The 55,897-nt window shown below is 71.1% G+C and carries 52 protein-coding genes (2 of these 52 only partly in view); 22 read left to right on the top strand and 30 right to left on the bottom strand.

Annotated features, from left to right (window positions below):
• From NGK70_RS10115 to NGK70_RS26375, 5 genes are all read left to right on the top strand, one after another.
• Nucleotides 1–62, top strand: partial view of an IS110 family RNA-guided transposase gene (locus NGK70_RS10115; protein ID WP_251969229.1) — the 3' portion only. The gene continues 1,165 nt to the left of window position 1, outside the view; only the last 62 of its 1,227 coding nucleotides appear in the window; the start codon falls outside the window, past its left edge; the stop codon is at nt 60–62.
• 385 nt (nt 63–447) lie between these two features.
• Entirely contained in the window at nt 448–1,674 is a 1,227-nt protein-coding gene (locus NGK70_RS10110; protein ID WP_251969229.1) for an IS110 family RNA-guided transposase, read from the top strand.
• Between the two features lie 232 nt (nt 1,675–1,906).
• The gene (locus tag NGK70_RS10105) at nt 1,907–2,167 is read left to right on the top strand and encodes a type II toxin-antitoxin system Phd/YefM family antitoxin (RefSeq protein WP_251973108.1); all 261 of its coding nucleotides are present in this window, start codon (nt 1,907–1,909) and stop codon (nt 2,165–2,167) included.
• 11 nt (nt 2,168–2,178) lie between these two features.
• On the top strand, nt 2,179–2,631 hold the full coding sequence (locus tag NGK70_RS10100) for a type II toxin-antitoxin system VapC family toxin (RefSeq protein WP_251973107.1): 453 nt from the start codon (nt 2,179–2,181) through the stop codon (nt 2,629–2,631).
• On the top strand, nt 2,631–2,756 hold the full coding sequence (locus NGK70_RS26375; RefSeq protein ID WP_256490794.1) for a hypothetical protein: 126 nt from the start codon (nt 2,631–2,633) through the stop codon (nt 2,754–2,756). The genes NGK70_RS10100 and NGK70_RS26375 overlap by 1 nt, the downstream gene beginning before the upstream one ends.
• 21 nt (nt 2,757–2,777) lie before the next feature.
• Here the strand turns inward: NGK70_RS26375 and NGK70_RS10095 are convergent, their stop codons facing one another.
• From NGK70_RS10095 to trhP, 3 genes are all read right to left on the bottom strand, one after another.
• Entirely contained in the window at nt 2,778–3,188 is a 411-nt protein-coding gene (locus NGK70_RS10095; RefSeq protein WP_251973106.1) for a VOC family protein, read from the bottom strand.
• A 5-nt stretch (nt 3,189–3,193) separates the two neighbouring features.
• Nucleotides 3,194–3,613 (bottom strand): VOC family protein, encoded by a 420-nt coding sequence (locus NGK70_RS10090; RefSeq protein WP_251973105.1) that lies wholly within the window; start codon nt 3,611–3,613, stop codon nt 3,194–3,196.
• Between the two features lie 114 nt (nt 3,614–3,727).
• Nucleotides 3,728–5,080 carry a prephenate-dependent tRNA uridine(34) hydroxylase TrhP gene (gene trhP / locus NGK70_RS10085; RefSeq protein WP_251973735.1) on the bottom strand — a complete coding sequence of 451 codons (1,353 nt, stop codon included), beginning with the start codon at nt 5,078–5,080 and terminating at the stop codon, nt 3,728–3,730.
• Between the two features lie 114 nt (nt 5,081–5,194).
• On the opposite strand from trhP, the gene NGK70_RS10080 reads away from it, so the two are divergent.
• Together NGK70_RS10080 and NGK70_RS10075 are read left to right on the top strand one after the other, a co-directional pair.
• On the top strand, nt 5,195–7,585 hold the full coding sequence (locus tag NGK70_RS10080) for a putative bifunctional diguanylate cyclase/phosphodiesterase (protein ID WP_251973104.1): 2,391 nt from the start codon (nt 5,195–5,197) through the stop codon (nt 7,583–7,585).
• Nucleotides 7,586–7,704: 119 nt separating this feature from the next.
• Nucleotides 7,705–10,098 carry a putative bifunctional diguanylate cyclase/phosphodiesterase gene (locus NGK70_RS10075; protein WP_251973103.1) on the top strand — a complete coding sequence of 798 codons (2,394 nt, stop codon included), beginning with the start codon at nt 7,705–7,707 and terminating at the stop codon, nt 10,096–10,098.
• Nucleotides 10,099–10,151: 53 nt separating this feature from the next.
• On the opposite strand, the gene NGK70_RS10070 is transcribed toward NGK70_RS10075, so the two are convergent.
• From NGK70_RS10070 to NGK70_RS10055, 4 genes are all read right to left on the bottom strand, one after another.
• Complete coding sequence (locus tag NGK70_RS10070; RefSeq protein WP_251973102.1) at nt 10,152–11,279, bottom strand: beta-ketoacyl-ACP synthase III; 1,128 nt, start codon at nt 11,277–11,279, stop codon at nt 10,152–10,154.
• 84 nt (nt 11,280–11,363) lie between these two features.
• Nucleotides 11,364–12,374 (bottom strand): ribosome biogenesis GTPase YlqF, encoded by a 1,011-nt coding sequence (gene ylqF, locus NGK70_RS10065; protein WP_251973101.1) that lies wholly within the window; start codon nt 12,372–12,374, stop codon nt 11,364–11,366.
• Between the two features lie 66 nt (nt 12,375–12,440).
• On the bottom strand, nt 12,441–13,904 hold the full coding sequence (sbcB, locus tag NGK70_RS10060) for an exodeoxyribonuclease I (protein ID WP_251973100.1): 1,464 nt from the start codon (nt 13,902–13,904) through the stop codon (nt 12,441–12,443).
• 44 nt (nt 13,905–13,948) lie between these two features.
• Nucleotides 13,949–14,731, bottom strand: coding sequence for a DNA ligase (locus tag NGK70_RS10055; RefSeq protein WP_251973099.1), 783 nt, complete (start codon nt 14,729–14,731; stop codon nt 13,949–13,951).
• 337 nt (nt 14,732–15,068) lie between these two features.
• Here NGK70_RS10055 and NGK70_RS10050 point away from each other — a divergent pair, with 337 nt between their 5' ends.
• Together NGK70_RS10050 and NGK70_RS10045 are read left to right on the top strand one after the other, a co-directional pair.
• Nucleotides 15,069–16,400, top strand: a complete 1,332-nt coding sequence (locus NGK70_RS10050) for a UDP-glucose dehydrogenase family protein (protein ID WP_251973098.1) — start codon at nt 15,069–15,071, stop codon at nt 16,398–16,400.
• A 91-nt stretch (nt 16,401–16,491) separates the two neighbouring features.
• A complete protein-coding gene (locus tag NGK70_RS10045) occupies nt 16,492–17,082 on the top strand; it encodes a hypothetical protein (RefSeq protein ID WP_251973097.1) in 591 nt (196 codons plus the stop codon).
• Here the strand turns inward: NGK70_RS10045 and NGK70_RS10040 are convergent.
• From NGK70_RS10040 to NGK70_RS10000, 9 genes are all read right to left on the bottom strand, one after another.
• Nucleotides 17,067–18,425 (bottom strand): sigma-54-dependent transcriptional regulator, encoded by a 1,359-nt coding sequence (locus NGK70_RS10040; RefSeq protein WP_251973096.1) that lies wholly within the window; start codon nt 18,423–18,425, stop codon nt 17,067–17,069. The two genes, NGK70_RS10045 and NGK70_RS10040, sit on opposite strands and share 16 nt — an antisense overlap.
• Nucleotides 18,422–20,386, bottom strand: a complete 1,965-nt coding sequence (locus NGK70_RS10035; RefSeq protein WP_251973095.1) for a sensor histidine kinase — start codon at nt 20,384–20,386, stop codon at nt 18,422–18,424. The genes NGK70_RS10040 and NGK70_RS10035 overlap by 4 nt, the downstream gene beginning before the upstream one ends.
• 1 nt (nt 20,387) lies before the next feature.
• On the bottom strand, nt 20,388–21,605 hold the full coding sequence (locus NGK70_RS10030) for a 4Fe-4S dicluster domain-containing protein (protein WP_251973094.1): 1,218 nt from the start codon (nt 21,603–21,605) through the stop codon (nt 20,388–20,390).
• Between the two features lie 159 nt (nt 21,606–21,764).
• Nucleotides 21,765–22,460, bottom strand: coding sequence for a TorD/DmsD family molecular chaperone (locus NGK70_RS10025; protein WP_251973093.1), 696 nt, complete (start codon nt 22,458–22,460; stop codon nt 21,765–21,767).
• Entirely contained in the window at nt 22,457–23,143 is a 687-nt protein-coding gene (locus NGK70_RS10020) for a 4Fe-4S dicluster domain-containing protein (protein ID WP_251973092.1), read from the bottom strand. Before NGK70_RS10020 ends, NGK70_RS10025 begins: the two co-directional genes overlap by 4 nt.
• An 11-nt stretch (nt 23,144–23,154) precedes the next feature.
• Nucleotides 23,155–25,743 carry a molybdopterin-dependent oxidoreductase gene (locus tag NGK70_RS10015; protein WP_251973091.1) on the bottom strand — a complete coding sequence of 863 codons (2,589 nt, stop codon included), beginning with the start codon at nt 25,741–25,743 and terminating at the stop codon, nt 23,155–23,157.
• Between the two features lie 30 nt (nt 25,744–25,773).
• Entirely contained in the window at nt 25,774–26,595 is an 822-nt protein-coding gene (locus NGK70_RS10010) for a hypothetical protein (RefSeq protein WP_251973090.1), read from the bottom strand.
• A 114-nt stretch (nt 26,596–26,709) separates the two neighbouring features.
• A complete protein-coding gene (locus tag NGK70_RS10005) occupies nt 26,710–27,255 on the bottom strand; it encodes a hypothetical protein (protein WP_251973089.1) in 546 nt (181 codons plus the stop codon).
• Between the two features lie 139 nt (nt 27,256–27,394).
• Nucleotides 27,395–27,736: a hypothetical protein gene (locus NGK70_RS10000; RefSeq protein WP_251973088.1), complete on the bottom strand. Its 342-nt coding sequence runs from the start codon at nt 27,734–27,736 to the stop codon at nt 27,395–27,397.
• Nucleotides 27,737–28,032: 296 nt separating this feature from the next.
• On the opposite strand from NGK70_RS10000, the gene NGK70_RS09995 reads away from it, so the two are divergent.
• The 3 genes from NGK70_RS09995 (at nt 28,033) to NGK70_RS09985 (ending at nt 33,948) form a co-directional block, all read left to right on the top strand.
• Nucleotides 28,033–31,011: a DUF748 domain-containing protein gene (locus NGK70_RS09995; RefSeq protein WP_251973087.1), complete on the top strand. Its 2,979-nt coding sequence runs from the start codon at nt 28,033–28,035 to the stop codon at nt 31,009–31,011.
• A gap of 32 nt (nt 31,012–31,043) precedes the next feature.
• On the top strand, nt 31,044–31,871 hold the full coding sequence (locus tag NGK70_RS09990) for an SIR2 family NAD-dependent protein deacylase (RefSeq protein WP_251973086.1): 828 nt from the start codon (nt 31,044–31,046) through the stop codon (nt 31,869–31,871).
• 79 nt (nt 31,872–31,950) lie between these two features.
• Nucleotides 31,951–33,948 carry an aconitase family protein gene (locus NGK70_RS09985; RefSeq protein ID WP_251973085.1) on the top strand — a complete coding sequence of 666 codons (1,998 nt, stop codon included), beginning with the start codon at nt 31,951–31,953 and terminating at the stop codon, nt 33,946–33,948.
• A 53-nt stretch (nt 33,949–34,001) separates the two neighbouring features.
• Here NGK70_RS09985 and NGK70_RS09980 read toward each other — a convergent pair whose 3' ends face one another.
• The 3 genes from NGK70_RS09980 to NGK70_RS09970 form a co-directional block, all read right to left on the bottom strand.
• Nucleotides 34,002–34,553: a Crp/Fnr family transcriptional regulator gene (locus NGK70_RS09980; RefSeq protein WP_251973084.1), complete on the bottom strand. Its 552-nt coding sequence runs from the start codon at nt 34,551–34,553 to the stop codon at nt 34,002–34,004.
• Nucleotides 34,554–34,691: 138 nt separating this feature from the next.
• Nucleotides 34,692–35,300 carry an ABC transporter ATP-binding protein gene (locus NGK70_RS09975; RefSeq protein WP_251973083.1) on the bottom strand — a complete coding sequence of 203 codons (609 nt, stop codon included), beginning with the start codon at nt 35,298–35,300 and terminating at the stop codon, nt 34,692–34,694.
• Nucleotides 35,297–36,415, bottom strand: a complete 1,119-nt coding sequence (locus NGK70_RS09970; RefSeq protein ID WP_251973082.1) for a 3-deoxy-7-phosphoheptulonate synthase — start codon at nt 36,413–36,415, stop codon at nt 35,297–35,299. The genes NGK70_RS09975 and NGK70_RS09970 overlap by 4 nt, the downstream gene beginning before the upstream one ends.
• Before the next feature lie 92 nt (nt 36,416–36,507).
• On the opposite strand from NGK70_RS09970, the gene NGK70_RS09965 reads away from it, so the two are divergent.
• The 3 genes from NGK70_RS09965 to NGK70_RS09955 are packed head-to-tail and all read left to right on the top strand — an operon-like array spanning nt 36,508 to nt 39,222.
• Nucleotides 36,508–38,064, top strand: a complete 1,557-nt coding sequence (locus NGK70_RS09965) for a histidine kinase (RefSeq protein ID WP_251973081.1) — start codon at nt 36,508–36,510, stop codon at nt 38,062–38,064.
• Nucleotides 38,057–38,521, top strand: coding sequence for a hypothetical protein (locus NGK70_RS09960; protein WP_251973080.1), 465 nt, complete (start codon nt 38,057–38,059; stop codon nt 38,519–38,521). Before NGK70_RS09965 ends, NGK70_RS09960 begins: the two co-directional genes overlap by 8 nt.
• A complete protein-coding gene (locus NGK70_RS09955) occupies nt 38,521–39,222 on the top strand; it encodes a response regulator transcription factor (protein WP_251973734.1) in 702 nt (233 codons plus the stop codon). The genes NGK70_RS09960 and NGK70_RS09955 overlap by 1 nt, the downstream gene beginning before the upstream one ends.
• Nucleotides 39,223–39,272: 50 nt before the next feature.
• Here the strand turns inward: NGK70_RS09955 and NGK70_RS09950 are convergent, their stop codons facing one another.
• The 10 genes from NGK70_RS09950 to NGK70_RS09905 form a co-directional block, all read right to left on the bottom strand.
• Nucleotides 39,273–40,259: a tripartite tricarboxylate transporter substrate binding protein gene (locus NGK70_RS09950; RefSeq protein WP_251973733.1), complete on the bottom strand. Its 987-nt coding sequence runs from the start codon at nt 40,257–40,259 to the stop codon at nt 39,273–39,275.
• Complete coding sequence (locus tag NGK70_RS09945; protein WP_251973079.1) at nt 40,256–40,975, bottom strand: hypothetical protein; 720 nt, start codon at nt 40,973–40,975, stop codon at nt 40,256–40,258. The genes NGK70_RS09950 and NGK70_RS09945 overlap by 4 nt, the downstream gene beginning before the upstream one ends.
• Nucleotides 40,976–40,977: 2 nt before the next feature.
• Nucleotides 40,978–41,472, bottom strand: coding sequence for a hypothetical protein (locus NGK70_RS09940; protein ID WP_251973078.1), 495 nt, complete (start codon nt 41,470–41,472; stop codon nt 40,978–40,980).
• A 43-nt stretch (nt 41,473–41,515) separates the two neighbouring features.
• Nucleotides 41,516–42,121, bottom strand: a complete 606-nt coding sequence (locus tag NGK70_RS09935) for a hypothetical protein (protein WP_251973077.1) — start codon at nt 42,119–42,121, stop codon at nt 41,516–41,518.
• Nucleotides 42,122–42,125: 4 nt separating this feature from the next.
• The gene (locus NGK70_RS09930; RefSeq protein ID WP_251973076.1) at nt 42,126–42,935 is read right to left on the bottom strand and encodes a hypothetical protein; all 810 of its coding nucleotides are present in this window, start codon (nt 42,933–42,935) and stop codon (nt 42,126–42,128) included.
• An 11-nt stretch (nt 42,936–42,946) separates the two neighbouring features.
• Nucleotides 42,947–43,819: an ABC transporter permease gene (locus NGK70_RS09925; RefSeq protein ID WP_251973075.1), complete on the bottom strand. Its 873-nt coding sequence runs from the start codon at nt 43,817–43,819 to the stop codon at nt 42,947–42,949.
• An 8-nt stretch (nt 43,820–43,827) separates the two neighbouring features.
• Nucleotides 43,828–45,003 (bottom strand): type 1 periplasmic-binding domain-containing protein, encoded by a 1,176-nt coding sequence (locus NGK70_RS09920; protein WP_428985585.1) that lies wholly within the window; start codon nt 45,001–45,003, stop codon nt 43,828–43,830.
• 8 nt (nt 45,004–45,011) lie between these two features.
• Entirely contained in the window at nt 45,012–45,977 is a 966-nt protein-coding gene (locus tag NGK70_RS09915) for a PQQ-dependent catabolism-associated beta-propeller protein (protein ID WP_428985610.1), read from the bottom strand.
• A 163-nt stretch (nt 45,978–46,140) separates the two neighbouring features.
• A complete protein-coding gene (locus NGK70_RS09910; RefSeq protein WP_428985609.1) occupies nt 46,141–46,875 on the bottom strand; it encodes an ABC transporter ATP-binding protein in 735 nt (244 codons plus the stop codon).
• 23 nt (nt 46,876–46,898) lie between these two features.
• Nucleotides 46,899–47,753 carry an MBL fold metallo-hydrolase gene (locus NGK70_RS09905; protein ID WP_251973074.1) on the bottom strand — a complete coding sequence of 285 codons (855 nt, stop codon included), beginning with the start codon at nt 47,751–47,753 and terminating at the stop codon, nt 46,899–46,901.
• A gap of 282 nt (nt 47,754–48,035) precedes the next feature.
• Between NGK70_RS09905 and NGK70_RS09900 the strand changes: the two genes are divergently transcribed.
• Nucleotides 48,036–49,103, top strand: a complete 1,068-nt coding sequence (locus tag NGK70_RS09900) for an MBL fold metallo-hydrolase (RefSeq protein WP_251973073.1) — start codon at nt 48,036–48,038, stop codon at nt 49,101–49,103.
• Nucleotides 49,104–49,115: 12 nt separating this feature from the next.
• Here NGK70_RS09900 and NGK70_RS09895 read toward each other — a convergent pair whose 3' ends face one another.
• Nucleotides 49,116–51,425: a sigma-54-dependent Fis family transcriptional regulator gene (locus NGK70_RS09895; RefSeq protein ID WP_251973072.1), complete on the bottom strand. Its 2,310-nt coding sequence runs from the start codon at nt 51,423–51,425 to the stop codon at nt 49,116–49,118.
• Nucleotides 51,426–51,724: 299 nt separating this feature from the next.
• Between NGK70_RS09895 and pedF the strand changes: the two genes are divergently transcribed.
• From pedF to NGK70_RS09865, 6 genes are all read left to right on the top strand, one after another.
• Nucleotides 51,725–52,198: a cytochrome c-550 PedF gene (gene pedF, locus NGK70_RS09890; RefSeq protein ID WP_256490792.1), complete on the top strand. Its 474-nt coding sequence runs from the start codon at nt 51,725–51,727 to the stop codon at nt 52,196–52,198.
• A 124-nt stretch (nt 52,199–52,322) separates the two neighbouring features.
• On the top strand, nt 52,323–53,168 hold the full coding sequence (locus NGK70_RS09885) for a substrate-binding periplasmic protein (protein ID WP_251973071.1): 846 nt from the start codon (nt 52,323–52,325) through the stop codon (nt 53,166–53,168).
• A gap of 152 nt (nt 53,169–53,320) precedes the next feature.
• Nucleotides 53,321–53,533 carry a 30S ribosomal protein S21 gene (gene rpsU / locus NGK70_RS09880; RefSeq protein WP_251973070.1) on the top strand — a complete coding sequence of 71 codons (213 nt, stop codon included), beginning with the start codon at nt 53,321–53,323 and terminating at the stop codon, nt 53,531–53,533.
• Nucleotides 53,534–53,703: 170 nt separating this feature from the next.
• Nucleotides 53,704–54,150: a GatB/YqeY domain-containing protein gene (locus NGK70_RS09875; RefSeq protein WP_251973069.1), complete on the top strand. Its 447-nt coding sequence runs from the start codon at nt 53,704–53,706 to the stop codon at nt 54,148–54,150.
• 62 nt (nt 54,151–54,212) lie between these two features.
• Complete coding sequence (locus tag NGK70_RS09870; protein ID WP_251973068.1) at nt 54,213–54,563, top strand: protein tyrosine phosphatase family protein; 351 nt, start codon at nt 54,213–54,215, stop codon at nt 54,561–54,563.
• Between the two features lie 44 nt (nt 54,564–54,607).
• On the top strand, nt 54,608–55,897 hold the 5' portion of the coding sequence (locus NGK70_RS09865) for a cache domain-containing protein (protein ID WP_251973067.1). It continues 192 nt past the right edge of the window; the window shows 1,290 of its 1,482 coding nt (coding positions 1–1,290); its start codon is at nt 54,608–54,610; its stop codon lies beyond the right edge, outside the window.

The raw sequence follows: 55,897 nt of genomic DNA, 5'->3' as shown, positions 1-55,897 counted from the left end.
CCCCGCGCTGGCTCAAAATGCTGCGCAAGCACGGCTTCATCGCCACCCCCACCGCCACCTGAGACTCGCTTGCCTGCTGACCTTGCGGCCCCGACCAGCCTCAGGTCAGGCAGCCACACGTCCGCGCTTGGGTGTCTTCCACATTAACTGTCATGGCCCGGGCGGGTCACCCTGGATGATGGAAGACACTGAGGGTGTGCGGGCCTGAGCGGGTAGAGGTCGGTCAATATTTTGATGGCACTCGACCGCGATCGCTAACTTGACCCGCTGCCGACCACTCGTACCCAGGATTGCCTGCGGGCGCTGCTGAGTTCCTTGCGGAGCCCGGGCGCCCGACAGCCCACATTAAAGAGAGCCGCCAGGCTTTGTCCCGGCAGGCCGTTGGTCGGCGGCACCTGCGCGGGCCCGCACGCTTGTGATTGTTGTTCAAGCTGCAGGAGCCCGGCAATGGATCTGACCCCGATGCACAAACGCGTGATCGCGCTGGACGTACACCAGGCCAAGATCACCGCCTGTGCGGTGGTCGAGCATGACGATGGCCGAGTGGAGGTCACCAAGCGCGACTTCGGAGCCTTCAGACGCGACCGCCGTGCCTTGGCGCAATGGTCGCTGGAGATTCGGCCCGAGGTGGTGGTGATGGAGAGCACGGGGGTGTACTGGAAGAGCCCGTTTGCGGCGCTGGAGGCGGTGGGCATCATCGCGTGGGTGGTCAACGCGCGCCATGTCAAAGCTGTGCCCGGGCGCAAGACCGACATGGCCGATGCGCAGTGGCTGGCCACGCTGGCGCGTGCGGGCCTGTTGCGCGCCTCGTTCATTCCACCGGTGGACTTGCGCCAGCTTCGTCTGGTGGCGCGTCAGCGGCAGAAGCTCGTGGGCATGTGCAGCGCCGAGAAGAACCGGCTGCACAAGGTGCTGGTAGATGCGGGCATGCGCATCAACGTGGTGGTCAGCGACATCCACGGTGCCAGTGCACGCGCCATGGTCAAGGCGCTCATTGCGGGCCAAGCCATGTACGAGGTGCTGGATCAAAAGGGGCGCCTTCGGGCCAGCCGGGACGAGTTGTTCGAGGCCCTGAGCACCGAGCAGTTCAGCGCCGCGCACCGCTTCGTGGCCCAGGAGATCATGCAGCACATCGAGCACATCGAGACCCGCATCGCCCGCATGGACCAATACCTGCTGGACGGACTGCGCGCCTGGCAGCCGCAGCTCAAGCTGCTGCAGACCTTGCCGGGTATCGACATCCAGGGCGCGGCGATGCTGCTGGTGGAGATCGGCGCGGACATGGACGTCTTCGGCAGTGCCGAGCGGCTGGCCAGCTGGGTGGGCATCTGCCCGGGCAACAACGAGAGCGCGGGCAAGCGCAAGACCGGGCGCATCCGCAAGGGCAACGCCTGGGTCAGAAGGCTGCTGTGCGAGTTCGCCCAGGCTGCAGCGCGTACCCGCTGCGCGCTCAAGGCCAAGTTCGACGCGCTGGCCATTCGCAAGGGACACAAGAAGTCCATCGTGGCGCTGGCCCACAAGATGCTGCGTACCGTCTACGCCATGTTGGCCAACGGCACCCACTACCAAGACAAGGAGGTCGACTACGAGGCCCTGAACGTCCAGCGCAACGCCCCGCGCTGGCTCAAAATGCTGCGCAAGCACGGCTTCATCGCCACCCCCACCGCCACCTGAGACTCGCTTGCCTGCTGACCTTGCGGCCCCGACCAGCCTCAGGTCAGGCAGCCACACGTCCGCGCTTGGGTGTCTTCCACATTAACGAAGCACTTGCCTCACACGGCGCATTCTGCGGCATTCACCGCCCACACATCGCTCTGCTCGGCACGGGCCGTCGTTGGCAGCACCGCATTGGCGTTGAAGCCGCTCGCTGATTGTCATAACATACAAGCAATCAAGAGAACACCCCATGACCATCCACACCCTCTCCAGCCGCGAGTTCACCCGCGACGTCGCCGCAGCCAAGCGCGCGGCACAGGAAGGGCCGGTGTTCATCACGAACCGGGGGCGACCGGAGTACGCGCTGCTCAAGATGGAGGACTACTTCCGTCTGGCCGGGCAGGCGCCGGTGAGTCTGCTGGACGCGATGGACGGGATGGCACAGCCGGACGCCGAAGCGTTCAGCTTTGCACCCGCCGACATCCAGTTGAAGCCGGCCGATCTCGATTGAGTCGACGGGTCATGTACCTGCTGGACACCAACGTCATCTCCGAGCTGCGCCGCGGCAAGAAGGGCGCAGATCCCGGTGTGCAGCGCTGGGCGGCGGGTGTCGCAGCGGCGCAGATGTTTCTGTCCGCGATCACCATCCTGGAGATCGAGCAGGGCATCTTGCTGAAGGCGCTGCGCGACCCCAATCAGGCGGAACACCTGCGCACCTGGTTCGAGGCGGTTCGGCAGCTCTTCGCCGGCCGCGTGCTGCCGTTCGGCGAAGGGGCGGCCCTGGTGTGCGCCGCGCTGCATGTCCCCAACCCACGCTCGGAGCGGGACGCCATGATCGCGGCCACGGCATCCGAGCACGGCTTCACGCTGGTCACGCGCAACGTGGCCGACTTTATCGGCAGCGGCGTACCGCTCCTCAATCCGTGGGACGTCACGGATCTGCCGGTCCCCGGTGCCCGCGGCAGCCAAAGCTGATGTGGATCTTCCTCGAACTCCTGCTGATCGCCCTCGTCGCCGCCCCCATCGCCTGGGCCTGGAGGCAGGCGGTCAAGAATGCGCAGGCCGACCGGCGGGAGCGCAGGGACGAGGACAGGGGCTGACCCGGCCCGGCGTCAGGCGCGTCACATCTGGGCAGGCGCCGCCGCCATGTCCATCCAGAACACCTCCCACTGGTGCCCGTCCAGGTCGGCAAAGCCGTGCTGGACCATGAAGCCGTGGTCCTTGCGTTCCACCGGCGTGGTGGCGCCGGCGACCACGGCCCGGGCGACGAGTTCATCCACCTCGGCGGCGCTGTCGCAGGACAGGGCGATCAGCACCTCGGTGCTCTGCGTGGCGTCGGCGATGGGCTTGGGCGTGAAGCCCTGGAAGAAGGGCTTGACCAGCAGCATCGCGTAGATGTTCTCGGCAATCTCCAGGCAGGCCCCGTGCTCGTTGGTGAAACGGGGGTTGAAGTGCAGGCCCAGCGCCTCGAAGAAGGCGCGCGAGCGCGCCAGGTCGGCAACGGGCAGGTTGACGAAGATCTGGCGCAGCATGGCGGTCAACCCTGTCCGGGTGCGGCGCCCATCGCCGGCTGCAGCATGCTGAGACGGTTCCCTTCGGTGTCGACGAAGGACACGTAGTCGCCCACGCCGGGGATGGCCATGGGCTCGCCCATCACCTCGCCACCGCCGGCGGTGACGCGGGCCATCGCGGCGCGGATGTCATCGACGCCCATCACCACCGAGGGCTGCTGCATCGGCCAGTCGGCCTTGAACGGGAAGAGGCCGCCGTTGATGGACCCGCGCACCGCGCCAGGGGCGTTGCTGTCCACCGTGGCGGTGGTGGCCAGGATGTAGTCGCCCATCTCGGGGCCGAACTGCTGCATCTGCCAGCCGAAGGCCTCGGCGTAGAAGCGCTTGGCGCGTTCGGCGTCACGGTAGGGCATCTCGAAGTGGACGACGGGGCAAGGGGAGGTCATGGTGTGTATCTCCAGCAGAACACCACTCCATCCTAGCCACGAGTGTGGCCGCGGTGTGACAGGGTTCACACGCCCGCGGCGGGCAGGGGGTCACTCGCCGAGTCGGTCGCCGAATCAATCACCCAGCAGGCGGGCGATCAGCGCCCCTTCGGCGGGCAGGCCGATCGGGATGCGCACGCGCAGCGGGCTGCCGGGCGCCACGGTGATCGGCTCACCGTCCAGGTTGCGCATCTCGGCCAGCGCGACGTGGCGGTTGCCTGCGGGGTGCACGATCTCCAGCGTGTCGCCCACGGCAAAGCGGTTCTTGGTCTCGACCTCGGCCCAGCCGTCCTCGCCCACGCCCAGCACCTCCGCCACGTACTGGCTGCGCAGCGCCACCGAATGGCCGGTGGCGTAGTTCTGCAGGTCCTGCGCGGCGTGGCGGTCCAGGAAGCCGGGCGTGTAACCGCGGCTGGCCAGGCCTTCCAGCTCGACCAGCAGCGCGGGGTCGAAGCGCCGCCCGGCCACGGCATCGTCGATCGCCCGGCGGTAGACCTGCGCGGTGCGCGCCACGTAGTAGCGGCTCTTGGTGCGGCCCTCGATCTTCAGCGAGTCCACGCCGATCTTGACCAGCCGCTCGACGTGCTCGACCGCGCGCAGGTCACGGCTGTTGAGGATGTAGGTGCCGTGCTCGTCCTCCATGATGGGCATGAGCTCGCCGGCGCGGCGTGCGGTCTCTTCGAGCAGGTAGACACGATCGGCCGCGGGGTGACGGGGTGCGCCACCACAGGCGGCGAAGGCATCGTCGGCGCGTGCCTGCTCGGCGGTGAAATCGAAGCCTTGGTCCAGCGTGGCCACGGAAGACAGCGGCTGCACCTCGCCCGCATCGTTGGCCTCGCTGCCGGGCTGGGCGCCGTAGCTCCAGCGGCAGGCGTTGGTGCAGGTGCCCTGGTTGGGGTCGCGGCGGTTGAAGTAGCCCGACAGCAGGCAGCGCCCGGAGTAGGCGATGCACAGCGCGCCGTGCACGAAGACCTCCAGCTCGACGTCCGGGCACTCGTTGCGGATCTGCTCGATCTCGCCCAGGCTCAACTCGCGCGACAGGATGATGCGCGACACCCCGGCACGCTGCCAGAACTTCACCGCCGCCCAGTTGGTGGTGTTGGCCTGCACCGAGAGGTGGATCGGGATCTCGGGCCATCGCCCGCGCTCCATCTCCTCGCGCACCAGCATGATCAGGCCGGCGTCGGCCATGATCAGCGCGTCCGGCCGAAGCTCGACCACCGGCGCGAGGTCGCGCAGATAGGTGCGCACCTTGTCGTTGTGCGCCAGCAGGTTGCTGGTGACGAAGAAGCGCTTGCCGCGCGCATGGGCCTCGGCAATGCCCTGGGCAAGCTGTTCGAGGCGGAACTCGTTGTTGCGCGCACGCAGCGAGTAGCGCGGCTGGCCGGCATAGACGGCATCGGCGCCGAAGTCGTAGGCCGCACGCATGCGGTCCAGCGAGCCGGCGGGCAGGAGAAGCTCAGGATTTGCAGGTTTCACGCCGCGATTGTCGCGGGGCGAAGCATGGTCCAGTTGCGGCCAGGGTTGAACGAGTCTGCAAACATGAAAACAAGTCAGGGCAAGGCACAGGGGGCCGGTTTCCGGCCAGATGACGATCCGGATGATCGCGACGAGCTGGGGCGGCGGCTCCTGCAGGCCTGCGCAGCCATCGGCGTCCCCACCTGCCTCGTCATCGGCACGATCCGGCTGACACACGGCGGCGCAGGCTTCGACCGCAGCGTCACCGCGAACTTCGTCTACGCGGCCCTCTGCATCGGCATCCTGCTGCTGACCCGGCGCGGCAACTGGCGCCCCGCGGCGCACCTCCTGTTGGGGAGCGGCTGGCTGATCACCACCTTCCTCGGTTGGCAGGCCGGCGGCGCGCGCAGCGTCAACACGATGAACTACGCCGTCCTGCTGGTGGCGTGCGCCTGGCTGCTTGGCCACCGCCCGGCCCTGGCCATGGCGGGCATGACCTTGCTGGCCCAGGCCGTGTTCCTCACCAGCGAAGTCAACGGGTGGCTCCCACCCGCCCCCGTGCTGCCGGCCCCCTACGTCGGCACCTACAACGTCATGGTCCTGGGGCTGATCGCCACGCTCACGCTGCTGTCGCGGCGCAGCTACAAGCAGCGCCTGGCGCGGGAGCAGCGCTACTCGGAGGCCCTCGCGCTGCGCGAGGCCGACATGCACAAGCTGACGCAGGCGCTTGAACAAAGCCCCGAGAGCGTGCTGATCACCGACCTGAAGGGCCGCATCGAGTACGCCAACGCCATCGCGCTGGAGCGAGCCGGCTGCGCCGCGTCCGCCCTGATCGGGCGGGACGCACGCCAGTTGGTCAGCCCGCGGACCAACACGGCCACGTTGCGCTCGCTGTCGACGGCACTGCGCGAGACGCGGCCCTGGCGCGGCGAGCTGCACCTGCGCCGCGGCGACGGCCACGAGTCGGTCGAGTCGATCACCATCGCGCCGGTGCGCCAGCCCGATGGGCAGGCGACGCACCACGTCTGGCTGCAGCAGGACATCACCGCGCGGCGCGAGGCCGAGGCCCGCGTGGCCCACCTGGAGCGCCACGACGCACTCACCGGCCTGCCCAACCGCCGGGAGCTGGAGGCGCGCCTGGCTGAGCGGCTGAAGCAGGCCACGCAGGCAAGGTGCCACCTCGCCCTGGTCGTGCTCAACATCGACCGCTTCAAGACCGTCAACGAGGCCCGCGGCCAGGGCGTCGGCGATGCCCTGCTGCAGGCCCTGGCGCAACGCCTGCGCGGCCTGCTGTACCGCCACGAGCTGCTGGCGCACGTGGGCGCCGACGAGTTCGCGGTGCTCCTGCCCGACCTGGAGGCCGAGGCCGGCGCCGCCAGCCACCAGGCCTACGGCCTGGCCTGCCAGGTGCACGAGGCGCTGCTGCAGCCGCTGCAACTCTCGCAGGCCGAGCCGGTCACGGTGACCGCCAGCATCGGCATCGCGCTGTGCCCGGCCAGCGAGGTCGACACCCCGGCAGAGGCCCTGCGCCGCGCCGCCAACGCACTCAGCGAGGCCAAGCGCCACGGCGGCGCGCACACAGCCTTCTTCGAGGCGGCGATGGGCGATGCCGCCCAGCAGCGCTTCCGCGTCGAACGCGACCTGCGCGAGGCGCTGGCGGACCACCAGCTGCGCCTGTTCCTGCAGCCGCAGGTCGATGCCAAGGGCCGCTGGACCGGCGCAGAGGCGCTGGTGCGCTGGCAGCACCCGACGCAGGGCATGGTGTCGCCAGGGCTGTTCATCCCGATCGCCGAGGAGTCCGAGCTGATCGTCGGCGTCGGCCGCTGGGTGTTCACCGAAGCGGTGCGGCTGATGGCCACAGCGGCCCGGGCGGGCCTGGCGCTGCCGCTGTCGGTCAACCTCAGCCCGAGGCAGTTCCGCCAGGGCGATTTCGTGCCCTGGCTGTGCAACCTGTTGGCCGAACAGGGCGTGGACCCCGGCCTGCTGACTCTGGAAGTGACCGAGGGGCTGGTGATCGGCAACGTCGAGCAGGCCATCGCGCGGATGAAGGAGCTGCGCGCCCGGGGACTGCACTTCTCGATCGACGACTTCGGCACGGGCTACTCCTCGCTGGCCTACCTGAAGCGCCTGCCGATCTCGGAGCTGAAGATCGACAAGGCCTTCATCCAGGACGCGCCGACACACCCGGACGACGCGGCCCTGGTCGAGACCATCCTGTCGGTGGCTGCACACATGCAGCTGAAGGTGGTGGCCGAGGGCGTCGAGACACAGGAGCAGGCGGATTTCCTCGCCCGCCGCGACGCCAGCGTGATCCTGCAGGGCTACCTGTTCGGCAAGCCCGCGCCGGCCCGTGAGTGGCTGCAGCGCTGGCAGGAGCAGCAGGTCCTGCCCCCGCTCCCTGGCCGGGCCGCTGGAACGCCGCAGCCGCTGGCGGGCGCCGACATCGCCGCCACCGCCACGGCACTCGGTGCCTGACGCCCGGCGAATGAACCGGGCTGGCGCACGGGAGAAGGCCCCGATTCAGGACGTTGAACGTCCGATCGGCCACCCGCTGTGCTCTTTACAGTCCGCAGACGAATGATCGGCAGAACCCCATGACCACGACGCAGGCACGCGATGCGCAGGCAATCCGCCGCCCCCCGCCGGGACAGGGCCAGGCGGATCCGTCGGTGCTGCGCCTGCTGAGCGTCATCGCCACGGCCGGGGCCCTGGCCAACCTGGGGCTGATGGCGCTGCGCCTGGTCACCGCGGGGCAGGTCGACATGAATGTGGGGATCAGCGGCGCCTTCCTCGCCACCTCCCTGCTGGTGCTGTGGCTGCTGCGCAATGGCCACCCGCGCGCCGCCGCGCAGCTGCTGCTCTGGGGCGGCTGGAGCCTGAACACGGCCTTCGTCTGGATGCACGGCGGCGTGCACAACGTCAACTGGACCACCTTCCTGGTGCTGATCAGCGGTGCAGCCTGGATGCTGGGGCAGCGCACGACGCTGCTGATGACCGGCGCAACCGCCGCGTTGTACGGCCTGGCGGCCTGGGCCGAGGGCCGAGGCTGGGTGGGCACAGCGGTGCGCGACAGCGAGCTGATCGTCGCCTTCTACTTCTGCATCATGTTCGCCCTGGCTGCGGCAATGGGGCTGGCCGCGCGCCACAGCTACCGGCTGCGCATCGATCGTGAGCGTCGCACCTCGGCCGAGCTGGCAGAGCGGGAGTTCGAGCTGCGCAAGTTCTCGCAGGTCATCGAGCAGAGCCCCGAGGGCGTGCTCATCACCGACACGCGCGGCCGGGTCGAGTACGCCAACCCGGCCGCCCTGAGCCGGCTCGGGCGCGACGCGGACCAGGCCCTGGGCGCGGACGTGAGGAGCCTGGGCGCCATGAACCTCGACCCCGACAGCCACGACGCGATCCTGCAGACCCTGGCCTGCGGGCAGGCCTGGCGTGGCGAGCTGCGCGGCCAGCACGTCGACGGCAGCGTGCGCATCGAGGCCACGCGGGTGAGCCCGCTGCGCCAGCCCGATGGCGGCATCACGCACCACGTCTGGCTGCGCCAGGACATCACCGCCCGGCGCGAGGCCGAGGCGCGCCTGCACCACCTGGCGCGGCATGACCCGGTCACCGGGCTGCCCAACCGCAGCCAGCTCGAAGAGCGGCTGGGCCAGGTGCTGCGGCAGAACCGCCTCCAGGGCCGTCACGCTGCCCTGGTGCACCTGAACATCGACCGCTTCAAGACCGTCAACGAAGCGCGCGGCCAGGCGGCCGGGGACGCCCTGCTGCACGCCCTCGGCGTCCGGCTGAGTGCGCTGGCCGGCAGCGAGCGCCTGGTCGCCCGCCTTGGGACGGACGAGTTCGCCACCCTGCTGCCCGACCTGGATGCTGACGCGGCCGCGGCCGGCCACCAGGCCTACGCCTTCGCGAGCCAGATGCAGGACGCCCTGCTGGAACCGCTGACCTTGGACAGCGCAGGAGACCAGGTGACGGTGAGCGCCAGCATCGGCATCGCGCTGTGCCCCGACGGCCACGGCCAGGAGACCGGCAGCAGCGAGCAGGGCGCCGCGCAGGTGCTGCGCCACGCCACCACGGCGCTGAACCAGGCCAAGGCCCACGGAGGCGCGCAGATCGCCTTCTTCGAGTCGGCGATGGGCGACGCCGCCGAGCAGCGTTTTCGCATCGACCGGGACCTGCGCCAGGCGCTGGTCGAGGACCAGCTGCGCCTGTACCTGCAGCCGCAGGTGGACACCTCCGGCCGCTGGACCGGGGCCGAGGCGCTGGTGCGCTGGCAGCACCCCGTCCAGGGCCTGGTGTCACCGGGCGTGTTCATCCCGATCGCCGAGGAATCGGACCTGATCGTCAGCCTGGGGCGCTGGGTCGTCACCGAGGCCATGCGGCTGATCGCCGAACAGGCGCGCGCCGGGCGGTCGCTGCCGCTGTCGATCAACCTCAGCCCGCGCCAGTTCCGCCAGCCCGATTTCGTGACCTGGATGCAGCAGTTGCTGGCCGAGCACGCCATCGACCCGCACCTGCTGACCCTGGAGATCACCGAAGGCCTGGTGATCGGCAACGTCGAGCAGACCATCGAGCGCATGCAGGCGCTGCGCGCGCTGGGGCTGCACTTCTCGATCGACGACTTCGGTACCGGCTATTCGTCACTGGCCTACCTGAAACGCCTGCCGATCTCCGAGCTGAAGATCGACCGCAGCTTCATCCAGGACGTCACCCGCCGCGCCGACGATGCCGCGCTGGTCGAAACCATCCTCTCCGTGGCCAGCCACATGGGCCTGAAGGTGGTGGCCGAGGGGGTGGAAGAGCCGGCCCAGACGCAGTTCCTCGCCGCGCGGGCCGAGGGCGTCATCCTGCAGGGCTACTTCTACGGACGGCCCGGCCCCGCCGAGGAGTGGCTGGCGCGCTGGGCGGCCGACGGCAGCCTGCCCGCCCTGCCGGCCCTGCCCCCGCGTCAGCCAGTCAGGGAAACCATGCCGGCCGCACTGGTCGACTGAACGGCCGATCGCCCCCCTGCCCGGCGGGCCTCCTGCCCGCCGCGGCAGCCGCGTCAGAACTTGCGCGTGATCACGCTACCAATCGAGTAGCCCGCGCCGAACGAGCAGATCACGCCCAGGTCACCGGCAGCCAGGTCGGCACGGTGCTCGTGGAAGGCGATGATCGATCCCGCCGACGCGGTGTTGGCATAGGTATCCAGGATCAGCGGCGCAACGTCGTCGCCCGCCTTGACCTCTGCGCCGACCAGCTTCTTGATCACCAGCTGGTTCATGCCCAGGTTGGCCTGGTGCAGCCAGTAACGGCGCACCTGGGTGGGCTCGAATTGCAGGGCGTGCAGGTGCTCGGCGATGTGCGCCGCCGCCATCGGCACCACTTCCTTGAAGACCTTGCGGCCCTCCTGGCGGAACTTCTTGTCGCGCGCGTTCGGGTCGCTGTCCTCGGCGCTGTTCATGAAGCCGAAGTTATTGCGGATGTTGTTGGAGAACTGTGTGGCCAGCTTCGTGCCCAGCACCTCCCACTGATCCGCCGAGGTGGCGGTGTCGGCGGCTTCGACCACCACGGCGGTGCAGACGTCGCCGAAGATGAAGTGGCAGTCGCGGTCGCGCCACTCCAGGTGGGCGGAGGTGATCTCCGGGTTGACCATCAGCACGCATTTCGCGGTGCCGGCCTTGACCGCGTTGACCGCCTGCTCGATGCCGAAGGTGGCCGACGAGCAGGCCACGTTCATGTCGAAGCCGAAGCCGCGCGCGCCGACTGCCTGCTGGATCTCCACCGCCATCGCCGGGTAGGCGCGCTGCATGTTGGCGGCCGAGCAGATCACCATGTCCACGTCCGCACCGGTCCGGTTGGCCGTGGCCAGGGCCTTGCGCGCGGCGTCGGCAGCGATCTCGGCCATCAGCGAGAGCTGGTCGTCGGCCCGTTCCTTGAAGCGCGGGTACATGCGCGTGGGGTCGAGCACGCCGGTCTTGTCGAGCACGTAGCGCTGCCGGATGCCCGAGGCCTTTTCGATGAACTCGACGCTGGAGGGCTCGATCGGCGTGGCCGTACCGGCGGCGATCTCGGCAGCGTTCTGCTCGTTCTGCAGCGCTGCGTAGGCATTGAAGGCCTCGACCAGCTCCGCGTTGGTGATGACTTCGGACGGCTGGAACAGGCCGGTGCCGCTGATGACGACTCGGGTCATGGCTGTGCTTCTTTGTCGGATGTGGCGGGAAGGGACAACGCTGGCGAGTGTAGGCCCGTCAGTTCCCCGCAAGGCTGGCGCAGGTCAAGCCGCGCCGGGGTCGTCGCCCCCATCCAAAGCCTCTGGCGCCTCGTCATCGAACTGCGCGGCGCGCCCGCGCTGGCGGCGGGGCACGCGCTCCTTCTCCCGCTCGGCCTCGGCTGCCAGCGCAGCGGCGGTCCACTCGGCCAGCTCCTCAGGCGTTTCCAGCGACACCCGACCCAGCGCCCCGCTGCGGAACTCGTTGAGCACCATCTCGGCGGCCTTCTGGGTGTTGATGCGGCCCCCCGGCAGCACGGCACCACGGCGCCGGCCGATGGCTTCGAGCAGCTCGGCGTCATTGAGTGCAGCAATGTCCGCCTGGGCGCCCTTGCCACCGTGGGGTTCGCCCAGCTTGTAGCGCGCCTCGATGCGCCCCGGGTAGTGGCGGCGCACATAGCCCAGCAGCTCGGCAGCCACCACTTCCTCTTCCAGCGCGTTGCGCCCGACTGCCCCGCTGGCGGCCAGGTTGTAGCCGCTCTGGTCGACAAGGATCTTGGGCCAGAGCATGCCCGGCGTGTCGTAGAGGTAGACGTCGCTGGCCAGCGCGATGCGCTGCTCCTGCTTGGTGATGCCCGGCTCGTCGCCGGTCTTGGCCGCGCGCTTGCCCACCAGCGTGTTGATCAGCGTGGACTTGCCGACGTTGGGCACGCCGCAGATCATCAGGCGCAGCGGCTTGACCAGCCCGCCGCGGAACGGCGCCAGCTCCTTGCTGGCGGCGATCAGCCGCTGCGCCGGCGCGGTTTCGCTCGCGTCCAGGCCGATGGCGCGGGTGCCCGGCAGGGCGTTGTAGTGCGCCAGCCAGGCGGCAGTGCACGCGGGGTCGGCCAGGTCCTGCTTGTTGAGGATCTTCAGCGTCGGCTTGGCACGGGTGAGGTCACCCAGCAGCGGGTTGGCGCTGGAGCCGGGCAGGCGCGCGTCGAGCATCTCGATGACGACGTCGATGCCGGCCTTCATGCGCTCGGCGATCGCGCGCTTGGTCGTGGCCATGTGGCCGGGGAACCACTGGATGGTCATGGTCTGGTTCTCGGGAAACGGTCGGTGCGGTCGGTGCGGCGGGGGCGCTCGGTCGAAGGAGGCGGCTCAGGGCGCGTCTGGAGCGATCTGCTCGGCGTAGTCGTACAGGGCGCCCAGGATGGCCTGGCCGCGCTCGTCGTCCTCGGCCAGGCCGTCGCCGAGCTGGTCGATGCGCTCGAAGAAGGCCGCCAGCGTCAGCGCGCCGCCCGCTCCCGCATGCAGGCGCTCGGCGCAGTGCGAGCGCCACTGCGCGGCCTCTTCGGCGCTGAGCGTGGCGGGGTGGTTGCGGGCGCGATAGCGGAACAGCAGCTCGTCGAGCCGGCCGTCCTCGAAAGCCGGATGCCGATCGGCCAGCTCGGCCGGCGGCAGCGTGCGCAGGCGCTCCAGGGTGCGGCGGTCGGCGTTGCCGATGAAGCCGCCGTAGAGGTCCTCGTCCACGTCGGGCGCGTCCTGCCCCGCCGGGCGGGCGAAGACCTCGTCCCACAGCCCGCCCAGGCTGGCGCCGCGGCGTGCCGCCACCTCGGCGTGGCGCAGCGCGGCGTCCAGGTCCACTCCCCAGCGCGCGGCAACGGCCGGGGTCAGCGTCTTCAGGTTGCCGATCACGATCGGCGACTTGTTGATGTGAATCGTCTTGATCGGCAGGCGCCGCAGGCCCTTGGGCAGGTCCTCGGCGCGGGTGAACAGGCGCAGGCGGATCGCCTCGGCGTTGAGCGTGAACAGCTCGGCCGGGTCCCCGGCCAGGTCCCACACGATGACCTCGTTCCTGTTCGTCGGGTGCGGCGCCAGCGGCCAGACCACCGCCAGGCAGCCGCGCTCCGGCCCGTACATGCCGGAGATGTGCAGGAAGGGCCGGCCCACGCCGATCTCGGCGAGCACCGCCTGCTTGCTGCGCAGCTTCAGGCAGAAGTCCCACAGGCGCGGCTGGCGTTCGCGCACCAGGCGCGCCAGCGCCAGGGTGGCGCGCACGTCCGACAGCGCATCGTGCGCGGCCTCGTGCGCCAGGCCGTTGGCGGCGGTGAGGTCCTCGAGCTTGAAGCTCGGGCGGCCGTCCGGGTGCGTCGGCCACTGGATGCCCTCGGGGCGCAGCGACCAGGTGCAGCGCAGCACGTCGAGCAGGTCCCAGCGGCCGCAGCCGTTCTGCCACTCGCGGCCGTAGGGGTCGATCAGGTTGCGCCAGAAGAGGTGGCGCGTCACCTCGTCGTCGAAGCGGATCGAGTTGTAGCCCACGCCCACCGTGCCCGGGCGGCCCAGCTGCTCCAGGATCGCGTCGGCAAAGGCCTGCTCGGGCAGGCCCTGCGCCAGGCAGGTCTGCGGCAGGATGCCGGTGAGCAGGCAGCTCTCCGGGTCGGGCAGGTAGTCGGGTGCGGGCCGGCAGTGGAACATCACCGGCGCGTCGATCTCTTCCAGCGCCGCGTTGGTGCGGAGGCCGGCGAACTGCGCCGGCCGGTCGCGCCGGGGCACGCGGCCGAAGGTTTCGTAGTCGTGCCAGAAGAAGCTGAAGTCGGCACCAGCGGATGAATCGAAAGGCATGCCCCGGAACATACCGCAGTCCGGCCGCGCATCGGCCAGCTGCGTCAGGGCTCGTCACGCACACGCAGGAAGGTGGCGAAGCGCGGCAGGCCGCGGCTCGTCTCGCCGCGGTGGGTGTAGGTCACCAGGGCGCCAACCGGCGGTGGATCCTCGCGTTGCGCGTCGCTCAGGCCCGAGCCGAGCAGGAACTCGCGGCCTGTGTCGTCACGCACACGCAGCGCGCCGACGCGCCCGGCATGCCGCCCCCGCCCCGCGGTGTAGCCAACCACCGTCGCCTCGGCGTCCTGCTGCGGCTTGAGCTTGTAGAGCAGCTCGGAGCGCCCCGTCACATAAGGGGCGTCGGCCCGGTGCAGCATCAGCCCCTCTCCTCCGGCCTGAACCACCTCGGCCAGGCGCGCCTGCAGTGCCGCCGCATCGCCAATGCGCCGCTGTTCCGCCGCCTGCAGCTGCGCCCAGCCCAGGCGCTGCACCAGCGCGCGCAGCAACTCGGCCCGTTCGGCGAACGGGCCCGGCGCATCGGGCAGCTCGAACAGCTGGTAGCGCAGCGTGCGCCACGCCGCGTCGTCCACCCGCTGGCGGCGCAGCAGCGCCGAGGTGTCGTCGAAACGGCCATGCCCCAGCCACAACTCACCGTCCAGCGGCTGGTCCGCAGGCAGGCGCTCCAGGAACCAGGCCGGCGCCCCGAGCACCTGCCCGCTGCGCGTGCGCAACTGCCGGCCGTCCCAGAAGGCCCGCACGCCGTCGAACTTTTCGGCGACCAGGAAGCCGGCCGGGCTGCGGCCTGGCACCCAATCGCTGGCCAGCAGCAGCGCCGGTGCCCCCTGCACCGCGGCGATCGCCCTACCTGCCGCCCTGCCCTCGCGCCAAAGGCACCCAAAAAGTGCGGCTGCGCAACACAGGCGGCGGCGCTGCCTGCCCAGGTGGGGTAGACCGTGCTCGGAACTGTCATGCAACGCTGTCATCCTTCATCCCCGTTGTGATCGGCCAACCATCGTGCCGCCAACATGGCAAATCCACGCTCCCCCACAAGTGGGAGTCCAGAGTGACCTATGCCGCGTAAGACGCACTGCCGTGGCACCGGTGCAGACCCTGCAGATCCGATAATTTCGCCAATCGGCTGCCCCATGGGTGGCACGCCTACGCAACTACAGAGGAACCCCAAGAATGAAAATCACCGTCATCGGCACCGGCTACGTCGGTCTGGTCACAGGCGCCTGCCTGGCCGAAATGGGCAACCACGTGCTCTGCCTGGACCTGGACCCAGCCAAGATCCGCATCCTGGAAGAAGGCGGCATCCCCATCCACGAGCCCGGGCTGCTGGAGATCGTGCAGCGCAACCGCACCGCCGGGCGGCTGGAGTTCACCACTGACATCGCCCGCTCGGTCGCGCACGGCACCATCCAGTTCATCGCCGTGGGCACCCCGCCCGACGAGGACGGCTCGGCCGACCTGCAGTACGTCATCGCCGCGGCGCGCAACATCGGCCGCCTGATGACCGACTACAAGGTCGTGGTCGACAAGTCCACCGTGCCGGTGGGCACCGCCGACAAGGTCAAGGCCGCGATCACCGACGAGCTGGCCAGGCGCGGCATGACGGACCTGAAGTTCGCGGTCTGCTCCAACCCCGAGTTCCTCAAGGAAGGTGCGGCGGTGCAGGACTTTGCCCGGCCTGACCGGGTGGTGATCGGCGCCGACGACGAGCAGGCCATCCTGCTCATGCGCGCGCTGTACCAGCCCTTCATCCGCAACCGCGACCGCATGCTGGTGATGGACATCCGCAGCGCGGAGTTCACCAAGTACGCCGCCAACGCGATGCTGGCCACGCGCATCAGCTTCATGAACGAGCTGTCACGCCTGGCCGAGCGGGTGGGGGCGGACATCGAGGCGGTGCGCGTGGGCATCGGCAGCGACCCGCGTATCGGCACGCACTTCCTCTACGCCGGCACCGGCTACGGCGGCAGCTGCTTCCCCAAGGACGTCAAGGCGCTGGCGCGCACCGCCGCCGAGTACGGGGTGCCGACCCAGTTGCTCGACGCGGTCGAGCAGGTCAACGACGAGCAGAAGCTCGTGCTGGTGAACAAGGTCGTCAAGGCCTATGGCGAGGACCTGGGCGGCCGAACCTTCGCGATGTGGGGCCTGGCCTTCAAGCCCAACACCGACGACATGCGCGAAGCGCCCAGCCGCGTGATCATCGAAGAGCTCCTGAAGCGCGGCGCCAGGGTCCAGGCCTACGACCCGGTGGCGCGCGAGGAAGCGCAGCGGGTGATGCAGGGCCCGGACTGGGCCGGCCTGAGCTACGCCGAGCACCAGAAGCAGGCGCTCGAAGGCGCCGATGCGCTGCTCATCGTCACCGAGTGGAAGGAGTTCCGCACGCCGGACTTCGACACCCTGCGCGACTGCCTGAAAGACAAACGCGTCTTCGACGGGCGCAATCTCTACGAGCCCGAGCTCATCCGCACCTTCGGCATCGAGTACCTCGCCATCGGCCGGCCCTGAACGGCGTGGGTCGGGAGGGGCGCCCGGCCCCTCAGGTTTTCGCGGCGGCGGCCGATGTTGCTCGCGTCTTCCCCTCATGCGAGCCCGACCCATGCGCGTCTCCGGTGACCTCCTCGACGATGCCCCTGCTGCCCGGCAGCGCAGCACCCAGCCCGCGGTCGCGGCGTCCGACCTGATCCGCCAGGTCCAGCATGCGCTGGATGTCTCGATGGACCGGCTCGACGTGGCCTGCGAGCGTTTTCGCGCTGTAGGTGATGCCCATGAGCTGCGGCTGGAGCGGCTAGGCCGGGCCGTCGACGCCGAGCGCAGCGAGCGGGGCGAGCAGGCCGCGGCGCTGCTCACCGGCGCCACCCAGCTCACCCTGAAGCTCGAAGCCGAAACCGCCCGCTTGCAGGACGCCGACCGGCTCGCCGTGGGCCGCCTGCGTGGCCTGGCCGAGCGGCTGGACGCGGCGCTGGAGCGCATCGACCGCCAGGGCGAACGGCAGGCCCGAATGCAGGAGGCGCTGAAGGCCATCGAGACGCGCCTGGACGACCTGCTGGAGGCCCAGCGAGCCGACCGGGCGCGGCTGGGCAAGCAGCTGCGCCTGCTGGGCGGCCTGCTGGCACTGACCGCCCTGCTGGCGCTCGCCGCCATCGCGCCGCTCCTCGCCAGCCAGGGCGCAGCCTACTTCAGCCCATAGCGATCCAGCATCCGGTACGCGGTCCGTTCGGACACGCCCAGCACGTCCGCCACCCTGCGGCGGTTGCCGTCGTACTTGTCCAGCAGGTGGCTGAGGTAGTGCTGCTCGATGGCCTCCAGCGTGGGCTCACCGCCCAGCAGCGCCGCCAAGCTGGCCGGCACGGCGCCAATGGACGCCTCGGCTTCCAGACCCCCGCTGAAGTCCGGCAGGTGGCGCGGCTCGACCCGGCCCTCGCGGGCGGCCAGCAGCAGAGCGCGCTCGACCACGTTGCGCAGCTCGCGCACGTTGCCCGGCCAGCCGTAGGCCCGCATGCGCTGCAGGGTGGCCTCGCTGAAGGGCAGCGCCGCGCCGTTGCGGGCCCGCCGGGCGGCAAAGTGCTGTACCAGCAGCGGGATGTCCTCCAGCCGCTCACGCAGCGGCGGCACCTCGATCACGAAGGCGCTCAGGCGGTAATAGAGGTCGGCGCGGAACTGCCCCTCCCGGACCAGCCGCGGCAGGTCGCGGTTGGTGGCCGCGACGATGCGCACGTCGGCGCGCAGGTCCGCCGTGCCACCCACGCGGCGGAAGCGCCCGGTCTCCAGCACGCGCAGCAGCTTGGCCTGCAGGGCCGCACCGATGTCGCCGATCTCGTCGAGGAAGAGCGTGCCGCCCGCGGCCGCCTCGATCAGCCCGGGCTTGCGCCGGTCCGCGCCGGTGAAGGCGCCGCGCTCGTGGCCGAACAACTCGGACTCGAACAGCGTTTCCTGCAACGTGCAGCAGTCCACTGCGACGATGCGCTCGGCCGCACGCGGGCTGGCGCGGTGCACCGCGTGCGCCACCAGCTCCTTGCCCACACCGCTCTCGCCGCTGACCAGCACGGTCACGTCGCTGTCCGCCACCGCGGTCAGCATCTCCCACAGCCGGCCCATCGCCGGGCTGTCGCCAAGCAGATCGGGCGTGCGCGTGATCGTGCTGGCGGCCTGCTCCACCGCCCGGCCGGCGCTCAGGCGGCTGGCGTCCAGCGCGCGGCGGATCACCAGCTCCAGCTCGTCGAGGTTGACCGGCTTGACGAGGTAGTCCACCGCGCCCATGCGGATGGCCTTGACCGCGTGGTCGATCGAGCCGTAGGCGGTCAGCATCACGGTCGGCCGCTCGTGGCCGATCTCGGCCAGCGGGCCGAAGTCCTCCGCATCCGGCAGGTTCATGTCCAGCAGCACCACGTCGGGCGCCTGCGCGTCGAGCTGGCGGCGCGCGTCCGCCCAAGTGAGGGCGCTGCCCATCTCGTAGCCGGCACGGCCCAGTGCCTTGACCAGCATGCGATTGAGGACGACGTCGTCCTCGACCACCAGCACGCTCGGCTTCATGACGCGCCCTCCGTGAAACCAGTCCCGCCCGGCTCACCGGACTCGCTGCGCTCGCCGGGCGGGCTGCCGCCGGCGTCTGCATCGGGCAGGTCGACCTCGAAGCGGCTGCCCTCGCCCGGCCGGCTGCTGGCGCGGATCGCCCCGCCGCGCTGCTCGACCAGGCCCTTGCAGATCGCCAGCCCCAGCCCGGTGCCACGCCGGCCGTCGGCACGGCGGCTGTAGAACGGCAGGAAGATCAGCGGCAACTGCTCCGGCGGGATGCCCACGCCGGTGTCGGTGACGGCCAGGCGCAGCATCGCGCCCTCAACGCGCTCGCCATCCATGCGCTCACCCTCAATGCGCAGCAGGCCACCACCGGGCATGGCCCGCACGGCGTTCTGCACCAGGTTGACCACCACCTGGCGCAGCTCGCCCTCGTCCATCAGCACCCGCGCAGCCGGTGGCTCGATCTGCAGCTCGCAGCGCACGCCGGCGCGGTGCATCTCCTCGGCCAGCAGCGCGAGCACGTCGTCCACCGCGGCACGCACCGCCACCGGCTGGGCCAGTTCGGCCGAGGGCTCGCTCAGGCGCAGCAGGCGCTGGGTGATGGAAACGCAGCGGTCGATCTGGTCGTCCACTAGGCGCAGGTACTCGATCAGCTCCTCGCGCTCGATCGACTCGTCGGCCAGGCCGCGCAGCGAGGACTGCAGCGCCAGCCGGATCGACGCCAGCGGGTTGTGGATCTCGTGCGCCACGCCGTTGGCCAGCAGGCCGATGGCCGACAGGCGCTGCTCCTGCGAGGCACGCACCTGGTCCTCCAGTGGGCGGATCAGCTCGACCACCAGCGGCTCGCCGTGTCGGCCAGTGAGCGCGGCGGCGTGCACCTCGACGTCGATCGGCCGGCCGTCGGCATGGCGGAAGCTCATCACGGTGCGCAGCGGTGGCGGCGCCTCGCCAGCGGCCCGGTGACTGCGGCACTGCGCCAGCGGGCACTGCAGCAAGGTCGCGGGACAGGGGTCGGCCTGACTGCGGCTGATTCGGTGGCAGGGCTGGCCGATCACCTCCTCGGCGCGGCGGCCCAGCAGCAAGGCGTAGGCCACGTTGGCCAGCACGATGCGGTGGTCGTCGGCCAGCACCACCATGGGGTCGGGCGAGGCGTCCACCAGCGCCTGCAGGAAGTCGCCCTGGGCCGACACCTCGGCCATCTGGGCCTGCAGCTGAGCCGCCATGTGGTCGAAGCCCCGCGCCAACCAGGCCAGCTCGTCCTGCCCCGCCACAGCGCTGCGCGCGCTCAGGTCGCCCTGCGCATAGCGGCCGGCCAGCGTCGCGAGCGCCGACACCGGCTGCAGCACCTCGCGGCGCAGCACCCAGGCGGTCGCCAGGCCCAGCAGCGCCAGCGCCGCCAGGCTGACCGGCAGCAGCCAGGTGCCGGCGCGCTGCCGGGCCGTCTGCTCGGCGGCCATCGGCAGGAAGTCCAGCAGCAGCACGCCGTTGACCGGCTTGGCGGCCACCGGACCGTGGCAGCCGCCGCAGCGTGGCTGGTTGCGCACCGGGTAGGTCACGCGCAGCGCCTGGGTGCCGTCCTGCTCACGCCAGGCCAGGCGCGGCGCCGACAGTGCGCCACAGGCCGCGTGGATGCACAGGCCGGCCAGCGCATCGGCCTCGCGGGCATGCAGGCGGGCCCGCGCGGAGGCGAAGCGCACCTCGCCGCCCGGCTCCAGCAGCGCCGCCGCCTGCAGACCGGGCAGGCTGCCGGTGCGCTCCAGCAGGCTCTCCAGCCCGGGCAGATCGCGCTTGAGCATGGCGTTGTGCAGGCTGGCCTCGAAAAGCGCGGCCATGCGCAGAGAGGCGGCCTCGTGCTCGCGCTGCAGGGCGAGGCGACCAGTCCAGATCGAGGCCGCCAGCAGGCCGGCCGCGACCGCGACGAAGGCCAGCGTGAGTTTGAGCGCGAGGCGGCGTGCGAGCGAGGTGGACAGACTCAAGTCAGGACGCGGCGGGCAGGTCGTTGGCGGGAACGTTGGTGAGAACGTTGGTGGGAACGTCGACAGGTGGGGTCGGCTCGTGCTGCCGCACCCGGTCGCCCCGCCGCGCGGCAGCAGAACGGCAGGCCGGGCAGACCGGCACCGGGAGGGTGACGCCGGCCACCACCGCACGATAGGCCTTGCCACAACCGGGGCACTTGATGGCCATCAATTTGAGCCGGCGCTCACCGGCCGGCTGGCTGTTCGGCGCGGCCGGTTTCAACGCAGCGGGTGCGCAAACGTCCACGCAGAGCTGGCAGCCGCTGCACTGCGCCAGCGTCACCTGCAGCGCATCGGGCCGAGCGGCCGGGCCGAGCAGGTGGATCGCCCCGCTGGGACACAGCCGCGCGCAGGCGCCGCAGGCATCACAGCGCTGCGGCTGCAGCACCACGCCCCACAGCGCCGGCCCGGCGCCCAGGGCCTGCAGGCGCCGCATCGCCTGCAACCGCGGGGCCACGGCCAGTGGCCCCGACGGCAGCCCGGGCGGATCCACCTCCGGTGCACGACGGCGCAGCCCGAGCAGGGCCCGCCGGGCGTTGACGGGCAGGGCGTTGCCGGGCGGGGTGGCGGGTGGCGGCGTCTGGCGGCGATGGCCCTCCCCGGTCGCGGCAACAGCGTCGGCCGGCGGGGTGCGGTGCCAGGCAGCCAGCCGCTGCAGACGCAGGCCGGGTGCCGAGCGCAGGCGCAGCGCCGCATCCACGCGGGCCAGGCGTGCGGGCAGCAGCGCAGCGGGCGCCAGGCCCTGCGCGCGCGGACACCGCTGGCAGTCCCCGGTGGCCACCTGCAGGCAGCGCACGCCCGCGGCCTGCCACGCGAGCAGTTCCGCCTCGTCCACCGCGTGCACGCAGGGCCGCACGTGGGGGTCACCGGGCACGGCCGCCACCCGCTCGCAGGCCAGCGGCATGGCCAACTCGCTATTGGCCAGCCCGCTCGGGGCCAGCCCGCCATGGGCCAGGCGCACCGGCCGGGGCGCTGGCAGCGCGGCGGGAGGCTCCAGGCGCAGGGCGCCGGTCGGGCAGGCTGGCAGGCACAGACCGCAGCCATCGCAGCGATCGGCGTCGAAACCCAGGCCGTCGGCGTCCATCGACCAGGCCTGCGCGGGGCAGGTGCGCACGCAGGCGTCGCAACGCGCCAGCGCCGCGAGGCGGTGGACACAGCGGGAGGCGTCGATCTGCAGCATGCGCTTCGGCGGTGGGACAAGTCCCTCGGGAACCGACCGCCGGTGGGCCGGCCCGGTCGGGAAGAAAAAAAGGGGCGCTGCCCGTGGGCAGCGCCCCGCAAGGCGAGCAAAGCCTGGCCGCCCGCTCGCTATCCAAACATCATCCTCTGTGCCGGCGCTTCAGCGTCCACCCTGGGCCAGTCCCGACTCGTCACGGTCTGCTTCTACAGCCTCTTCGGCCCGCGCAGGGGGTCCCAGGCGCTCGCGCAGGCAGGTGCAGGCCTCCAGCGTCAGCGTCGCGAGGCCGGCGTAGACGGTCGTGCGGGCGCGCTGGGCAACACGCCCGGCAAAGGCAGGCAGCCAGGTGAGCAGGTGCAGGTCCAGGAACTGCCGGGCCTCCGCCGCGTCTCCCTGGTCGAGCAGGTGGGCGATGAAATCCAGCTCGTGCGCCAGGTGGTCGTCGGGCATGGCGCGCCAGCCGGGCACCGCTATGCCATGGCGCCGGTAGACCGCGCGCACCGCAAAGGTGGGCCCCTGCATCATCAGGTGGTCCTCGTCGCGCCAGACCGACTCGTAGGGCGAGGCCTTCAGCGCATGCGTGAGGTAGATGTCCGCGTAGTCGGCGGCCAGCGCATCGTCGGCACGCTGCGCGACGGCGTCCACCGGGCCGGGCAGCTGCGCCAGCGCCTGCGCGAGGCCTGGCACGCCCCCGCCCCCCGGCGCGGCCAGTGTCAGCCCCAGCGGAAAGCCGGCGCGATGCAGGGCACGCCACGTCGCCACATTGCGCTCGGCGGCGTGCAGCCAGGCGAGGGTGCGCAGGTCCTCGGCGGCTTCGCGCCAGGCGCACTGGCCAGGGTCGGGTAGCGGCGCGTTCACACCTTCCCCTTCGGATGGGCGACGAAGACGATCGACGGATTGGTCAGCTCCGGGTCGGCCATGTGCCGCACCTGGCGGACGACCTTGTCCTTCGGGCCGACCGCCTTGGTCGGGTGCTTCCCGGCGCGCAGCTGGTCGATCGGGCCGATGTCGAGCACCCGCATCATGCAGGCCATCACGCAGTAGGGCTTGCGGCCGGCCTGCAGCTCGTCGATGCAGAGGTTGCACTTCTTGACGAGGTTGTCGCTCGGGTCGTACTGCGGCGCGCCGTAGGGGCAGGCGGCCTCGCAGCGGCGGCAGCCGATGCACAGGCTGCTGTCGATGTCCACCACGCCGTTGTCGGCGCGCTTCCAGATTGCGCCGGTCGGGCAGGTCGGCAGGCAGGCCGGCTCGGCGCAGTGGTTGCAGCTCATGTTCACCTTGTAGGCAAACACGTCCGGGAAGCTGCCGCCTTCCACGTACATCACGCGGCGGAACCGCGGCCCCGGCGCCAGTCCGTTCTTGTCCTTGCAGGCGATCTCGCAGGCGCGGCAGCCGATGCAGTCGACGTTGTTGTGCACGAAGCCCAGCTGCATCGCCGGCTTCACCGGCTCGTAGGTGGTCGCGTCGCGCCTCGCCTGGGCGTCGGGCACGGCGGCCTTGGCGTCGGCGCCGAGCTTGCGGATGACTTTCTTCTCAGCCATGGTCGGTCACCTCAGTAGTCGCGGCGGAACACGGCCGAACGGGCGGTGCCCAGCTGGTCCCAGCCCGGCTTGTGGGCCAAGTCGGTCCGGCGGATGTCGACCAGGATGGTGTTGTAGGCAAACGCGCCAGCGGGGCTGGGCTCGTCCAGCGTCAGGAAGTCCGGGTTGCCGGCACGGTCCACCCCGTTGGCGTCGCGGTCCATCCAGGCGCCCTCGTAGAGCACCGCCACGCCGGGCAGCACGCGCTCGGTCACGTAGACCGGCACGACGCAGCGACCGCGGTCGTTGAAGACCTCCACCGTGTCGCCGGTCTGCAGGCCCAGGCGCTTGGCGTCGCTGGCGTTGATCGTCACTTCCTGGGTGCAGGTCTCGCGCAGCCAGGGAATGTTGTGATAGATCGAATGCGTGCGCTCGCGCGGGTGCGGCGTGATCAGGTGGAAGGGGAACTGCTTCGCCTTCGGGTGGTTGAGCGACTCGAAGGGCTCGATCCACTTCGGGATCGCCGGGATCGGGTAGCCGTACTGCGTCTTGGTCCAGTCGGTGATGCCGGCCAGGTAGGGGCTGAAGATCTCGATCTTGCCCGAGCCGGTCTCGAAGGGCTCGCCCTTCTCGATCTGGTCGCGGAAGGCCACCAGCGGCTGCTTGAAGGTGAACTTGTAGACGCCGTGCTTCTTGAAGTCGGCCCAGCTCATCGTCACGCCCTGGTGGTCCTGCACCTTCTTCCACCAGGCGACGAGGTAGGCCTCGTCGACCTGATCCGACACCTCGTTCTTGAAGTAATCCCGGGTGGCGCGCGGGTTGTAGCGCGGGCCGAAGTCCTTGAGCTTGGCGTCACCGGGCGCCAGTGCTTCGAGCCGGTAGGCCAGCTCGGTGAAGACCTGGAAGTCGGTCTTCGATTCGCCCAGCGGCTCGATGACCTTGGGCCGGTGGATGTAGTAGTGGCCCTTGTACCAGGGCAGCGCCACGTCATGGCGCTCGAAGTGCGTGGCAATCGGCAGCAGCACATCGGCCCACAGGCCCGAGGGCGTGATGGTGGCGTCCATGCACACCACCAACTCCAGCTTGCGGATCGCCTCGATTTCCTTGTTGATGTTGGTGAGCTGGTTGAACCAGTCCGAGCCCTGCCAGAAGATGCCCTTGATGTTGGGGATCCTGCCGTCGAGCTCGTCGTCGCGCGGCCAGAGGCCGACCTCCTCGCGCTTGACGTTGGGGTAGTTCAGCACGCAGTGCGCCCAGCGGTCGGACTTGATCGAGCCGAACCAGATGTTGGCGTTGTCGTCGTAGGGGTAGGCGGTCGACTCGGAGTGCCAGGCCTTGCCCACCCCCTCGGCGCTGCCGCCGAGCTTGCCGATGTTGCCGGTCATGGCCTGCAATGCCGCGGCCATGCGGTTGTACTGCTCGCCGTAGCTGGCCCGCCCCGGCGCCCAGCTGGCCTTCAGCGCCGCGGGCTTGGTGGTGGCGTACAGGCGCGCGAGCTTGCGGATGTCGGCCGCGCTCACGCCACAGATGGCCGCGGCCCACTCGGCCGTCTTGGGCACGCCGTCCGTCTTGCCCAGGATGTAGTCCTTGAAGTTCTCCGCGCCCGCGTGTTCTTTGGGCATCGTGCGCCGGTCCATGCCGAGCACGAACTTGTCGATGAAGGCCTGGTCCTGCAGCTTCTCGCTGAAGATCGTGTGGGCCATGCCGGCCATCATGGCCGCGTCGGTGTTGGGCTTGATGGGGATCCACCAGGCGTCGTAGACCGCCGCCGAGTCGGTGTACTGCGGGTCGACCAGCACGAACTTGCAGCCGCGCTGCTTGGCCAGCCGCATGTAGTAGAAGGTGTTGCCGCCGTGGAAGGTGTAGGCCGGGTTCCAGCCCCACATGATGATCAGCTTGGAGTGCGCAAAGGCGTCGTCCTCGTTGCCGTCCTCGATGGTGCCGAAGGTGATGCGGCTGGAGAAGGTGGTGCCCTGATAGCTCGGCACGCTCCAGGAGTTGGTGCGGCAGCCGAACATGCCCAGGAAGCGGCCCAGCAGCCCCTCGATCTGGTCGCTCTTGTGCAGCACGCCGTAGCTCGCACCGGCATAGCTCTGGTCAAGCAGCGCGGTCGGGCCGTAGTCCCGCTTCAGCTGCGTCATCTTCCTGGCGACGAAGTCCAGCGCCTCGTCCCAGCTCACGCGCTTGAACTGGCCGGAGCCGCGCTCACCCACGCGCAGCATCGGGTAGAGCAGGCGCTCGGGCGAGTACAGCCGCGAGCGGTAGCTGCGCCCGCGCAGGCAGGCGCGCAGCTGCGGCTCGGCCTCGGTGTCCTTGCCGAAGAAGCCGCCCTTCTGGTAGCGGCCGTCGTCGGTGGACAGGCGCACGATCACGTCGCCCTGCTTGTGCGCGACCAGCATGTGGCGCGAGCCGCAGTTGTGCGCGCAGGAGGTGCCCACGGTGGTCAGCTGGTCGTCGGTCGGATAGGGCTCGTAGGCGAAGGCCTGCGCCTTCTCCGGCACCGCGCCGGCGGCGCTCACCAGGCCGGCGGCACCGACGAGCTTGAGGAAGTCGCGCCGGTCGGCGGCGGCGGCACCGGCCACCGCGGCGGCGAGCGTGGGGGAGTCGTTGTTGTCGTTCATGTCGCGTCCTGCCGTTCGTTCAGCATCCGTTCAGGGCTTGGCCAGCAGATCGCTGACGAAACGCAGCTCGGACTCCGTCGGGCGGCCCTTGGCCCAGTCCGGCACGGCGGGGTCCATGCCCGGCCAGGCATGGCGCGCATAGGGGTAGTTCGTGCGGTACCAGGCCCGGCCGCCGTGGCAGCCATAGCAGGTGTCGCTGCTCTTGGCGCCTGCGGCCTCGATGGCGGCGGCGTTGAGGTAGTTGACCTGGTGGCGCACCGTACGGATGTTGGCGTGGCACAGCAGGCAGTTGTTCTGGAACATCTCGCGGCTGCGGTGCCAGGGCTCGGGCAGGCCCATCACGGTGTAGTTCATCTGGCCGTGGCACTTGAGGCAGGTCTTCTCGGGCGCGACCATCTTGCGCAGCGTGAAGTCGCCGCCGGCTCGCGCCGAGGTGGCCGAGCTCCAGGGGTTCTCGTCGCGCGGGTCGTTGCCCTGGTGGCAGGTGGTGCAGCGCAGGGCCATCACCTCCTTGGCGAACGCAGTCGTGAGGTGGCGGCGGTGGAAGGTGTCCTGCTCGCCACTGTAGGTGGAGGTCTGCTGGTACCAGGCCTTCGCGGTCGCGGCCTTCAGGCCGGCCGGCGAGGTGGCGCGCACGGAGGGCCGGAGCACCTCGGCGTGGCAGGCCAGGCACTGGGCGTCGGTGGCCCGGTCGATCGCCGGCTTGAAATGGATCGCGTCGTAGCGGGCGCGTTGGTAGTCGGTCGGCGCCGGGGCGGCGGAGGCGGTTTCGGCAGCCTGGGCGGATGCGAGCAGCCCGACAGCGGCCAGCACCGTCACGGCCAATCGCCGCAGCACGACAAGGGAACTCATGGGGGAACTCGGGACAGGGTTTGCGGCAGCGGCCGCGATGGCGCGGAGGGCCGAAGCCCTCCGCCCGCAGTGTGGCGCCGACACCGGGCCGGCGCCACACCGCTCGTCAGGCAATCACTTCTTGCCTTCCATGCCGGACATGCCCTTCTGGCCTTCCATCCCCGACATGCCGCTCATGCCCTTTTGGCCCTGCATGCCGCTCATGCCGGACATGCCCTTCTGACCTTCCATGCCCGACATCCCGGACATGCCCTTCTGGCCTTCCATACCGGACATGCCGCTCATGCCTTGCTGGTCGGCCTTCTTGGCCTTCTTCGCCTTCTTGGCCTTGGTCTTGCCTTCCATGCCGGCCATGCCGGACATGCCCTTCTGGCCTTCCATGCCAGACATGCCCTTCTGGCCCTGCATGCCGGACATACCGCTCATGCCCTTCTGGCCTTCCATGCCGGACATACCGCTCATGCCCTTTTGGCCTTCCATGCCGGACATGCCCGACATGCCCTTCTGGCCTTCCATGCCCGACATGCCCTTCTGGCCCTGCATGCCCGACATCCCGGACATGCCCTTCTGGCCTTCCATGCCAGCCTGCTGGGCGTAGGCGGACGAAGCGAGGGCGGCCAACACCGTCAGAGCAGCGGCGACTTTGCTGATTTGCATCATGATTTCTCCGTATCGATCGATCAACACATGTGGGCCACAGGGCCCTCTTCATGCCCGTCGTGTCGTTGCACGCGGGCTCTCTCAGGGCAGGTCGGACGTGGGTCCGCCCCGCCGTGAACGGGTGATGGCGGCAAGGCGCTCAGGGCCTTCCTGCCGCAGACGGTGGGTGCAGCCCGCGCAGGTCGTAGCGCCCGGTCATGCCGGGGGCGAACATCGGCGAGAACCAGGCGCCCTGCTCGGCGATGCGCTCGACGTTGCCCGGCCAGGGCTGGCTGATGCCCGCGAGCCGGCGCTGCTTGAGCGCCACGTCGGCCACCACCGCAGACAGGCGCGGCGCGGCCGCCGGCCGTCGATCCGGTTGCAGGCCGGCCACGGGCGCACCCGCCACGGATGCACCGGCCACGGATGCACCGGCCACCGGTGCATCGACCGCCTGTGCCTGCACCGCCAAGCCGGTCAGCAGACCCGCCAGCAGCGCCATTCCAACCCTCCAAGGTCTGCAAGACATGCTCACCCTCCTGCCCTCTGTACTGCAAGCGGCGTGCCGACAACCCCACGGGGTACCTCCCTCGCCAAATCAAGGACTTGGCGCGCTGGCCCGCCCGACGCGCCTGCCAGCTCGGCAGGCCAGCCTGCCAAAGTGACAGGCCAGATCGGCAGGACATCACGAACGAGCCCGCCTGGCCCGACGGCCCTGAAAAGCATGCGGACACATGGGCAGGCGGGCCCCCGCTTACGATCGGCGCTCCACTGCCTGCCTGGCCCCACCTTGCCCGCATGACCGACCTGCCTCCGAACGAGCTCTCGTCTCCCGCGTCCTCCCCCGCCCTTCGCCCGCCCGCGCCACCCCGGCCCCGGCGGGCCCTGCGCTACGCCGCCTGGGGGCTCGGCGGCACGGCCCTGCTGCTCGGCGCCAGCGCCGCCGCGCTGACCTGGTGGCTGCCCGGCTGGCTGGCGCCGCGCATCGAGCAGATGGGCAGCGAGGCACTGGGCACGCCGGTGAAGCTGGCGCGCATCGAGCTGCAGCCGCTCGCGCTGGCCGCCCGCATCGAGGGCCTGCGCATCGGCCCTGAGGCCGCACCCCTGTTCCAGCTGGCCGAGGCGAGCGTCGAGCTCTCCGCCCAGTCGCTCTGGCAGCGCCTGCCTGTGGTCAGCCGCCTGACCCTGCGCGCGCCCGAGCTGTGGATCCAGCGCGGTGAGACCGGCCCGTACAACGTCCAGCCCGTGCTCGACCACCTGCGGGGCTGGCAGGCGAAGCAGCCGCCCTCCCCGCCCAGCGCCGAGCCGGCCCGCTACGCGCTGCACAACCTGCGCCTCGAAGGCGGGCGCATCCACTACCTCGATGCCCCGCTCGGCCAGCGCCACGAGGTGCAGGCGCTGACCATCGGCCTGCCCTTCCTCTCCAACCTGCCCAGCGACGTAGCCATCGACGTGCAGCCGCAGCTCGACGCCACCGTGGACGGCAGCACGCTGCGCCTGGGTGGCCAGGCCCGGCCCTTCGCGGCGCAGCACCCGGCCACCCTGGCGCTGCGCTGGCAGGGCCTGCCGCTGGCACCGCTGGCCTCGCTGCTGAAGGCCGCGCTGCCGCCCGAGCAGGCCATCGACCTGCAGCAGGGCACGCTCGATAGCGACCTGCAGATCGCCTTCGAGACCCGCCCCGCCCCACAGCCGCCGCGCCTGCAGGTCACCGGCCGTCTGGCGCTGCACGGGCTGCAGGCGCAGGCCGCGCCGCTCGACAGCCGGCTGCGCTGGCAGGCCCTGACGCTCGACGGACTGGACCTGGCGCCGCTGGAGCAGCGCTACGCCGTCAAGACCGTGCAGATCGACGGGCTCGACGGCGAGCTGACCCTGTGCGGCGCGAAATCAGCCACAGCGGCTGCCCCGCCGCCCGCGGTTCAAGCGACTCCAGCCGCCGCTGCCGCGTCTGCGGCGCCCGCTGCCCCCGCCCGCGCGCCGCTGGTCGCGCTGATCGACACGCTGCGCTGCGTGGCCTGCCGCGTCGCCGTTACCGACCGCAGCGTGCAGCCGGCCACCCGCATCGAGCTGCAGCAGACCGAGCTGACGTTGTCGAAACTCTCCGCCGACCTCGGCCAGCCGATCGGCGTCACGCTGCAGACCCGCCTCGCCACCTCGGCCGGGAGCCAGACGCCGGCGATCGGCCAGCTCGACCTGCAAGGCCAGGTCCGCGCACGGCCGCTGGACGTGCAGGCCACCCTGAAGCTCGCCGGCATCGACCTGCGCGTCGCCCAGCCCTACCTCGCGCCGCAGCTCAACCTGGTGCTGGCCGGCGGCCAGCTGGATGCCGAGGGCCGGCTCGAACTGGCTCAGCCAGCGGACGCCCCCAAGGCCCCGCTGGCGGCCCACTACGCCGGCCGCCTCGCGGTGGGCGGGCTGCGCACGCTCGACAGCGTCAACGGCGCCGACTTCGTCGCCTGGCAGCGCCTGGGCTTCGACGGGCTGGACTTGGCCTGGCAGGCCAACGCCCTGAAAGCCAACCTGGGCCGCATCGGCCTGAACGGGCTGAACGCCCGCCTGATCCTGCACCCGGACGGCCACCTCAACGTCGCCGACATCGCCCGGCGCAGCCCGCAGGCCGCGCCGCAGTCGATCACGACGCCGCGCACGGCGGCGGCAAAGGCGGCCCCTGCAGCCAGCACCCCGGTGGCAACTTCAGCGGCCGCCTCACCCCACCAGATCCGCTGGCAGGCCATCGCCCTGCGCGACGGCGCCGTGCACTTCAGCGACACCTTCATCAAGCCCAACTACTCGGCCCGGCTGACGCGGCTGCAGGGCAGCGTCTCGGCGCTGAGTTCCAGCACGCCGCAGCCCGCCGACGTGAAAATCGCCGGTGCGCTGGACGACGGCGCGCCGCTGTCCATCGGCGGGCGCATCCACCCACTGGGCGCGCGGCTGTTCACCGACATCGAGGCCAGCGCCCGCGGCATCGCGCTGACGCGCCTGAGCACCTACGCCGAGCGCTACGCCGGCTACGCGATCGAGAAGGGCTCGCTGTCGGTCAAGCTGCAGTACAAGATCGACCAGGGCCGGCTGGAGGCGCAGAACCAGCTCTTCCTCGACCAGCTCACCTTCGGCAACCCGGTCGAGAGCGCCGAAGCGACCAAGCTGCCCGTGCTGCTGGCCGTCTCGCTGCTGAAGAACCGCCGCGGCGAGATCGACCTGCACCTGCCGGTGGCCGGCACGCTCGACGACCCGCAGTTCTCGGTCGGCGGCATCGTCTGGAAGCTGCTGCTGAACCTGCTGGAGAAGGCCGTCACCGCGCCCTTCGCGCTGCTGATGGGCGGGGACAGCGGTGAGACCGCGCAGATCGACTTTGCGCCCGGTTCGGCCGAACTCAGCCCCGCCGCGCGCGAGCGCCTCGATGCCCTGGCTGCCAAGCTGACCGACCGCCCCGGCCTGAAACTCGAAGCCACCGGCCATGCCGACGCGCAGCGCGATGGCGCAGCCCTGCAGGCCAGCACCAACCGGCCCGCGGCGGCGGCGGCCTCTGCCCCCACGCCCGCACGGGCGGGCTCGGCAGCGGCCCCCACGGTCCCAACGGCCGACATCGCCCCCGCTCTGCAGGCCCTGGCCGACCGCCGCGCCGATGCGGTGATGGCGCACCTGGGCGCCACCCTGCCGCCCGAGCGCATCCTGATCACCCGCTCGGTGGTGGATGCGACCACAGCCCCTGCAGCGGCGGACACCGCCGCGTCGGCCGTCGGCCCGGGCAGCACCGTCCAGTTCAAGCTGCGCTGAAACCACCGCCTTGCATCCGTGCCGCCTCCGCCATGAACCCCACCGCCCCCGCCGTCCCCGCCGAATTGACCGCCGCACTGCGTGAGGCCCGCCATGTCGTCGTCTTCACCGGCGCGGGCGTGTCGGCCGAGTCGGGCATCCGGACCTTCCGCGACGCGCTCACCGGCCTGTGGTCCCGCTTCGACGCGATGGCGCTGGCCACGCCCGAGGCCTTCCGCGCCGACCCGGCGCTGGTCTGGGGCTGGTACGAGTGGCGCCGGCTGAGGGTGCGCCAGGCCCAGCCCAACCCGGCCCACCACGCCATCGCCGACCTGGCCCGCCGCCTGCCGCGCCTGACGCTGGTGACGCAGAACGTCGACGACCTGCACGAACGCGCCGGCAGCCCCGCCGATGCACGCCCGGTGCTGCACCTGCACGGCAGCCTGCACCAGCCCCGCTGTTTCGACTGCGCCACGCCCTTCACGCCCCCCGCCGACGCCGCCGCGGTGGCCGACCGCGACGCACCGGCCGGCTGGCGCCCGCAGGCGCTCGACGCCGACGGCCTGCGCCTGCCCCCACCGCCTTGCCCCGCCTGCGGCGGCCTGATCCGCCCCGGCGTGGTCTGGTTCGGCGAATCGCTGCCCGCCCATGCCCTGGCCGCCGCCTTCGACGCCGCCGAGCATTGCAACCTGCTGCTCTCGGTCGGCACCTCGGGTGTGGTCGAGCCCGCCGCGTCGATCCCGCGCCTGGCGGCGCGCGCCGGCGCCTGGGTGGTCCACGTCAACCCGCAGCCGGTGGCGGCGGGGGGCGCGAGGACGAGACAACTCACCGGTGCCGCGGGCGAACTTCTGCCCCTCTTCCTGGCAGCAAGGGTCGACTGAAGCGGGCTCTCAGCCCCCGAGCTACCGCACCGCGCAGGCCGCGCCAGAATGCGGGCGCTGCGCCACCGCCCCGTCCACCATGACCACGCTCCCCCTGCCCGGCCGCCTGCTGTTCCTGTCCACCTCGGCCGAGGTCATGGCGCGTCAGCTTGCCGGTGAGCGACTGGGCCGCGCGGACGCCGGCACGCTGCGCAACGACGTGTCCACCGACGAGATCACGCCGGTGCCGATCCTGACGCACTACGACGACCGGCTGGGCGACTTCGCGCACACGGGCTTTCAGGTCGAGGGACAGCGGCCCTTCGCGCCGGGCAGCCTGCGCGCAGGGGGCTTCAGCGTGATCGTGGCGGGGCGGCGTTACGGCAAGGGCTCGTCGCGCGAGCACAGCCCGGCGGCGGAGCGGCTGGCGGGCATCCGGCTGGTGATCGCGGAGAGCTTCGAGCGCATCTACCGGCAGAACGCCGACAACATCGGCCTGTTCACCAGCACCGACCTGGGGCTGGTGGCACGCATCGAGGCGGGCGAGGCGATCGCCATCGACGAGCTGGTGGCCGGGCGCGATGCGCTGGCCGCGGCCATCCTGCGCGCTGGCGGGCTGCTGCACTTCGGCCAGCAGCAGCTGAGCAGCATGCGTGTCGGTGAAACTGGAGCCGATGCCGATGCCGATGCCGACGCCGACCGGCCGCGCACGCTGTTCGAGAAGATCGTCGCGCGCCGTGCGCTGGCCACGCCGCAGACCTCGGCCCGGCCGGCGGTGGGTGATGGCGCCTTCGTGCGCGCTGACCGGCGCTTCATCCACGAGTACTACACCGGCATGTGCGCGCACATGCTGGGCGCCACCTTCGGCGCCGGCCTGCGGCTGCACGACCCGGCCAGCATCGTGGTGTTCGAGGACCACACCAACTACGTCGGCGAGAGCCCGGCGCACCTGCGCGGCGGCCTGGTGCCCAACGTGCTGGCGATGCAGGCGGCGCAGCGGCGCTTCTCAGCCGAGCACGGCCTGACCGAGCACCGCACGCTGAACGAAGACGAGGCGGCGCGCGATGATGGCACCAACGTGGCCGGCATCTCGCACGCGATGGTGGCCGAGCACTACGCACTGCCCGGCCAGGTGGTGGTGGGCACCGACTCGCACACGCCGCACAGCGGCGCGCTGGGCTGCGTGGCCTTTGGCGTGGGCACCACCGACATGGCGAACGCCTTCGTGACCGGCGCGGTGCGGCTGACGCTGCCCGCTGTGCTGCGCATCGAACTGGCCGGCGCGTTGGCGCCGGGCGTGACCGCCAAGGACGTGCTGCTGCACCTGCTGGCGCTGCCGGCGCTGCGCGCGGGGGCGGGCGTGGGCAAGGTGTTCGAGTTCGGCGGGCCGGTGGTGCGCTCGCTCTCCACCGACGAGCGCGCCACGCTGACCAACATGACGGCCGAGCTGGGCGGATTCACCGGCATCGTCGAGCCGGACGCGGAGACACTGCGCTTCCTGAAGGAGCGCCGCGGTGTGGACGTGGCACTGGCGCCCTGGATGCGCAGCGACCCCGGCGCGGCCTATGCCGAAGTCATCACGGTGGACTGCAGCGCGCTCGGGCCGATGCTGGCGCGCCCGGGCGACCCGGGCAACGGGCTGGCGCTGTCCGCGCTGGCCGACCTGGGCGAGCCGGCACGCATCCACATCGCCTACGGTGGCAGCTGCACCGCCGGCAAGCGCGAGGACTTCGAGCACTACCACGCGGTGCTGGCCTGGGCCGCCGCGCGCGGGCTGCGCGTGGCGCCGGGGGTGCAGCTCTACCTGCAGTTCGGCACGACCGCGGTGCGCGACCACTGCATCGCGCAGGGCTTTCTCGCGGCCTTCGAGGCGGTGGGCGCGCGTCTGCTGCAGCCCTCCTGCGGCGCCTGCGCCAACTGCGGACCGGGCTCGTCCACCGCCGCCGACCAGGTGACGGTCAGCGCGATCAACCGCAACTTCCCCGGGCGCAGCGGCCCGGGCCAGGTCTGGCTGGCCAGCCCGCCGACGGTGGCCGCCAGCGCGATCGCCGGGCGGCTGATCTCCTTCGAGGCGCTGCGTGCGGAATACGGCGACTGATCACGGCGGCTGAGAGGCCCGCCGCCCGTTCGGCAGGCGCCAGGACAGCAGCGCTACAGCGACTGGAAGACGCTGTCCACGCCGGCCGGCTTCTCGCCCATCGTGGCGCGAAACAGCAGCTCGTCGGTCACGCGCAGGCGGCGGCTGAGTTCGCGGCCGATGTTCATCTGGATCAGCGCGAACTGCTCGGCATCGTGCTCGAACAGCCGCAGCAGGTCGCCCGGGCCGATCTCGATGGCCGTGCAATCGCTCTCGGCACGCACGGAGGCGCTACGTGCCGACAGGTCCATCAGCGCCATCTCGCCGAAGCAGTCGCCCGCGCCCAGGCTGCGCAGTACCAGTTCGCGGTCGCCCCAGCTGCGCCGCACCGAGACCCGGCCAGTCTCCAGCACGTACATCACCAGCGCCCGGTCACCGTGGCGGAAGAAGAAGTCCCCCCGCGCCACGCTGCGCAGGCGTGTCTGCGCGAGCAGGAATTCCAGCGCATCCGCGTGGATGGCCCCGAATATCGGCATGCGCTGCAGCATGTCCAGGCGGTCGTGCAGCAGGGCCGGGGACAGCGTGGACGTGAACGAGGGGAACGGGGTGTTGGACGTGATCGACATCGGTGAGTGCGAGTCTCGCCGAACGCCGCGCAGCCGCCGCGCTGCGCCGGTGGGATCGGCAGGCTGGCAAGCATGCCCGCGGCCAGGCGCGGCGGTTGCAGCAAGTTGTATCCGCCGCCCGCTGAACCGGCTTCAGGCTCAGTCCCCCAGGTCGATGCAGCCCGCCCAGGTTACGTCGGCCAGGCTGGCGGGGCGCTCGTGGTCCGCCACCACCCAGAGGCGCGCTTCGTCGTCGGCCGCCTCGGCGAGCAGTTCGTCCAGCACCCGGGCCGAACGCGCATCCAGCGCCGCCCAGGGGGTGTCCAGCAGGGTCAAGGTCGCCCCGCTGGCGGCGGCGCCGACCAGGCCGACCTTGCGCCGGCTGCCGGCGGAGAGCATCTCCATGCGCTTGCCCAGGTGCTCGCCAAGCCCGAAGGCCTCGACCAGCGCCTCGGCCACATCGACGCGCCAGCCAGCAAAGTGGGCCTGCCGCTCGGCGAGCCACTCGCGCGCCACGACGGCGTCATGCGCCGGCTCGCCCGGCTGCTCCCACCAGAGGCTGCCAACCCGGCGGCTCAGCGTGCCACCCGTCGGCGCGAGCTCACCGGCCAGCAGCCGCAGCAGCGTGGTCTTGCCCCGGCCGTCGCCACCTCGCACCAGGGTCAGGCCGGGCGAGAGCGTGAAACCCAGGTCGGCGAAGACGGTGACGCCCGGGTGGGCGAAGGTGAGGCGCTCGGCACTGACCCGCGCCACGGGAGGCCGGCTCACGCGCGCCCGCGCCGCGCCCGCACCGCCTGCGCCAGTTGTTGCAGCACCGGCTGGGTCTGGGCCCAGCTGATGCACGCGTCGGTGATGGACACGCCGTGCGCCAGCGGCTGGCCGACCACCAGGTCCTGGCGGCCTTCCTGCAGGTGGCTCTCGATCATCACGCCGGTGATGCGGCGCTCGCCGGCGCTGATCTGCGCAGCGATGTCGGCGGCCACCTCGATCTGGCGGCGGTGCTGCTTGCTGCTGTTGGCGTGCGAGCAGTCGATCATCACCTGCTCGCGCAGGCCGGCGGCGCGCAGCATGGCACAGGCCGCCTCGACGTGCTCGGCGCCGTAGTTGGGCGCCTTGCCACCGCGCAGGATGACGTGGCAGTCGGCGTTGCCGCGGGTCTCGAAGATGGCGGCCTGGCCCATCTTGGTCATGCCCATGAAGGCATGCGGCGCGCTGGCCGAGAGGATGGCGTCGCTGGCCACCTTCAGGTTGCCGTCGGTGCCGTTCTTGAAGCCCACCGGGCAGGAGAGGCCGGAGGCGAGCTGGCGGTGCGTCTGGCTCTCGGTGGTGCGCGCGCCGATGGCGCCCCAGGCGATCAGGTCGGCGATGTACTGCGGGCTGAGCAGGTCAAGGAATTCGGTGCCGGTGGGCAGGCCGATCTCGCTCACGTCCAGCAGCAGCTGGCGCGCGCGCTTGAGGCCCTCGTTGATGGCGAAACTGCCGTCCAGGTGCGGGTCGTTGATGTAGCCCTTCCAGCCCACCGTGGTGCGCGGCTTCTCGAAGTACACGCGCATCACGACCAGCAGGTCGTCGCTGAGCTGGTCGGCCTCGTGCTTGAGCAGGCGGGCGTAGGCCAGCGCCTGGTCGTGGTCGTGGATCGAGCAGGGGCCGACGACGACGATGAGCCGGTCGTCGCGGCCGTGCAGCACATCGGCCATCGCGGCGCGGCTTTGCTCCACCAGCGCCAGCGTGGCGTCGGGCACGGGCAGCCACTCCTGCAGCAGGGCCGGGTTGATGAGCGGGCGCACCGCGCCGATGCGCACGTCGTCGATGCGGGTGCTGTCGTGGGTGGCGTCGCGGGAGCCGGCTTCGCGGTCACGGCGGGGGTCGTCGATGGTGGGCATGGGCGGGAGGGGGCTCGCTGAGTCGCTGGGGAACACGGAGTGGTGGATTATCCCGGGCCGCCAGCGCCGCGGACTGGCCCGAGAATGGGCGCATGCCCATTGCGCTGCCCCTGGACCTACCCCGCCTGGTGATGCGCCGCGCCACCGCGGTGGGACTGCTGGTGCTGGCGCTGGCGCTGGGCCTCGGGCTGCAGCGCGCGAACGAGGACATCCGCGACGAGGTCGATGCCGCAATGCACCTGGCCACACTGATGAGCCGCCTGGGCACGCTGGCGCCGCTGGACGACGCGGCCGCGCTGGCCTCGCTGCACGCGATGCAGCAGGAGGCGCCGCTGCGCCACCTGGCCCTGCACATCCACCGCGCGGACGGCCAGACGCTGCTCGCGCCGCTGCCTCACGACGAGCCGCCCTGGCTGGCCGCGCTGCTGCGGCTGCACGACCGGCTCGGCCCCAGCGACGCGCCGCGCCGCGTCTCCTGGCTGGTGCCGCGCCCGGGCGCCACCGCCTGGGTGATCTCGCTGGACGCCTCGGCCGACAGCGAGCGGCGCGAGGCCCTGACCAACCTGCTCGCCACGCTGGCCCTGCTGCTGCTGGCCATCGTCGGGCTGCTGGGGGTGATGCACCTGAACGTGCGCCGTGCGCTGGCGCCGCTGGCCACGCTGGTGGGGGCCATCACCGGCATCGAACGCCAGGATCCCCAGGCCGTGACCCGCCTGCCGGCCCTGCCCCTGCGCGAGTTGGAGGCCATCGCCGCGGCGCTGCGCCACCTCGCCAGCGCACTGGAGGAGGCCGAGCACCGCCGCCGCCTGCTCAGCCAGAAGCTGCTGACATTGCAGGAAGACGAGCGCCACCACCTGGCCCGCGAACTGCACGACGAACTCGGCCAGCGCCTGACCGCGCTGCGCTTCGACGCCGCCTGGCTGCAGCGCCGGCTTGGCGAGGCGGCACCGCAGGCTTCGGACACGTCGGCTGCCGACTGCGAACTCGCCGAGGTTGCCGACGTCGTGCAGGGCATGGCGCAGCGCTGCGCCGAGCTACAGCAGGACGTGCGCCAGCTGCTCGGCCAGCTCAACCCGCTCGGGCCGGAGGGCGCCGGCGGCGATGCGCCACCGCTGCCCCTGGCGCGGCTGCAGCAGCTGCTGGCCGCGCTGGTGCAGAGCTGGCAGGCCACTCCGGTGCAGGCCGCGGGCGCAGCGGCACCGCGCTTCGAGCTGGCCTTTGGCGCGGGCACCGCGCAGGGGCCGCTGCGGCCCCTGCCGCCCGGGCGAGCCGAGGCGCTCACGCTGCCCCGCCCGCTGCTGCTGGCGCTGTACCGCCTGAGCCAGGAGGCGCTGACCAACGCGGCCCGCCACGCCCAGGCCGGCCACATCCACCTGCGCCTGGCCCTGGACGAAGCGGCGCTGCCCACCACGGCCGCCCAGCTGCACTGGGCCGTGAGCGACGACGGCATCGGCATCGCCGACCCCGGCAGTGCCGTGCAGCGCGGCAACGGCCTGGGCGGCATGCAGGAGCGCGTGTGGGCGCTCGGCGGTCTGTGGCACAGTGGCCCGGCGCACGCCCACGCGACGGGCGAGCGCCCCGGCTGGGAGCTGCGGGCCAGCCTGCCGCTGCCGGCGGCCTCCACCGACAACCCCCGACCCCATGCGTGACTTCCGCCCCTACCTCGCCAGCCTCACCTCGCCGATGGTGGCGCTCTTCCCCGTGGCCACCGTGGCCGTGCGCCAGCTCGACGCACCCACGCTGATCGCGGCCAGCCCGGGCGGCGAAACGCCGCTGCGCGCCATCGGCCTGGTGCTGATGCTCTTCCCGATCGCCTACATGCTGCTGGCGCTGGGCGCGCACCTGATGGCGCGCAGCTTCCTGCGCAGCGGCCTGGACACGCGGCGGCGCTTCGTCGCTGGCGCCGGGGTGCTGGCCCTGGTCACCGCGCCGCTGGCAACCGCCGCCGCCTACCTGGCCGGCTGGCCCGGGGCGCAGGACTTCCCGCCGGCCTGGGGCGCGCTGACGGCGCTGTTCGTCATCTCCGCCCTGCCCAGCTCGGCCTGCTGGTGGTGGATCGCCGGCCCCGGCCGCGCCCAGCTCGCCGGCCGCGGAGCCGCCGCGTGATGCCAGCCATAAACCCAGCCACGGACCCAGCCATCGCGCCGGCCATCGAGCCGGCTATCGCCCTGGCACCAGGCCTGCGCATCGCCCTGGCCGACGACCATGCGATCGTGCGCGTGGGCTTTCGCCGCCTGCTGGAGCTGGAGCGCGGCGTGCGCGTGGTGGCCGAGTTCGGCGACGCCGAGCAGGCCGAGGCCGCCCTGCTCGGCGCCGCCCCGCTGGCGGTGGACGTGCTGATCCTCGACCTCTCGATGCCAGGCCGCAACGGCCTGGACCTGCTGCGCCAGCTGCACGCCGAGCGCCCGGCCCTGCGCGTGCTGGTGGTCAGCATGCACGACAGCCCCACGATGGTGGCCCAGTGCCTGCGGGCCGGCGCCGCCGGCTTCGTGCCCAAGAGCGGCGAACCGCAGGCGGTGGTGGACGCGGTGCACGAGGTCGCCCAGGGCCGGCGCGCCCTGCCCGCGGCACTGGCCCAGGCGCTGCGCTCGCTCGACCCGCAGCTGCCGCACGAGCAGCTCACGGCCCGCGAGGCCGAAGTGCTGCGCCACCTGATCGCCGGCCTGGGCGTGGAGGCCATCGCCCGCCAGATGGGCCTGAGCGAGAAGACCATCTCCAACTACCAGACCCTGGTGCGCCAGAAGCTGGGCGTGGGCAGCGCCCACGAGCTGCTGCGCTACGCAAGTGAGCACGGGCTGGTGAGCTGACCCCACCCATGCGCGCGGGCGGGTGAGCTGATCAGCGCCTCAGGGTGCCGCTACTGCGCCGCCTTCGCCAGCCCCAGCCGCTCCACCACGCGGCGCTCGGCGGCAAAGGTGTCCTTCATGACCCGGCCGTAGTCCTCGCTGCCCAGGTACGCCGGCTCCTGGTCGTACTTGGCCAGTTCGGCGATGTGGGCCGGGTCGAGCAGCGCGGCCTTGAAGGCGTCGTGCAGCACCTTGATCACGGCGCTCGGCGTGCCGCGCGGTGCGGCCAGACCGTAGGGGGACATCGCGACGATGCCGTGACCCAGCTCCTTCAGCGTCGGGACCTGCGGCCAGCGCCGGGTGCGGTGCTCGCCGAAGGTGACCAGCAGGCGCAGCTTGCCGCCGTCCACGAAGGGGGCGAAGCCGTTGGAGTTGACGCCCACCATGACCTGGCCGGCGCTGACGGCGATCATCTGCTCGGCGGTGCCCTTGTAGGGCACGTGGGTGTAGCTCAGGCCGCGCTTGTCGAACAGCTCATCCATCACCACATGCGGGGTGGTGCCGGCGCCGTTGGTGGCCACCGTCAGCTCACCCGGGTGCGCCTTGGCGAAGGCGAACAGGTCGTCCAGGCTCTTGAAGGGGCTGCCGGCGGTCACCACGATGCCGAAGGTGACGCCGGTGAGCTGCAGGATCGGCGTGGTGTCGCGGATCGGGTCCCAGAGCAGCTTCTGCACATGCGGGGCGCGAAAGACCGGCTGCGGCAGCTGGGCGATGGTGTAGCCGTCCGGCGCGGCCTGCTGCAGCACGGGCATGACCAGCGTGCCGCCGGCACCGGCACGGTTCTCGATCAGCACCTTCTGGCCGAGCTGGCGGCTGGCGAGTTCGGCCAGCACGCGCATCGTCAGGTCGGTGGCGCCGCCGGCCGGCCAGGGCACCCAGAGGGTGACGGGCCGGGTGGGGAAACTGGTGGGCGGCTGCGCCATCACATGCGCCGCCGCCGGGCCGAAGGCCAGCGCGGCCAGGGAGCCGACGACGCGCCGGCGTGACAGGGAGGTCATTGCCATGAGACGAGATCCAGGGTCTGGGTGCCACCCATCAGGAAGGTGGAGTTGGCCGGCTCGCTGCGCTCCACGCGCACCAGGCCGACGCCCTTGCAGTACCACTCCAGCGTGGTCAGCGGCATGTCCTTCCAGCCGTTGACGGGGTCGGCGAACAGGCGCAGCAGCGCCACGCCCTTGACGCGCAGGCAGTCGCTGAACTCACCCGCCGCGGTCCGCACCTTCTGGCCCGTCGCCTCGATGGTGTAGTTCATCGGGATGGCCGGGTGGCTGTGACGGATCTCGGGCGGGAACTCCTGCCGCCGGCGCAGCAGGTAGGCGGTGGTGTCGGCACGCCAGGTGGTGCCCACCACGAGCGGCGCCTTCAGCACGTAGCGCGGCGTGGCGTCGCGGCGCGGGTCTTCTTCCAGGTCGGTCTTGGCGGCGACGCGGTAGATGCCGCTGTCGTCGCTCTTGAGCCAGTAGTCCAGGCCGGAATCGCTGCGCCGCCGCCAGGTGCTGCCGCTGGTTTCCAGGCGGTCGCTGCCCTCGTTGCTGAGGGTGAACTCCTCGCGCTCCAGCGTGTTGTTCTCCCACTCGCTGGTGACGCGGTAGGTCCAGCGGTGGCCGGATTCGAGCGGAAAGTAGCCCTCGCCGGGCGACTGGCCACAGCCGGCCAGGGCCAGCAGGCCGAGCAGCGCCGTCGCGCCGCACAGGACAGGGACAGGGCGCCGCACGCTCACTTCTCCGGCAGCTGGGGCGAGGGCAGGTCGCGGATCTTCACCGCCTGCTCGTCGTTGCCCGGACGCAGCCAGTTCAGGCCGCGCTTGCCGGCCTTGGGCTCGGCGGTGCCCAGCTGGCTGACGCCCTGGCGCGACTTCTTGATGCCCTCGTTGAGCAGGGCGTGCAGGTCCTTGGCGTAGGGCAGCTGGTAGGCCCGCGGCGCCTTGGACGGCTTGCCGTTCTCCAGCGCCTGCACCCAGACGTAGAGCGCGCCCGAGCTCTTGCTGCTGGGCTCCTCGATCACCGCGGCCAACAGCACGAAGCGCTCGGGCAGCGCGTCCGTGCTCGGCCAGCCCCACATCTGGTGCACGGCGTCGTCGGCCCAGAAGTAGAAGACGGTCACTGCCGCCACCAGCAGCGCCTTGAGCCAGCGCGGCCAGGGCGACCAGGTCAGCGCCAGCACCGCCAGGGCGGCCAGCACGACGAAACTGAGGACAACGGCCAGGGTCATGGGAGTTCGCGGGGTTCGCTCGAAGGAGGTGGTGGGGCGTCGCTCAGAACCGCTGCACCAGCGTCTTGGGCAGGGTGTTGACGTTGTTGACCGCCCCGTCGGGCAGCACGGTGAAGCGCACCAGCGTGGCCTCGTCGCCCTTGCGGGCCAGCGCGGCCGTGCCGTAGTAGACGACCTCGGCGCGCGGGTTGACCTTGACGATCGACACGGTGGCCTCCACCGGCTTGCCGTCCTTGGACTCGTAGTAGTGCGCGTTGACGGTGTACTCGCCGGGCGCGATGCCGCGCAGCGTCACGACCTCCTGGTTGAGCGGGTTCACCACTTGGCGGCCGTTGACGACGATGCTGTCGTTGGCCAGCCCCCGGTCGTCGCGGTCCAGGTGCATCAGGCCGGCCTCGCGGGCGCGGAACCACACCAGGTTGCCACCCGGGTCCTGCACCCAGGTGTCGATGTCGTTGGGGTTCATGTCCGGCCAGGACACGGTGACGATGTACTCGGCCTTGGCCGGGATGTCGCCGGCCTTGAGCGCCTTCGGGTTCATTGCCAGCAGGGCGATGATGAAGCAGAAGACGAAGGCGATCAGCATGTTGAACAACATGTCGTAGAAGGGGTCGACCTCCGCCTCCCGCGAGTGGCGCCCTCTGCGCATCGCCTCAGGCCCCCTGCGTCGGCGCCGCGCCGTGCGCCGAACCGATCGTCAGGCCGATTCGCTGCGCGTCTGCCACGAGCAGATCGGCAAAGCGGTCCAGCCGCGTCAGCTGCAGGCCCAGCAGGATGTTGCCGACCAGGCCGACCATCGTGGTCAGCAGCGCCACACCCAGGCCGGAGGTCAGGCTGCGCAGCAGGTCCTGCGACTGCGCGGCGTCGAAGCTCTGCATCTGGCCGATCTGGATCGCCAGGATCGAGAAGCCGATCACCTTGCCCAGCAGGCCCAGCTTGAGCTGGATGCCGTTGACCCACCAGGCGGTGTGGTGCGCGCCGTGCGTCATCTCGGTCAGCAGGTCCAGCGGCGCGTCGGCGTCACGCGGCGCCAGCGCCAGCGCCTGCCAGTACTCGGCCGCCCAGCCGCGCTGGGCCTCGGGCTGCATGGCATCGGCCGTCGGGCGCGTGCGCAGCCAGCCGGCCAGCCCGGCGTGCTGCAGCGCCGCGTGGTCGTGCCGCAGGCGCTGACGCTGCTGCTGCAACTGGCGTGAGCGCCCACCCGCCCACAGCGTGGCGACCGCGAAGATCACCACGATCACGATCGTCAGACCGGTGGGGTCGGAGGTGAACAGCAGCTTCCACACCCCGCGCACGCCCAGCAGCCAGGTCGCGAAGACCAGCAGCCCGCCCAGCGTCAGCCACTCGAACAGGATCGGCTCGACCGGCGCGGCTGCGGCCGAGCGATCCCGCCCGACGCCTGCGGCGCGCGCCAGGGCCCGGCCCGCAAATCCAAGGGTCGAACCCAAGGTGGACCCCAGCATCGACACTGCCTTCACGACGCACCTCCCGGAGCGCCGCCGGGGCCTCCACCGCCACCGCGCTTGGTCAGCGCACCGAAGCCGCGCTGCGGGTCGTAACCCCAGCTGGCAGCGAAGAAGCAGATCGCCAGCGTGGCCAGCACGATCCAGGGCGAGAGGCCCGGGTCCTTGCCGTACAGCGCATAGCGCAGCCACTCCACCGCATGCGTGAAGGGGTTGAAGCGGGCAATCTGGTAGACCCAGCCGGCGCCGGACTCCTCCAGCTTCCACAGCGGGTACAGGGCAGTGGACATGAAGTACATCGGGAAGATGACGAAGTTCATCGTGCCGGCGAAGTTCTCCAGCTGTTTGACGTAGACCGACAGCAGCAGGCCCAGCGCGCCGAGCATCAGCGCCGCGCTGACGGCGGCCAGCAGCACGTGCGGCAGGTGCCAGGCGCTCGCCTCCGACCCCGTGCCCAGCAGCGGCAGCTCGGTGCCAATCAGCCAGGCCACCACCACGAAGGCCAGCGCCTGCGCCAGCGACAGCACCGCCGTGGCACAGAGCTTGGCGAAGAGGATCCACCAGCGCGGCAGCGGTGCGGTGAGCAGCAGGCGCATCAGCCCCATCTCGCGGTCGTAGACCATCGCCAGGCTCGACTGCATCCCGTTGAACAGCAGCACCATGCCGATCAGGCCGGGCGCGATGTAGACGTCGTACGAGATGTAGGTGTCGTAGGGCTCGGCAATCGCCATGCCGAAGACGTTGCGAAAACCCGCCGCAAACACCGCCAGCCAGAGCAGCGGGCGCACCAGCGCGGAGACCAGCCGGCCGGTCTGGCGGCTGAACTTCATCAGCTCGCGCGCGACGATGGCCCACAGCGCCTGGAAGGCATGACCGAGCGTCATCGGGCCCCTCATCGCGCCACCTTGCACAGCTTCTCGGGTGCATCGGCGCCGACGGTGTCCAGGTTGTTCTTCGGGTGCAGGATGCCGTCGACCGGCGCGCTGCCGATCACGCCCTGGCCGTCGGTGAGCAGCAGCGGCTGGCGCAGCTGGCCGTCCCAGGCGCGGAAGCTCATCGGCACGCCCTGCGAGCCGTCCACCTCGCCCTCGGCCAGCGCGCGGTGCACTGCGGCGGCCGGGCCCTTGGGTGCGGCCACCACCGCAGCGGCCAGCGCCTTGCCGGCCAGCCAGGCGGTCCAGTCGGCCGCACTGATCGTCCGCTTGGCCTCGCGGGCAAAACGGCGGCTCACCTGCGGTGCGCCATAGCGCTCGAACTGCGCATGCCAGGCCACGGCGACCAGCCCCGCATCGCCCACCACCGGCCGCGGCGTGGCGGTGCGGTAGGGCAAGGTGCGGGCAAATTCGCCGTCGGTGTCCACCACCCAGACCACGTCGTGGCCCCCCTGGGTGAGCAGCAGCGGGTTGGCCAGGTCGCGCTCGCGCGGGTCGCCGGAGAGCTTGAAGGGCTTGCTGCCGCTGAGCTTCAGGCCGTAGCGCTTGATCGCCGCCTGGGCCACCGCGCTGCGCTCGGCATCCGCGGGCGTCGGCCCGGTGAGCAGCAGCACCTGGCTCCACTTGCGCGCCACCAGGGTCTGCGCCAGCGCGTCGGCGCGCATGCGCTCGCTCGGGGTGACGTGGTACAGGCGCGGCCGGCAGTCCTGCTGGCGCAGGCGGTCGCTGGCGGCGCTGACGTTCAGCACCGGCAGCTTGACCGCATCGGCCACCGCCAGCGTCGCCTCGGCGCTCAGGTCGGTCAGCACGGCCAGCGCGCCGGCCTTCTCGGCCTTCTGCGCCGCCGCCTTCGCATCGGCGGCGCTGGCCACCGGCACGGTTTCCAGCGCCAGGCTCGCGCCGACCGACTCCAGCTCCAGCTTCGCCTCCTTGAGCGCCGCCGCCACGCCGTCGGCGGCCGGCCCGGTCGGGTGGCCGAGGTAGGCCCGCTCGACCCGGGCACGTTCCAGCCGGGCATCGTCGGCCGGCTGCAGGAGCACGACCTTGAACGCGGCGGCCTGGCTCAGCGTGGCCATTCCCAGGCTTCCCAGGCCGCCCGCCAGCGCGAGCAGGCGGTGCACGGGCGCGCGCCTCATTCCGCGCCTCATTCCGCAATCACCACGCCGTAGGGCACCCGGCCGACCGGCAGGGTCTTGAGCGCCTTGGCGGCGCTCACGTCGATGATGGTCAGGTCGTCCGACAGGCCGTTGACCACGTAGAGCCGGTCCTCGGCCCGGTTGAGCGTCACGCCCCAGGCGCGCTTGCCTGCCAGCACCAGCTTGTCGACCTTGCGCCCAGCCACGTCCACGAAGGCCACGTGGTTGGCCTTGCCCAGGGCCACAAAGGCGCGCTTGCCGTCGGCGGTCATCGTGATGCCCACCGGGGTGATGTCGGCCGCGCGCGCGCCCTTGACCTCGAACTTCACCGTGCCGATCACGCTGTGGTCCTTGGTGGAGAGGATGGTGACGCTGGCCGCCAGCTCGTTGGTCACCCAGAGCTGGCTGCCATCGGGCGTCAGCGCGAAGCGGCGCGGGCGCTTGCCCACCGGCACGTTCTTCACCACCTTGCCGCTGGCCACGTCGATCACGTGCACCAGGCTGGCGACCTCGGAGGTCACGTAGACCGTCTTCCCGTCGGCGCTGACCTTGACCCCCTCGGGCTCCTTGCCGACCTCGATGCCCTTGGTGCGCTTGCCGCTGGCCAGGTCGACGATGCCGAGTTCGCCGTCCTCCTCGTTGCTGACATAGAGAGTCTTGCCGTCCGGGCTGACGTCGAAGGCCTCGGGGTCCTCGCCCAGCGGCACGCGCCGCACCGACTTGCGCGTGGCCAGGTCGATCACGTCGAGCTGGCCGGAGTCGCCGCAGGCGGTCATCAGCTGCTTGCCGTCCGGCGTGATGACCATGTGGCGCGGGCGCTTGCAGGTGGGGATGTGGCCCACGATGGCCAGGGCCTTCAGGTCGATGACGGCCAGCGCGTTGTCCTTCTCGCTGGACACATAGGCCAGCTGGGCCTGCGCCGCAGAGGCCACCAACAGCGTGACGGACAGCGCCAGCAGCGCCCGGGCGGTCATTGCCCGGGCGGCGACCCGCGCGTCGGCACGGCGAGCGTTCGGTTGCATCGTTGGCATCGCTTTGTCTCCTTCATGTGCGTCGAGCCGGCCTTGGCTGCAGGCTGCGCGCCCTAACGTCTTTGTCCGCAAGGGCCCCGCTCGACGGGTACCCATGATGTCTGATTCAGCCCTGGGTTGCCCGGATGAAGGCCTCCTCCAGGTCGCTGCCACCCAGCGCGGCGGTCACGTCGGCCGGTGTGCCATCGGCCAGCAGCTTGCCGCGGTGCAGCACCACGACGCGGTCGGCGGCCTCTGCCTCCTCGACCAGGTGGGTGGCCCAGAGCACGGTGCTGCCACGCGCTGCCACATCCGCCCGGATGGCGCCCAGCAGGTCGCGGCGCGACTTCGGGTCCAGCCCGACGGTGGGCTCGTCCATCAGCAGCACGCTCGGGTGGTGCAGCAGGGCACGCACCAGCTCGACCTTGCGGCGGTTGCCGCCCGAGAGCTCGCGCACCGGGCGCGCCAGGTCCTTCTCGATGCCCAGGGCCTGGCAGCCGGCGTGCAGGCGCTCGGTGGCCAGCGAGCGCGGCAGGCCATGCAGGTCGGCGTGGAAGCGCAGGTTGCGCTCCACGCTCAGGTCCAGGTCCAGCGACATCTGCTGGAACACCACGCCGATGTGGCGCAGCGCGGCCACCGCCCGGCGGCGCAGGTCCTCACCGGCCACCACGACGTCACCCTCATCGGCCACGAACAGGCCGGTGAGCACCTGGAACAGGGTCGACTTGCCGGCGCCGTTGGGACCCAGCAGCGCGACGAAGCAGCCACGCGGCAGCGTGAGGCTCAGCCCGGCCAGCGCGGCGCGCTCACCGTAGCGCTTGACCAGGTGGTCGAGCCGCAGCGCCACATCGGCAGCGGCCACAACGGGTTCGGTCAGGACGGCATTCACAGCTCGATCTCCATGCGGTCGGCCGCAAACTCGATGCCCAGGCGCTCCCAGGCAGCGCTGTCGGGGCCGGGGTCGTCCGACCAGGCCTGCCGGCACATCAGCAGCTTGCGCCGGGCGCGGATGCCGTCCAGCAGGGCCAACACGTCCACATCGGCCGGACCGGGCAGCGGATCGTCGCTGGGCACGGCCTCACGTCCCTCGCCGGGATCGGCGCCCACCAGCACGCAGTCGGCCTCGCGCATCCACTCCATCGCCGCCGCCCCGGCACAGCCCAGGTGGCTGGCGCAGAACAGCCGCTGGCCGGTCACGGTGTCACGCACCGCCAGCGCGATGGTTTCGCCGATGCTCGGGCTGTCCGGGCGCACCGCGTGGGGGGGCAGCGGCCCATCGGTGGCGATAGCGGTGAACTCCAGCGTCGGCTGGCCCTCGATGCGGAACACCGCCGTGCGGCACTCGCCCGCCACCGGGATGACGTGCCAGTGCACGCCGCAGTAGTGCTCCAGCAGGGGCAGCACCGGCAGCGTGTGGGTGAGCTCCTCGAACACCGCCGGCGTGGCGTACAGGTGGATGGGGGCGCCGTCGCGCAGGCTGAGCAGGCCGGTGACGTGGTCCACCTGCGCATCGGTGAGCACCACTGCGCGCACCGCGGCATTGGGCAGGCCGGGATGGCGCAGCAGGCGCGCATCGGTGGCGAGTTGGTCGGCCACCAGCGGCGAGACGTTCACCAGCACCCAGCGCTGCCCGTCGCCCGACAGCGCCACCGCCCCAGGCGCGCGGCTGGGCGCAGCGCCACGCTGCGCCTGCGGCAGCGGCACGCTCTCGTCACCGCCCTTGAGCACGACGAGCTTCACCTGGGCACCTCGAACGAACGCAGGTGATGCAGGCCAACGCGGTGGCTTCGATCCAAGTCCTTGACTCCACACGCCCCAATGGGGACGTTGCAGGCCTGGATCGTGCAAGAGCCATGCCGCCCGCCCACGGGGCCAGGCGATGGGCCGGCAGGGGCGGAAAATCAGGGTTAGGTCGGGGACCCGGCCGACCACACCGCGCCGCCCGGCCTCCTCCCGGCGCCAACCAGTGCGTGACAGCCCTCCGACATGTTCCATGCTGTGACAACGTGTGACACCCCCCTGATGAGGGTCAACCCGACCCGGCTGCGGCACACCGCCCTGTGGCAGTCGCTCGCCCGGACGCTGGGGGTCGTCGTCGCTGTCAGCCTGTCCTGGCCTGCTGAGGCACTGCCCTGCCCCGGCCCGGCGCTGCGCATCGAGGCGGTGGCGCCCGGTGTCTGGTGGATTCCCGGCGCGGCGGGTGAGGCCAATGCGGCCAACCGGGGCGCCATCTCCAACGCCCTGGCGGTGCGTGACGGCCCCCGGCTGTGGCTGCTGGGCAGCGGCCCCACTGCCGCACACGGACGCGCGCTGGGTTGCCGGCTGCGGCGGCTCACCGGACGGCCGGTCAGCGACGTGATCGCGCCCTGGGCGCGGCCGGAGCTGGTGCTGGGCCAGGCGGGGCTGCGCGCACCCCGCCACTGGGCGCATGCCGACGTGGCGAGCGCGATGCGCGAACGCTGCACACGCTGCATCGAGCGCCTGCGACGGCGCCTGGGCGAGGCGGCCAGCGACCTGGAGACGGCAAAGGCCCCCATCCCGCAGCGCCTGCTGCAGGGCGCCGCGGGCCGACTCGGCCCCTGGCGCTGGTGGCGGCTCGACCGCGGCGCCGACACCGCCGTGACGGTGTGGTGGCTGCCCCGCGCCGGCCTGGCCAGCGCGCACGGCCTGCTCTGGGCCGACGGCGCGCCCGACCTGCGTGACAGCGTGGTGAGCCGCTTCGCCCATAGCCTGCGCGCCCTGGGCGACCTGGAGCGCGACACCCTGCTCGCCAGCCACCGCACGGGCCGCATGGGCAGCGCGGGCCGTGCCGCGGACACGCCCACCGTGACACTGCGTTGGCTGCCCGAGCAGGGCGGCTGGCTGACCGCTGGCGCGCCGGGGCGAGAACTCGCCCACGTGCAGGCGCTGCAGCAGGCCGTGCAGGCAGCGATCGCCCGCGGCGCGGTGGAGACCGACCCGCCACCGCCACTGGCGGCCGTCTGGCCGGATGCGCCGCCTCCCGATGGGAGTGACCTGCGCCAGGGCCTCAACTGGCAACGCGCCTGGCGCGAGGCGGAGCAGGACAGCTTCGCCCCGGCGGCCCGCTGACATCACCGGTGATCAGCGGCTGCCGTTCCAGCGCAGCTTGCGGCAGATGGTGTTGCGGCTGATGCCCAGCCGCTTGGCCGCCACGGAAATGTTGCCGCCGGCCGCATCAAGCACCTGGCGGATGGTCTGGATCTCAACGTCTTCCAGCGACTGCGGCAGGGCCTCCGCCGCTGCCGCGGTGACGGGAGGGACCCCGGCCCCCACCGGCTGGCCGGGCAGCGATGACAGCGGGCCGAACGCCCCGCCCATCGCCCCTGGCAGGGCCGCCGGCATCGGGCCAGCAGCCGGCCAGCCCGGCACGGCCATGCCCGACCCTCCCGACATGCCCGCGGGGAGTGGCGGCTCGGCCGCTGGCAGCCCGGCCTGCGGCGCCGCGCCCCAGGCCACCGCAGCGCCGGGCCAGGCCGGCGGCTCGGCCACCGCGGCAGCCGGCACGCGGGCCTGCGCCGCATGGCGGGCATCCTCCAGGAAGTCGTCGGAGAGGTGATCGCGGGTGATCACCGCCTCGCCTGCCGCCATCACGGTGGCGGTGCGCAGCACATTGAACAGCTGGCGCACGTTGCCCGGCCACTGGTAGGCCTGGAACAGCCGCACCACCTCGGGGTCCAGCCGCAGCCGGCGCCCCGGGCACTCCCGGTCCAGGATGCGCTCCACCAGCGCCATCAGGTCGCTGCGCTCGCGCAGCGGCGGCAGTCGCACCGCCAAGCCGTTGAGGCGGTAGTAGAGATCCTCGCGGAAGGTCTTCTGCTCGATCATCTCGCGCAGGTTGCGGTGGGTGGCGCAGACCAGCGTCACGTCCACCGCCACCGGCTTGCCGCTGCCCAGCGGGGTGACCTGACGCTCCTGCAGCACCCGCAACAGGTGGGCCTGCAGGCCGATGGGCATGTCGCCGATCTCGTCCAGGAAGAGTGTGCCGCCATTGGCCTGCACGATGCGCCCCGTGGCTCCCTTGCGGCGCGCGCCGGTGAAGGCGCCCTCTTCGTAGCCGAACAGCTCGGCCTCGATCAGCGTGTCGGGGATCGAGGCGCAGTTCACCGCGACGAAGGGCTGCTTCGCGCGGTCGGAATCCTGGTGGATGGCGCGCGCGAGCAGCTCCTTGCCGGTGCCGGTTTCGCCCAGCACCAGGATCGGGATGTCGCGGTTGAGCACGCGGCGGATCTTGTCGGCCACCGCGCCAACCTGCGCATCGCCGGTGGTCAAGCTGGCCAGCCCGCCACGATCGGCGCCCGCGGCCGGCTGGGGCCGCACGGCCGGCTCGCGCGCCATGGCGGCCGGTGCCGACGCCACGGGCAAGGCGGCACCCCGCTCGGGCCCCGCGGCACCGTCCGCCACGGGCGCCTCGGCACCGGCCGGGGCATCCCCCAGCGAGTGCCACGCCGGCCAGTTGAAGCGGGCGTAGACGTGGAACTGCCGCCCGTTGGGCATCACCACCTGCACCGGCGTGGCCAGCGGCGAGCGGAAGCGGTCGACCAACGCCGCCACCGTGGTGCCCAGCAGCGACGCCAGCGTGTGCATGCGCAGCGCCGCGCCGGACAGGCCCAGCTGCTCCAGCGCGCCGCGGTTGGCGCCGACGAACTTGCCATCCTGGCTGACCGCCAGGATGCCCTCCATCAGCGTGCCGATGAACTCCACCCGGCTGTGGAAGTGCAGCCGCATCACGTTGCGGTAGTCGTCCGTCAGCCAGTGGTTCTCGATCATCCGGGCGGACATCTTCACCAGCCCCATGGTGTGCTGGTGGTAGCCGTGGTGGTCGCCACTCACGTCGAGCACGCCGAGGATGTTGCCGCGCGGGTCGAGGATGGGCGCGGCCGAGCAGGTCAGGAAGTGGTTGGCATGCAGGAAGTGCTCGTCCGCATGCACGAGGGTGGGGGTCTCCTCGATCAGCGCCGTGCCCACGGCGTTGGTGCCCTTGGACTGCTCGGACCAGTTCACCCCCGGCGACAGGGCCACCTTGGTGGCACGGGCCAGGAAGTCGTCATCGCCGATGGAATGCAGGATGGTGCCCGTGGCATCGGTCAGCACCACCATGCTCTGCGTGTTGACGATCTGCTCGTAGAGCATCTCCATCACCGGCGCCGCATGGTTGTAAAGGCGCTGGTTGCGCTCGCGCACGACACCGAGGTCGGAGCGGCCGATGGGCGCGAAGTCCGGACGCTCGATCCGGGACAACCCGAGCGCCTGGCAACGTTCGTGCGAGTCCTCGATCTTCGCCAGGTGCTGGCCACCCAACGGCAGTGTCGAGGCGATGGGCCGTCGCGGTTCATCAACGCCGCCCTGTCGCTGGCGCACACCGGCGCTCACCGGCGAAAAACGTCCGGACATCGTCTCGTCTCCTTCACGACCACCGCAGCGGCCCTACTGTGTGGGCGGCCACACAACAAGCAGAAAAGCCGTTGTGCAAACCGCCGATTGTGTCCCGAATGAACAGTCCCAGGGACGGTACATGTCCCAATGCGCCCAGCAGACGCACGACCGACGCGCCACGCTGCAGCACTGTCCCCGGACTGACCCGCAAGCCGGGGCCTTCACAGCGGCCGGATCTCGCGGTGGCATGGTCATTGCAGTTTCGATGCCAGCCCTCCCCCACAACCCAGCCAACTACCCATCCCCGGAGCATTGAAATGATCAAAGGAGACTTCTGGCGCGCCCTCGTGCTCGTTGCTGCCTGTGCCACGATCGGCACCATGGCCAGCGCCCACGGCGACGTGACGCCGCAGGCGGTCGACACCCACGAGCTGCCCCAGCTCGGCGCCGACTGGCGCGCCGAGAACCCGTTCCGCCAGAATGCCATCGCCATCCGCATCGGCACCTCGGCCTACAACCAGAACTGCGCCCGCTGCCACGGCCTCGAAGCCATCTCCGGCGGCATCGCGCCCGACCTGCGCAAGCTCGATGGCGACTGCGCCAGCTTGAAGGACGAGAAGAAAAAGGCGGCCTGCGTGAAGGAGATCGACGACTACTTCCTCACGAGCGTGCGCCGTGGCAAGGTGCGCAACGGCGCGGTCTACATGCCGCCGTTCGAGGGCACGCTCAACCAGGAAGCAATCTGGTCGATCAAGGCCTACCTGGAAACCCGCCGCGAGAAGCCGCTCTGAACCGAACGGGCCTGACCCGGGCTGCAGACAGGGCCGCGCCGCCAAGGCACCAGGGAAACACCTGGCCCGGCCATCGCCGATGGATCGACCAGAATCATCGGAACGCTACAGATTGGAACATCGCGTGACAGTCACCACCCGCCGCCGCCTGCTCACCCAACTGGGCGGCTTGACCACCCTCGCCGCCGCCCCGTCCCTGGCCCGCGCCGACGAGACCGCCCTCGAACGGGTGCGCCGACTGGGGCGGCTGACCGTGGGTGTCTACCACGACCTGCCGCCCTTCCACGTGCAGGGCGTGGGCATCGAGGTGCAGCTCGCCTCGGCACTGGCCAGGCAACTGGGCGTGCAGTCCTCGCTGCTGCCCTTCCTGGCCGGCGAGAACATGGACGACGACCTGCGCAACATGGTCTGGCGTGGCCATTACCTGGGCTGGGGCCCGGCGGACGTGCTGCTGCACGTGCCGGTGGACCGCCCGCTGATGATCTCCAATCCGAAGGTCCAGATCTTTGGCCCCTACTGGCGCGAGCGCGTCGTGATCGCGCGCGACTTGGCCAAGCTGCCGACGTTGGACAGCCTGGACCCCCTCGTCGGGCAGCCGGTGGCGGTGCCCGGGCTGTCACTGGCGGGCTGGCTGATGATCGGCGCCGAAGGCGGGCGGCTGAGCAACCACCTGGTCACCAAGCTGGACAATGGCGTGACGGCGGCCAGGATGCTGCAAGAAGGCAAGGTGGTGGCCGCCGCCGGCCTGCGCTCCGAGCTGGAGTCGGCACTGCGCGGCGATGCGCGCTTCGAGATCGGGCCGCTGCCGATCCCCCGTGCGCCGCGCGACGGCTGGGCCGTGGGCATGGCCGTGCGCAAGGAGGCCACCGACCTGGCCCAGGCCCTGCAGGGCGCGGTCGAGCAGCTGTCGGGCAGCGGCGAGATGGAGCGGCTCTTTGCCGCGGGCGGCCTGCGCTGGCAGCGCGTTTGACCCTGGCCGTCAGACGGTAGGCGCAGGCCTGCCGAAAATGACTATAATCCTTGGCTTTGCTGGCAAGAAATGCCCGTTCGAGTTGGCGCACTTGCGGATATCCGGAATCCCGCGCCGGCCATCGAGGGCTCAACAGAAGGATCCTTCCATTCATGACGACCATCCGTGTCAAGGAAAACGAACCGTTTGACGTGGCCATGCGCCGCTTCAAGCGCACCATCGAAAAGCTCGGCCTGCTGACCGATCTGCGTGCGCGTGAGTTCTACGAAAAGCCGACGGCCGAGCGCAAGCGCAAGAAGGCCGCCGCCGTGAAGCGCCACTACAAGCGCGTGCGCTCGATGCAGCTGCCCAAGAAGCTGTACTGAGTTGTACTGAATCCGCACCGGCGCCGCGCCGGGACCGCCGCAGAGGCGGTTCACTGCGCGATGCTGCCTGACCCTCGGGTCGGCCGGAAACAGACCAAGCCCGCGCGGGACGCCGCTGCGGGCTTTGTCGTTTTTGGGCCCCCTCATCCTGTTTTCTGCCGGAGCACCCCATGAGTCTGAAGGACCGCATCACCGACGACATGAAAGCTGCCATGCGCGCCAAGGAGGCCGAGCGGCTGGGCACCATCCGCCTGCTGCTGGCGGCGATGAAGCAACGGGAGGTGGACGAGCGCATCACGCTCGACGATGCCGCCGTTGTCGCCATCGTCGACAAGCTGATCAAGCAGCGCAAGGACTCGATCACCCAGTTCGCCCAGGCCGGCCGCGACGACCTCGTCGCCAAGGAAAGTGCCGAACTCACCGTGCTGGAAACCTACCTGCCGGCGCGCCTGAGCGCCGGGGAAATCGATGCCGCCGTCGCCCAATTGGTGGCCGAACTCGGCGCCAAAGGCCCGGCCGACATGGGCAAGGTGATGGGCGCGGCCAAGCAGCGCTTCGCCGGCCAGGCCGACATGGGCCTGGTCTCGGCGGCCGTCAAGCGTGCCTTGCAAGGCTGATACGCGCTTGCCAGTCGAAGACCTTCCCTGTTCAAGATCCATCCTCCAACGCCGCAACCACCATGCACTCCCTGCTGCACACCCATCACCTCAGCAATGACCTGAGCGTCGCCCCCCAGCTCGTGCCCGCCGCCATGGCGGCTGCGGCCCAGGCTGGCTTTCGCAGTGTGATCAACAACCGGCCGGACTACGAGGAGGGCCCTGAGCAGCCCACCTCCGCGTCGATCGAGGCGGCAGCCAGAGCGGCCGGGCTGGAATACGTGCACCTGCCGGTGTCAGGCGGCTACCAGAGCCCGCAGGAGATCACTGCCTTCGGCCAGCTGCTGCAGACCCTGCCCAAGCCCATCCTGGCGTTCTGCCGCAGCGGCGCACGCTCGACCAAGCTGTACCACGCCTCGCGCGCGCAGGGCTGAGCGCCTGGGCGCACCCGCAGGCCGGCCGCTGTTCGCCAGGCGCCATGGAAAGCCCACTGCCCGACGCGCCGCCCGACGGCGGACCTGCCCGGACGGGCCCGGAGCCGCCCGGCCCGCGGCGGCTGCGGCGACGCATCCTGCTGCTGGCGCTGGTGCCCCTGCTGGCGGCGATGCTGCTGATCGCCCTGGCCGTGCGCCAGCAGACGGCGGATCTGTCCCGGCGCGAACACGCGCTGGTGGAGTCCGCGTACATCGCGGCCAAAGAAGTCGAGCTGCGCAACCACGTCGACATCGCGATGAGTGCGCTGCAGCCGCTGTACGACACGGGCCGCGACGACGCTGAGATCAAGGCCGAGGCGATCCGGCTGCTCAATTCCTTCCGCTACGGCAGCAGCGCCGGAGACGGCTACTTCTTCGCCTATGAGTTCGACGGCCGCTGCCTGGTGCTGCCCCACCAGCCGGAACTGGTGGGCACCAACCTCTGGGACATCCGCGACCGCGATGGCCGCTATGTCGTGCGAACGCTGATCGCCCGCGCCCGCGAGGGGCAGGGCTTCTTCCGCTACGTCTGGAACAAGCCGTCGCTGCGCCAGGTGGCGCCCAAGCTGGGCTACGTCGTCGGACTGCCGCGCTGGCAGTGGATGGTCGGCACAGGCCTGTACCTGGACGACATCCAGGCCACGCTGGACGAGCTGGATCGCCAGGGCCGCGTGCACATCTGGACCACCCTGCTGTGGATTGGCGGCATCTCGCTGCTGGCCCTCTCGCTGGTGGCCGGCAGCGCGCTGGCGCTCAACCTCAGCGAATACCGCGCCGCCGATGCGCAGCTGCAGTCGATGGCGCGGCAGGTCGTGCAATCACAGGAATACGAGCGGGCCCACCTCTCCCGCGAGCTGCACGACAGCACGGGGCAGACGCTGGTGTCGATCAAGCTGCTGCTCGACAGCGCGCTGGCCGAGCTCGCCCGCCAGGGGCGCGGTGCAGTGCCCACTGCGCTGAGCAAGGCGCGCACGCGACTGGATGACGCCCTGAGCGAGGTGCGCCACCTGTCGCACCGACTGCGCCCGGCCCTGCTCGACACGCTCGGCCTGCCCAGCGCGCTGCGCCAGATCGGCGAGGAGTTTGCCGAGCACGCCGACCTGGCCTTCTTCATGCGCCTGCGCGGCACGCAGACCGAGCTGCCCGATGCGGTCAAGACGGTGCTGTTTCGCATCACACAGGAAGCCCTGACCAACATCGACAAGCATGCCCACGCGTCGCGGGTAGACCTGCGGCTGCTCTTCCACCGCCGTGGCGTGCGCCTGACGGTGCAGGACGACGGCCTGGGCTTCAAT

Source organism: Sphaerotilus microaerophilus (assembly GCF_023734135.1).
Classification (GTDB): domain Bacteria; phylum Pseudomonadota; class Gammaproteobacteria; order Burkholderiales; family Burkholderiaceae_C; genus Sphaerotilus; species Sphaerotilus microaerophilus.
Note: the sequence above shows the minus strand (reverse complement) of the source record. Positions and strands in the feature narration are given on the sequence as shown.

Bases quoted from the DNA above. Each gene is read 5' to 3' on its own strand.
- NGK70_RS10110 (WP_251969229.1), top strand. From the start codon at position 448: ATGGATCTGACCCCGATGCACAAACGCGTGATCGCGCTGGACGTACAC.
- NGK70_RS10105 (WP_251973108.1), top strand. From the start codon at position 1,907: ATGACCATCCACACCCTCTCCAGCCGCGAGTTCACCCGCGACGTCGCC.
- NGK70_RS10100 (WP_251973107.1), top strand. From the start codon at position 2,179: ATGTACCTGCTGGACACCAACGTCATCTCCGAGCTGCGCCGCGGCAAG.
- NGK70_RS26375 (WP_256490794.1), top strand. From the start codon at position 2,631: ATGTGGATCTTCCTCGAACTCCTGCTGATCGCCCTCGTCGCCGCCCCC.
- NGK70_RS10095 (WP_251973106.1), bottom strand. From the start codon at position 3,188: ATGCTGCGCCAGATCTTCGTCAACCTGCCCGTTGCCGACCTGGCGCGC.
- NGK70_RS10090 (WP_251973105.1), bottom strand. From the start codon at position 3,613: ATGACCTCCCCTTGCCCCGTCGTCCACTTCGAGATGCCCTACCGTGAC.
- trhP (WP_251973735.1), bottom strand. From the start codon at position 5,080: ATGCGTGCGGCCTACGACTTCGGCGCCGATGCCGTCTATGCCGGCCAG.
- NGK70_RS10080 (WP_251973104.1), top strand. From the start codon at position 5,195: ATGAAAACAAGTCAGGGCAAGGCACAGGGGGCCGGTTTCCGGCCAGAT.
- NGK70_RS10075 (WP_251973103.1), top strand. From the start codon at position 7,705: ATGACCACGACGCAGGCACGCGATGCGCAGGCAATCCGCCGCCCCCCG.
- NGK70_RS10070 (WP_251973102.1), bottom strand. From the start codon at position 11,279: ATGACCCGAGTCGTCATCAGCGGCACCGGCCTGTTCCAGCCGTCCGAA.
- ylqF (WP_251973101.1), bottom strand. From the start codon at position 12,374: ATGACCATCCAGTGGTTCCCCGGCCACATGGCCACGACCAAGCGCGCG.
- sbcB (WP_251973100.1), bottom strand. From the start codon at position 13,904: ATGCCTTTCGATTCATCCGCTGGTGCCGACTTCAGCTTCTTCTGGCAC.
- NGK70_RS10050 (WP_251973098.1), top strand. From the start codon at position 15,069: ATGAAAATCACCGTCATCGGCACCGGCTACGTCGGTCTGGTCACAGGC.
- NGK70_RS10045 (WP_251973097.1), top strand. From the start codon at position 16,492: ATGCGCGTCTCCGGTGACCTCCTCGACGATGCCCCTGCTGCCCGGCAG.
- NGK70_RS10040 (WP_251973096.1), bottom strand. From the start codon at position 18,425: ATGAAGCCGAGCGTGCTGGTGGTCGAGGACGACGTCGTCCTCAATCGC.
- NGK70_RS10030 (WP_251973094.1), bottom strand. From the start codon at position 21,605: ATGCTGCAGATCGACGCCTCCCGCTGTGTCCACCGCCTCGCGGCGCTG.
- NGK70_RS10020 (WP_251973092.1), bottom strand. From the start codon at position 23,143: ATGGCTGAGAAGAAAGTCATCCGCAAGCTCGGCGCCGACGCCAAGGCC.
- NGK70_RS10015 (WP_251973091.1), bottom strand. From the start codon at position 25,743: ATGAACGACAACAACGACTCCCCCACGCTCGCCGCCGCGGTGGCCGGT.
- NGK70_RS10010 (WP_251973090.1), bottom strand. From the start codon at position 26,595: ATGAGTTCCCTTGTCGTGCTGCGGCGATTGGCCGTGACGGTGCTGGCC.
- NGK70_RS10005 (WP_251973089.1), bottom strand. From the start codon at position 27,255: ATGATGCAAATCAGCAAAGTCGCCGCTGCTCTGACGGTGTTGGCCGCC.
- NGK70_RS10000 (WP_251973088.1), bottom strand. From the start codon at position 27,736: ATGGCGCTGCTGGCGGGTCTGCTGACCGGCTTGGCGGTGCAGGCACAG.
- NGK70_RS09995 (WP_251973087.1), top strand. From the start codon at position 28,033: ATGACCGACCTGCCTCCGAACGAGCTCTCGTCTCCCGCGTCCTCCCCC.
- NGK70_RS09990 (WP_251973086.1), top strand. From the start codon at position 31,044: ATGAACCCCACCGCCCCCGCCGTCCCCGCCGAATTGACCGCCGCACTG.
- NGK70_RS09985 (WP_251973085.1), top strand. From the start codon at position 31,951: ATGACCACGCTCCCCCTGCCCGGCCGCCTGCTGTTCCTGTCCACCTCG.
- NGK70_RS09980 (WP_251973084.1), bottom strand. From the start codon at position 34,553: ATGTCGATCACGTCCAACACCCCGTTCCCCTCGTTCACGTCCACGCTG.
- NGK70_RS09970 (WP_251973082.1), bottom strand. From the start codon at position 36,415: ATGCCCACCATCGACGACCCCCGCCGTGACCGCGAAGCCGGCTCCCGC.
- NGK70_RS09965 (WP_251973081.1), top strand. From the start codon at position 36,508: ATGCCCATTGCGCTGCCCCTGGACCTACCCCGCCTGGTGATGCGCCGC.
- NGK70_RS09960 (WP_251973080.1), top strand. From the start codon at position 38,057: ATGCGTGACTTCCGCCCCTACCTCGCCAGCCTCACCTCGCCGATGGTG.
- NGK70_RS09955 (WP_251973734.1), top strand. From the start codon at position 38,521: ATGCCAGCCATAAACCCAGCCACGGACCCAGCCATCGCGCCGGCCATC.
- NGK70_RS09950 (WP_251973733.1), bottom strand. From the start codon at position 40,259: ATGACCTCCCTGTCACGCCGGCGCGTCGTCGGCTCCCTGGCCGCGCTG.
- NGK70_RS09940 (WP_251973078.1), bottom strand. From the start codon at position 41,472: ATGACCCTGGCCGTTGTCCTCAGTTTCGTCGTGCTGGCCGCCCTGGCG.
- NGK70_RS09935 (WP_251973077.1), bottom strand. From the start codon at position 42,121: ATGCGCAGAGGGCGCCACTCGCGGGAGGCGGAGGTCGACCCCTTCTAC.
- NGK70_RS09930 (WP_251973076.1), bottom strand. From the start codon at position 42,935: ATGCTGGGGTCCACCTTGGGTTCGACCCTTGGATTTGCGGGCCGGGCC.
- NGK70_RS09925 (WP_251973075.1), bottom strand. From the start codon at position 43,819: ATGACGCTCGGTCATGCCTTCCAGGCGCTGTGGGCCATCGTCGCGCGC.
- NGK70_RS09920 (WP_428985585.1), bottom strand. From the start codon at position 45,003: ATGAGGCGCGCGCCCGTGCACCGCCTGCTCGCGCTGGCGGGCGGCCTG.
- NGK70_RS09915 (WP_428985610.1), bottom strand. From the start codon at position 45,977: ATGACCGCCCGGGCGCTGCTGGCGCTGTCCGTCACGCTGTTGGTGGCC.
- NGK70_RS09900 (WP_251973073.1), top strand. From the start codon at position 48,036: ATGAGGGTCAACCCGACCCGGCTGCGGCACACCGCCCTGTGGCAGTCG.
- NGK70_RS09895 (WP_251973072.1), bottom strand. From the start codon at position 51,425: ATGTCCGGACGTTTTTCGCCGGTGAGCGCCGGTGTGCGCCAGCGACAG.
- pedF (WP_256490792.1), top strand. From the start codon at position 51,725: ATGATCAAAGGAGACTTCTGGCGCGCCCTCGTGCTCGTTGCTGCCTGT.
- rpsU (WP_251973070.1), top strand. From the start codon at position 53,321: ATGACGACCATCCGTGTCAAGGAAAACGAACCGTTTGACGTGGCCATG.
- NGK70_RS09875 (WP_251973069.1), top strand. From the start codon at position 53,704: ATGAGTCTGAAGGACCGCATCACCGACGACATGAAAGCTGCCATGCGC.
- NGK70_RS09870 (WP_251973068.1), top strand. From the start codon at position 54,213: ATGCACTCCCTGCTGCACACCCATCACCTCAGCAATGACCTGAGCGTC.